Source organism: Tsukamurella hominis, from assembly GCF_965137015.1.
Lineage (GTDB): Bacteria > Actinomycetota > Actinomycetes > Mycobacteriales > Mycobacteriaceae > Tsukamurella > Tsukamurella hominis.
This window is the reverse complement of sequence record NZ_CBCRZG010000001.1, coordinates 223,637-279,256: the sequence shown is the minus strand read 5'-3', so window position 1 is coordinate 279,256 and position 55,620 is coordinate 223,637. Positions and strand designations below refer to the sequence as shown.

Below are 55,620 nucleotides of genomic sequence, written 5' to 3'. Positions count from 1 at the left end.
AGGACTTCCGGTTCGGCGTGGCGCTCGGCGCCGCGGCGTCGCGCGCGAGTTGGGTGGAGCGGTGCCGCCGCGCGGAGGAGCTCGGCTTCGACGTGATCGGCGTCCCCGACCACCTCGGCATGCTCGCGCCCTTCCCCGCGATGATGCTCGCGGCGGAGGCCACGGAGCGGGTTCGTCTCAACACCTTCGTGCTCAACGCGCCCTTCTACAGCCCCGCACTCCTCGCGCGCGACGCCGCCACCGTCGACCTGCTCACCGACGGGCGGGTGGAACTGGGGCTCGGCGCGGGCTACGCCGCCGCCGAGTTCGAGCGGGCCGGGATCCCCTTCCCGACGGCGCGCGAACGCGTCGACCGGTTGGACGCCACGGCGGCCGCGCTGCGCGCCGCTTTCGCGGACGAGAAGCAGACGCCGCGCCCGGCCCGGCCGGGTGGGCCACCGCTGTTCATCGCCGGGTGGGGCGACCGGCTCCTGGGAGTGGCGGCGCGGCACGCCGACGTCATCGGGCTATCGGGCGCGCGCACGGACGACGCTGGCCGCCTGCGGCTGACCACGGAGACCGAGGCGGCGGACCGGATCGCGCACCTGAACCGCCTGTTGGGCGAGCGCACCGGCACCGTCGAGGTCAACACGGTGATCCAGGCCCTCCTGCCGACCGGCACCGGCCGACCGGAGGGACTCACCCCGCGCGTGACGTGGGACGAGGACGCACCCGCGGACTACATCAGCGTGCTCGTCGGCTCCCCTGGCGCGATGGCGGACCGCCTGCGGGAACTCCGCGAGCGGCTCGGCATCGGCTATGTCACGGTGATCGACCACAACCTCGAGGCGATGGCGCCGGTCATCGCACTGCTGCGGAGCTAGCCGGAGGCCTTCACGTCGGCGTTGCGGACGAACAGCAGCCGGTCGCCGGCCTCGACGACCGAGACGGCGGGCGAGTCGACGCGGTACAGGTTGCCCTTGCGGACCACGCCCAACACGATGTTCGGCAGGTGCCGCGGCGAGCGGCCCACCTCGACGCGGGTCACCTCACGCTCGGCGATGTTGAAGCCGTCGCCGGGCGAGAGCAGGTCCTCGATCATCTCCACGACCGACGGGGTGGTGGTCGCCATGCCGAGCAGGCGGCCGGCCGTCTCCGAGGAGACGACCACCGAGTCGGCGCCGGACTGGCGCAGCAGGTGGGTGTTCTCGGACTCGCGGATCGAGGCGACGATCTTCGCGCGCGGCGCGAGCTCGCGGGCGGTCAGCGTGACCATCACCGCGGCGTCGTCGCGGTTGGCGCCGATGATGATCGACGCGGCGCGCGGGGCGCCGGCGAGCCGGAGCACGTCGGCCTTCGTGGCGTCGCCGCGGACGGTGACCAGCCCGTCGATCTCGGCGACCTCGAGCGCGGCCTGATCGGTGTCGACGACGACGATCTTGCTGGGCTCGATGCCGTCGTTGATCATCGCGCTCACCGCCGTGCGGCCCTTCGTGCCGTAGCCCACGACGATCGTGTGGTTGTGCACCGCTGACCTCCAACGTTGGATCTTGAACGCCTGGCGGGACCGCTCCGTGAGCACCTGGAGCGTGGTTCCGACCAAGACGATGAGGAAGAGAATGCGCAGCGGGGTGATCAGCAGGACGTTGATCAGGCGCGCGGATTGGGTGACCGGGGTGATGTCGCCGTAGCCCGTGGTCGAGAGGGAGACGGTGGCGTAGTAGAGGCAGTCGAGGAAGGTCAGCGACGTCTTACCCTCGAGCCCCGCTTCGATCGCGGAGTCCCGGTACCCGTCGCGCTCGATGTAGACGATGAACACCGCCAGGAACAGCGCGCCCAGCGCGACCAGGACGCGGGCGCCGATGGCGCGCCACGGGTTGGTGGAGTCCCCCGCGGGGATGCGGAGGACACTGACCAGCGCATGGTCGGGGAGATCCGTCAGCTCGGACTTACTCCGTCTGCGGAACGTGGTGCGTGCGGACATACCTACCTGGACGATTCCTCGCGAGAATTGCTGGTCGTTACCCGTCCGGTCTAGCACGTCCGGCGGAACCGACGAGCAATCTGCCACAATCTGCAGATGCTGTCCACACACGGCCCCGCCCGTCGCACCGACAAGCTCGCCCGCGGAATGGCCCTCTCCCTCGCCGGGATGGGCGCCCTGCACTTCGTCGCGCCGAAGCCCTTCGATGCGATCGTGCCGCCGAATCTTCCGCTGGGACTGACGCCCCGCCGCGCGACGCAGCTCTCGGGCGTCGCGGAGCTGACCACCGCCGCGCTGCTGGCCGCCCCCAGGACCCGCCGGCTCGGCGGCGTCGCCGCGGCCGCGCTGTTCGCCGCGGTCTTCCCCGCCAACGTGCACATGGCGCAGCAGTGGTCCGACAAGCCGCTGCCGCTGAAGCTGGGCGCGTACGCCCGGCTGCCGCTGCAGCTGCCGATGGTCGTCTCGGCCGTGAAGATCGCCCGCGACAAGGGCGAACCCGCCTAGCCCTCCCCCGCGCTCGTGATCAGGTCCGCGAGGCCCTGGTGCTCGATCAGGTCCGACGGTGCCACCGTCTCCCCGGACCGCACGTAGAAGAAGGCCGCCCGCACGTCGTCGACGGGCACGTCGCGCAGCCGGGCCCACGCCAGCCGATACGCCGCGAGCTGCACGGCGGCGGCGCGTTCGTCGGCGGGCTCGGTGGGCCGCACGCCCGTCTTCCAGTCGACGACGGTGAAGCCGCCGCCCGGGTCGCGGAAGACGGCGTCCATCCGCCCACGGACGACGGTGCCCGCGGCGGCGATCTCGAAGGGCACCTCGATGTCGACGGGGGTGCGCGCCGCCCACTCGCTCTCCTCGAACCGCCGCTGCAGCAGCGCGAGGTTCTCGTCGGCGCCGGCGTCGCCGTCGGCCGCGCCGGGCAGCTCGTCGAGGTCGAGCAGCCGCGACGCCCCGTATCGGCGCTCCAGCCAGGCGTGGAAGGCGGTGCCGCGCCGCGCGTACGGGTTCGGCTTGAACGGCACGGGCCGGCGCAGGCGGCTCGCGAACGTCGCCGGGCTACGCCGCAGCTCCACCAGCTGGCTCACCGAGACCTCGCGGGGCACGGCGACTTCCAGCTCCAGCTGCGCCTGCCGGGCGCGCTCGGCGAGGAGGGCGGTGACCTCGGCGGCCCAGCCGAACGGGTCGGCCTCGTCCGGATCGGGCTCGTCGGCGCCGCGGCCGAGCTCGACGAGCACCAGCTCCGCGCCGGCGTCCACGTCGGCGCGGTGGGCGCCGAGGAAGTCGCGCGGCCAGGGCAGCCGGATCGGCTCGGTCTCCAGCGGATTGGGCGCGTCCTCGAGAGGTTCGGCGGCCCACTCGGTGACGGCCTCCGGGGCGTGGTCGCGCGCCGCGACGAGGAAGCGCGACGGTGCCTTCGGCGTCTTCACGTCCTCGCTCCAGTAGTGCCCGGACAGCAGGAGCACCGACTGGGTGCGCGTGACGGCGACGTAGAACAGGCGCTCGTCCTCGTGCATGTTCATGCCCTTGAGCGCCTTGCGGTGCGCGTCGAGGGCGTCCTCGAGGTCCTTGCGGTTGTTGCAGCCGTCGAGGTCGAGGCGGGGCACGCCATCGGTCTCGCCCGGCTCGGCGAGATCGCCGCGCAGGTTCGGCTGCAGCTCCGCGGGCGTCGAGAGCCAGGTGGGCAGCGCCCGGTTCGACGGGAAGATGCCCTCCGACAGGTGCGGCACCGCCACCACGTCCCACTCCAGGCCCTTGGCGGAGTGCACCGTGAGCACCTGCACCCGGTCGGTGGCGACCTCCACGTCGCCCGGGGTGAGGCCGCCCTCCACCTTCTCGGCGGCGGCGAGGAAGGCGAGAAGGCCCGGCAGGGTGGCGGTGGGCCGCTCGGCGTAGGAGACGACCACGTCGGCGAAGGCGTCGAGGTGCTCGCGCCCGGTCGCGCGGCCGCCGAGCTGCCGGGACGCGCGGATCCGGGTCTCGATGCTCACGCCCAGAACCCGCTCGGCCTCGGCCACGACCTCGGGCAACGGGTGCCCCAGGCGTTCCCGGACGTGCCGCACCTCGCGGTCGAGCGAGCGGATCTTCGCCAGACCCGCGGCCGAGTAGTCGGCGTCCGGCCCCGGGTCGGCGATCGCATCGCCCAGGCCCGCGGCGTCGAGACTCTCCGAGGGCAGCGTGGCGTCGAGGGCGGCGTCGAGCTGTTCGGGCGTGGCGACGGCGCCCGCGGCCGCGCGGCCCGTCGTGTGCGCGATCCGGCGCGCGCGGTTCCACAGGGCCCGCAGGTCGGCGGCGCCGAGCTGCCAGCGCGGGCCGGTGAGCAGCCGCATCGCGGCGGTACCGGCGAGCGGTTCGACGGCGAGCCGGAGCAGCGCGACCACGTCCTGCACCTCGGGCGTACTCAGCAGCCCGCCGAGGCCCACGACCTCGACGGGCACGCCGCGCTCGCCGAGCGCGGCGGCGATGCCGGCGGAGTCGGCGTTGCGACGGACGAGAACTGCCACCGTCGGCGGCTCCTGCCCCGCCTCGATGCGGCCGCGCCACTGCTCGGCGATCGCGTCGGCGGCCCAGTCGCGCTCGTCGATGACGGTGGAGTGCAGGGAGATCCGCAGGTCGCCCTCGGGCGCGTCCGGCCGGGCCTTCAGCTCGGAGACCGGGACGCCGCGGCTTCGCAGGTCCTCGGAGACGGCGTTGGCGAGGTCCAGCGCGCCGGTCGGATTGCGCCAGCTGGTGAGCAGCTCGCGGCGCGGGGCGGGGGTGCCGTCGGCCTGCGGAAAGTCAGTCGCGAAGCGCGGCAGGTTCGCCGCCGACGCGCCGCGCCAGCCGTAGATCGACTGGATCGGATCGCCCACTGCGGTCACGGCGGCGGCGCCCGACGGTCCGCCGAACAGGGACGCCAGCAGCATGCGCTGCGCGTGCCCGGTGTCCTGGTACTCATCGAGCAGGACGGCGCCGAACCGCGCCCGCTCGAGGCCCGCGACGTCGGGATTGGCGAGCGCGAGCTGCGCCGCGAGCCCCATCTGGCTGCCGAAGTCGAGCACCTCGCGGGCCCGCATCTCCGCGGCGACGGCCCGCACCAACGGGATCAGCCGGCGCCGCTGCTCCTGCACCTCGGCGGCCTTGAGCAGCGCCGCGTTCGGCGCGGCCCGCTGGCGCGGCCCGGGCGGCAGCAGGCCGATCAGGCGCTCCAGCTCGTCGTCGTCGGCCTCCAGCTGATCGGGCGTGACGAGGTGGTCGGCGAGCGCCCCGGAGAGCCCGAGCACCCACTCCGTGAGGTTCGCCGGGTTCCGGTCCAGCTCCAGCGCCTCATCCCACCCGGTGACCACGTCGTACGCGATCTGCCACCGCTCGGTCTCGGAGACGAGGCGCACCGACGGCTCGACCGGCAGCAGCATGCCGTAGTCGCCGAGCAGCCGACCGGCGTAGGCGTGGTACGTGCTGATCTCGGGCTCGACGGTGCGCAGCGACGCCCGCAGCTCCCCCGACGCGTCGATCCGGTCGACGACGGGCGCCCCGGCGAGGCGTGCGAGCCGCTTGCGCACGCGGATCATCAGCTGCTGCGCGGCCTTCCGGGTGAAGGTGAGGCCCAGCACCTGGTCGGGCGTGACGTAGCGGTTGGCGATGAGCCACACCACGCGGCCGGCCATCGTCTCCGTCTTGCCCGCGCCCGCGCCGGCGACGACCAGGCACGGGCCGAGCGGTGCCTCGATGACAGCGCGCTGCTCCTCCGTGGGCGCGAAGGCCTGGCCCAGCTCGTGCGCCAGGTCCACCGCCGAGATCAGCGGCGCGTGCGGGAATCCCTCAGTCATCGACGACGCTCCTCCCCTTGTCCACCACCGGGCAGCACGCCGCGACCGCGCAGTACTGGCACGACGCGTTCAGCGTTGCGGGGAACTCCGGCCCGCGCGTGCGGCGCGCCGCCTCGCGGATCACGCCGAGCCACTCGTCCACGTCGGCCGGAGTGAGCGCGTCCTGCTCGCGGACGGTGGCGCCGGTCTTGTTGTGCGCCTTCGCGACATACACCAGCTTGCCGCCGCCCGGGGTCTCCGGGACGCCGCCGATCCCGCCGTGCGCGAGGGCCACCTGGTAGGTGCGCAGCTGCGCCTGGGCCTGTCCCTCGGCCTGCGTGGGCAGGGTGCGGCCGGTCTTGACGTCCACCACGACGGCCCGCCCGAGCGGGTCGCGCTCGAGCCGGTCGATCCGGCCGCGGATCCGCACGTCGGGATCCTCCCCCGCGCCCTCGATCACCGCGTCGACGCCGATCTCCACGCCCGCCTCGGTGAGCTCGCCGCGGCTGCCGGCGAGCCAGGACCGGAAGGACTCCAGCATCTCCTCGGTGCGCGCCAGCTCCCGCTGCGCGAACCAGTCCGCCTCCAGATCCACGCGGTCCCAGACCTTCTCCAGCGAGCGGGTCACCTCGTCCTTGGGGATCCGGCCCGCCACCGCCTGCACCAGCGTGTGCACCAGGTTGCCGGTGGCCTGTTTGGCGGAGTCGCCGTCGCTGCCGCCGAAGCGCTCCAGCATCCAGCGCAGCGCGCACGCCGAGAGGGACTCCACGTTCGACGGGGACAGCGCCACCGGCCCGTCCTCCGGCGACCACAGCGGATCGTCGGTGCTGGCGCCGGCCACGCCGTACCAGCTGTCCGGGTGCGCTCCGGGGACGCGGTCGGCCGCGAGCCGGGCGAGCTGCCGCGCCGCGTGGGCGCGCTCGTCCGGATCGCGCGCGGGATCGCAGGCGGCGGTGCGCAGCACGGCCACGAGCGTGCGCAGGTCCAGCGAGGCCGACGGGGCGCTCTCCACCGCCGGCGTGTAGGTCTCCGGGTCGTCTCCCTCCGACGGCGCGATGCCCTGCAGGAACCGCGAGGGCACCAGGTCGCCGTCGCCGTCCGCGGTGTCGACCGCCGTGATGAGCAGCGTGCGGCGGGCCCGCGAGCAGGCGACGAGCAGCAGCCGGCGCTCCTCGGCGAGCAGCGGCAGCGACCGCGAGACCGTGGGCAGCGCCGCCGCATCCATGCCGTCGAGAGCGTCGAGCAGCTCGTCGGTGCCGAGCAGGCCGCCGCGCCGCCGCAGGTTCGGCCAGCGCCCCTCCTGCACCCCGGCGACGGCGACGACGTCCCACTCCCGCCCGACGGTGCTGTGCGCGGACAGCAGCGTGACGCCGGGGACGGTGGCCTGCCCGCTGCGGCCGCGTGCGCGGTCGGAACGCGGGATCTGCAGCTGCTCCAGGTATTCGACGAAGGCGCTCACGGACGCGGTGGGCAGCGTGTCGGTGAAGTCGGCGGCAGAGTCGAACAGGCCCATCACCGCGTCGAGATCCCGGTCGGCCTGCTCGCCCAGCGTGCCGCCGCGGAGCGCGAGCGCGCCCCAGCGGGTCGCGAGGCCCGTGGCCGCCCAGGCCGCCCACAGCACCTCCTCGACCGTGCCGTGCTCGGCCGCGGCGCCGGCGGCGCGGACCGCGGCGAGCACACGCTCGACCGGCTCCGCCTCGAGCTCGGTCAGCACGGCCTTGTACGGCGCGAACTCGGCCGCGCCGGTGAGCACCGCGGTGAGGATCTCGGCGGAGCCGCGATCCTCCGCCGGGTCGGCGCGGCGCACCGCGCGCCGGACGCGGCGCAGGGTGAGCGGATCGCCGCCGCCCACGGGACCCGAGAGCAGGGTGACGGCCTCCGCCGGATCGAGCCCCTCGGGCGCGACGGCGGCGCGCAGCACGAGGAGGAGTGCGTGCACGGCGCGCTGCCGCGCGAGCGGCACGTCGTCGGCGGGCACGGTGACCGGCACGCCGGCGTAGGCCAGCGCGCGGCGCAGCGGCGCGATCGACGCCGAGACGGACCGCACGACGACGGCCATGTCCTCCCACGGGACGCCACCCAGGACGTGCTCGCGCCGCAGCAGCGCGGCGATCGCGTCGGCCTCCTTCGCGGGGGTGGAGAACAGCCGGACGGCCGCGGTGCCGGGCCGCGGGCGTTCGGGCGCGACGGCTCCGAAGCGGTTCGGCAGCCGCGCGGAGATGCGGTTCACGGCGCCCGCGACCTCGTCCCCGAAGCGGAAGCTCCGCTCCAGCAGGACGTCCCGCTCGGGCGTGACGTCGAGGTTCTGCAGGAAGCGGGTGCTGGCGCCGCGGAAGGAGTTGACCGCCTGATCGGGATCGCCCGCGATCACGGTGAGCTCCGTACCCGTGCCGAGAAGCCGGATCAACGCCGACGCCAGGGGGTCGAGGTTGTGCGCGTCGTCGACCAGCAGGAACCGGATGCGCTCGCGCTGCTGGGCCAGCAGCGCATCGTCGGAGGCGAGCGCCGTGACGGCGGCGTCGATGAGCTCCGCCGCGTCCACCGCAGGGGCGACGGCCTGGGGGCCGGCGAGGCCGACGGAGCCGCGCAGCAGCGTGGTCTCCTGGTACTCGCGCAGCGCGTTCGCCGCCGCGAGCCACTCCCCGCGGTTGTACCGCCGCGCGAGGTCCTCGATCTCGTCCGGGCCGGCGCCGCGCTGCGCGGCCTGGGCGAACAGGTCGCGGAGCGCGCCCGCGAAGCCGTGGGTGACGAGCGCGGGCCGCAGCCGCTCCGGCCAGAAGGCGCCGCCGTCCTCCACGTTGCCGCGCAGCAGCTCCCGCACCACCGCGTCCTGCTCCGAACCGGTGATGAGGCGGGGCGGCGGGCTGCCGGTGCTGGACGCCTGCAGCCGCAGCACCGCGAAGGCGAGAGAGTGCACGGTGCGGACCAGCGGCTCGCCCGAGGCGTGCACGCCCGCGGTGCCCGCGAGCACCCGGGCGGAGAGTTCGCGCCGCAGCGCGCCGGCGGCCCGCTTGTTGCCGGTGAGGAGCAGCACGGACTCGGGCTCGACGAACGGGTCGGTGAGCTTCGCCACCGCGATGTCGACCAGCGCCGACGTCTTGCCCGTGCCCGGCCCGCCGCGGATCCGGTACGGCGCCCAGCCGCCCACGTCCAGGGGCAGCTCGCCGGTGGCGGGCGACGCGAGCGCGGCGATCGTGCCGCCCCACTCGCGGACGGTGGGCGGCTCCGGGGGCGTGTACTGCAGCCGCAGGCGCGGCCGACGGTGCTTCCCCGCACCGTCGGTCCCTCGATTCCCGGTCCCGGCGTTCACGCGCACCCCCTCTCCGACCGCGTCCGTCGATCACATCACAGCCCACTGACAGCCTCGCGACGGCACCGCACAGGGCATGATCGAGGGCATGCTCAACACCCACGTCTACGGCCCGGACGACGCCGGAGCGCCCACCGTCCTCGCGATCCACGGCGTCACCGGCCACGGCGCCCGCTGGCGGCGGTTCGCGGACGACGAGTTGCCGGGCGTGCGCGTGCTGGCCCCGGACCTGCGCGGCCACGCCCGCTCGACGTGGGCGCCGCCCTGGCACCTGGAGCAGCACGTGGCCGACCTGGCCGAGGTGATCGAGCGGCACGGCGGCGGACCCGTCGCGGTGATCGGGCACTCCCTCGGCGGCGCGCTCGCCTGCCGGCTGGCCGCCTCCCGGCCCGACCTGGTGCGCGCCCTCCTGCTCGTCGACCCGGCGCAGGAGCTCGACCCCGAGCTGTGCGGCACGATCGCCGCGCAGACCATCGAGTTCTTCGACTTCACCTCGCCCGAGGAGGCGAAGCAGGAGAAGCGGTCCGGCGCCTGGGCGCAGGTCCCGGAGCCGGTGATCGACGACGAGATCGCCGAGCACCTGGTGCGCCGCGACTCCGGTCGCTGGGAGTGGGACATCAGCTGCGCCGCGGTGGCGGCGCTGTGGGGCGAGCTGGCCCGCTCGGCCGTCGGCGCACCGTCGACCATCCCGACGGTGCTGCTGCGCGCCGAGCGCGCCCACTTCGTCACCGACGCGCAGCTGGCCGCCATGCCCGCCGGCGTCGACGTGGTCGCGGTGCCGTCGGACCACATGGTGACGCAGGAGATCCCGGCGACCGTCGGCGAGTACGCGCGCCGCCTGATCGGATAGGACGATGGGGAAGGTCACCGAGGAGCAGGTCGAGGCGGTGCGGGCGCTGATCGAGGCCATCCCGCCCGGCCGGGTGCGCACCTACGGCGACATCGCCGGAGAACTGGGCCTGAGCTCACCGCGGATCGTGGGCTGGGTGATGCGCACCGACGCCTCCGACCTGCCCTGGCACCGGGTGGTCCCGGCCAGTGGGCGACCCGCGGCGCACATCGCGACGAAGCAACTGGAGCGGCTGCGCACCGAGGGCGTGCTCGCCGACGGCGACCGGATCCCCCTGCGCGACTACCGGCTCTGAGCGAACCGGTCGACGAGCAGGTCGATCACCTCGGGCGCGGTGCCCAGCGGCGCGGCCACCCCGTCGGCGCCCGCCTCCGCGAGCCGGTCGTGGAACAGGCCCTCCGCCAGCTGGTACGCGGCGAGGAAGAGCCGTTGCCCCGGGAGCCGCGCGGTCGCGACCGCGTCGGCCACCGTCGGGCTGCCGGCGGCGAGGAAGCCCACCGGGACCGCGCCGCCCACGGCCTCGCCGAGGTAACCGGCCATCGTCCGCACGTCGGCGCGCGCGTGCGGGTCCGACGAGCCGGTCGCTCCGAGCACGACGGTGTCGCCGGGCCGCCACCCGGCCTCGCGGAGCCTGCGCAGCAGCGCCCCGACCAGCGCGCGGTCCGGGCCCAGCGCGGCGGTCACCGCGACCGCGGGATGGCCGCTCGCCGCGACGTGCCGGGGCACGTCGGTGCGCACGTGATAGCCGACGGCGAGGAAGGCGGGCACGAGCACCGTCGGGCGATCGGACTCGCGCAGCAGGTCCGACGGTGACGGGCCCCGGACGTCGACGAAGGCGACGTCGACCGGGCCGGTGCGCGCGGCGACGGCATCGGCGATCGCGTGGGCCGTCGCGATGCCGGACGACGAGCGGGTGCCGTGGGCGACGAGGATCCGTCGCTCCGCCGAGGCACCGGTCAGAGCAGCCACCGGCCGATCTCGACGATGTGCTCGAGGCCGGGCAGCGCCTCGGCCTCGGAGCGCGGGTGCACGGCGTGCACCGCGAGCCGGAAGATGAGGGCGCGCAGCACCATCTGCGGCCACTCGGGCAGGTCGGCCCAGCGCATGAGGAGACCGTCGTCGGCGCCGCCCCAGGAGAGCCCGTCGACGGCGACGACCGCGGCGGCCCACGTGGGCGGGCGCCAGTACGGCGTGAAGTCGGTGATGCCCGGCGCGGCGGCGCCCGCGAAGAGCACGGAGCTGGCGAGATCGCCGTGGACCAGTTGCGGCGCCTCCTGCACCGGCGTGCGCAGCGCGGCGAGCTCCATCACCAGCTCGACGGCGCGCTGCCGGTGCTCCACCGTCTCGTCCAGGGCTCCGAGCTTGCGCGCCATGGCGAGCGGCTTGTCCTCCCACGCGGCGCGGTCGGCGAAGCCGAAGTAGTCGACGTCCGTGAACGGTGCCACGGTGGGCGAGGCGAGGAAGCGCGGCCGCTCGAGCTTCGCCGTCACCTCGTGCAGGCGGTTCGCCATGGAGATGATCTCGTCGAAGCGCGGCTCGGCCGAGCCGGCGATGAACGTGTCGGCCCGCCAGCCCGAGACCACGTACCGGCCGTCGGTGGCGCGGAAGGGCCGGGCCAGGCGCATGCCCTCGACGTACAGGTCCTCGCGCACCTGCGCGGACCACGCGGCGCGGGCGTGGTCGGCGATGAGCGAGAGCACCACTTCGCCGCAGCGCCAGCCGCCGTCCCACTCGGCGCCGAGTGCGATCGGCTCGGTCTCGTCCAGGCCGAAGGTGGACAGGACGTGCGCGGGAGGTTCGACGGGGCTCACCTCATGAAATCTACCCGCGCGCGGGCGATGGGGCCGCTAGGCGCGGCCAGGCTCGACCAGGAGGACGGGGATCACACGGTCCGTCTTCTCCTGGTACTCGGCGTACGGCGGGTACGCGGCGACGCCGCGCGCCCACCATTCGTCGCGCTCGGCGCCGTGGATCTCGCGCACCGGACCGGAGACCACGGTGGTGCCGTCCTGGACCTCGACCTCGTCGTTGGCGAGGAGCGATGCGTACCAGACGGGGTTGTCGGGCGCGCCGCCCTTCGATGCGAACGCGGCGTACACGCCGTCGTGCTCGACCCGCATCAGCGGGCGGCGGTAGAGCTTGCCGGACTTGGGGCCGCGGTAGGTGAAGACCACCACCGCCATCCCCGCGACCGACACCGAATCGGTCGTCCCGGTCTCGTCGATCTTCGCCAGCTGGTCCGCGACCCAGCCGGCCTTCTCGGTTGCGTATTCACCTTCGAGGGCCATGCCCCCACCCTAGATCGAACTCCGGGACAATGGAGGGCGTGCCAGACTCCCGCCCCGTCGTGACCGTCTCCGTCCAGTTCCCCGACCTCACCGTCGCCGAGTTCGACGGCGTCCGCGCCCGCCTCACGGCCGGGCGCCCGGGCCGGATCGTGGTGCCGCACGAGGCGCACCGCTGGTACGCGGCGTCGTCGGATCCGGAGACCGTCCGCGCGCTGGTCTCCGCGCTGCGGGCGGCCGTCGAAGGCCGGAAGCTCTCCTTCGACGACGAGGAGGCCCTGGACGACCTGAGCCAGGAGTACGCGGACTGGCTGGAGGAGTCGGAGGACCGCGACGACGCCGATCCCGGCCCGGTCATGAGCTTCTCGGTGCACCTGCCGGCGCTGGACCGGGACGAGTTCGCCGCGCTCGCGGACTCGCTGCGCAGCGCGCACTCGCGGCGGATCGTGCTGGGTGAGCAGCGGGGCCTGAGCCATCACGAAGTCTCCGAGCGCTCCCGCATCGCCGCCCGCATGCCCGGCATCCGGGCGGCGCTGCGGGGCGAGCCCGTCGGCACCGTCGACGCTCTGCCGCTGGTGGCGCTGCTCGACGACTACGCGGGCTGGCTCTCGGCCGTCGACGACGCGCAATAGGGAGCGTCCTTCGAGATCGCAACAGCGCCCGGCCCGGCGAGTTCGTTTGAAGCCCTTCGGGCACCCCGCCGCGGCGCTACCGTGAGACCACCACGAAGTTAAAGGCGGTTCTCATGTTCCCAGGAGCCTTCGCAGAGCTCTCCCCCGGCAAGCCCGCAGCGATCGACGCCGCCACCGGCGAGATCCTGAGCCATTCCCGCCTGAACGAGGAGTCCACGCGGCTCGCGCACCACCTGCGCGCGCTGGGCCTCCGCCCCGGCGACACCGTCGCGATCGTGGCCGGGAACGATCTGCGCACCTTCTCCGCCTACGCGGCCGCCATCCGCAGCGGCCTGTACGTGACCGCGGTGAACCACCACCTCACGCCCGGCGAGGTCAACTACATCCTCGGGGACTGCGAGGCCAAGGCCCTGTTCGCGGGCGCCGATGTCGCGGAGGCGGTCTCGGAGGCGCTGCAGCTGACCGGCCTCGCCGAGCCGGGACACGCGATCGCGTGGGGCGGCCCGATCGCGGGCTTCGAGGACTACGACGCGGTGCTCGCCGCGGCCGAATCCGCCCCGCTCACCGACCAGCCCCGCGGCACCGACATGCTCTACTCCTCCGGCACCACGGGCCGCCCGAAGGGCATCCGGATCCCGCTGCCCGAGGGGCAGGTGGACGAGGCCCCGGACGCCTACACCGCGATCTTCGCGCCGATGTACGGCATGGACGCCGACACCGTCTACCTCTCCCCCGCGCCGCTGTACCACGCTGCGCCGCTGCGCTTCTGCGGCGTGACGATGTCGGTCGGCGGGACGGTGATCATGATGCACCGCTTCGATCCGGAGGAGGCGCTCGCGCTCATCGAGAAGTATCGCGTGACCCACAGCCAGTGGGTGCCCACCATGTTCGTGCGGATGCTCAAGCTCCCGGAGGCCACGCGGGCGCACTACGACTCGAGCAGCCTCAAGGTCGCGATCCACGCCGCGGCGCCGTGCCCGGCCGAGGTGAAGCAGTCGATGCTCGCCTGGTGGGGGCCGGTGATCCACGAGTACTACGCCTCGACCGAGGCCGCCGGGGCGACCTTCATCAGCCCGCAGGAGGCGCTGGAGCGCCCCGGGTCCGTGGGGCGCGCGGGGCTGGGCGTGGCCCGTATCTGCGGCGACGACGGTGCCGTGCTCCCCACCGGCGAGGTGGGCACGATCTACTTCGAACGCGACGCCATGCCGTTCGCCTACCACAACGCGCCCGAGAAGACCCGCGCCGCACAGCATCCGGACCACGAGAACTGGGCCACCACGGGCGATGTCGGGTACCTCGACGAGGACGGCTACCTGTACCTCACCGATCGCAAGGACTTCATGATCATCACCGGCGGGGTGAACGTCTACCCGCAGGAGTCCGAGAGCGCGCTGATCATGCACCCCGCCGTCGCCGACGTCGCGGTGATCGGGGTGCCCGACGACGAGCTGGGCGAGACCGCGCTGGCCTGCGTGCAGCTCGCGCCGGGCACGGAGCCGTCGGACGCGCTGGCGCAGGAGCTGATCGACTACGCCGGACGGGAACTGGCCCGCTACAAGCTCCCCCGCGCCGTCCGCTTCGTCGACAGCCTGCCCCGCACCCCCACCGGCAAGCTGGTCAAGCGCCTGATCGAGGTGTGATCAGTAGACCGGCAGCGACGGATCGACCTGTTTCGCGTAGGCGGTGATGCCGCCCTGCAGGTGCACGGCGTCGCGGTAGCCCGCGCCCTGCACGGCGGCGAGCACCTCCGCGGAGCGGATGCCGGTCTTGCAGTAGAGGACCAGCTTCTTGTCGGCGGAGACCTGCGCGAGGCCCTCGCCAGTCTCGAAGGAGCCCTTGGGCACCAGCTTCGCGCCGTCGAGGTGCACGATCTCCCACTCGACGGGCTCGCGGACGTCCACCAGCTCGTAATCGACGCCGGCGGAGCCCATCTCGACGAGCTCCTTCGGCGTGATGGTGCTACCGGCGGCGGCGCGCTCAGCCTCGTCGGAGACCACGCCGCAGAACTCGTCGTAGTCGATGAGCCCGGTGATGCGCGGGGCGGCGGGGTCCTTGCGGATCGACAGGGTGCGGTAGCTCATCTCGAGGGCGTCGTAGACCATGAGCCGTCCGAGCAGGGACTCGCCGATGCCGGTGATCAGCTTGACCGCCTCGGTGCCCATGATCGCGCCGATCGAGGCGCACAGGATGCCGAGCACGCCGCCCTCGGCGCACGAGGGCACCATGCCGGGCGGGGGCGCCACGGGGTACAGGTCGCGGTAGTTCAGGCCCTGCTTCTCGCCGTTGGGCCCGTCGGGCGCGTCCTCCCAGAAGACGGACGCCTGCCCCTCGAACCGGAAGATCGAGCCCCACACGTAGGGCTTGTGCGCCAGCACCGCGGCGTCGTTGACGAGGTAGCGGGTGGCGAAGTTGTCGGTGCCGTCGAGGATGAGGTCGTACTGCTCGAAGAGCTCGACCGCGTTCTCGGGCTCCAGCCGGATCGGGTGCAGGTTCACGGTGACCAGCGGGTTGATCTCCGCGATGGAGTCGCGCGCGCTCTCGCCCTTCGGCCTGCCCAGGTCGGAGACGCCGTGGATCACCTGGCGCTGCAGGTTGGACTCGTCGACCTCGTCGAACTCGACGATGCCGATGGTGCCGACGCCCGCGGCGGCGAGGTACAGCAGCGCGGGGCTGCCGAGGCCGCCGGCGCCGATGACCAGCACCTTCGCGTTCTTGAGGCGTTTCTGCCCCGTGACCCCCATCTCGGGGATGATGAGGTGCCGCGAGTAGCGCGCGACCTCGTCGCGGGTCAGTTCGGCGGCGGGTTCCACAAGCGGGGGCAGGGTGCTCACCTCCTGCTCAACGACGGTGCGCCCGCCACCATTCCCGAGGGCACGTGGCGCCCGGGCGGGCGGTCACCGTCGAGCGGGAGGGGCCGTCACTTGAGGACGGGCGCGACCCAGGCGTTGGGCCGGCAGGCGAGGTCGTTGCCGAAGCCCTCGGACTTGTCGAGATCGAAGATGTCGCGGTTCTTCACGCCGAAGGACTGCTGCATCATGATCGGCGCGAGCGCGCCCTGCGCGGGGCACGGGACGTGCTGCGGGTAGCCGATGGCGTGGCCGACCTCGTGGTTGATGGCGTACTGCCGGTAGCCGGTGAGGTCGCCCTCGAAGGCGGTGGCGCCGCGCACCCAGCGGGCCAGGTTCAGGACGACGCGCCCCAGCTCGCCGTTGTAGCAGGACGACTCCAGCTGGATGGTGTAGCCGCAGGCCGAGCGGGTGGTCATCGGCGAGGTCAGCGAGATGGTGAAGGTGGGCGTTCCCTTGTCGATCCGCTGGAAGGCGACGGCGGGGTCGTGGATCCAGCTGCGGGGGTCCGCCAGGGTGCGGTCGATCATCGTGGCGAAGGGCTGGTCGCCGCCGAGCGCGCCCATGTCGACGCCGTCCTCCACGGCGATCATGTAGGTGAAGAGCTGCTGCTTGCCCTCGTCCCGCTTACCGATGCGGGGCGTGGCGCCGGGGACGACGTGCCAGATGCCCTGGCCCTTCTCCGTGAACGGCCCGCCCTCGGGCAGCACGCCGGCCGGGGGCACGGGGCCCGGCACCGTCTTCGACGGTGCGCCGACGATGGTCTTGCCCGGCGTCGGGTTGCGGGAGAGCTGCCCCTCCGGCGAGGTCTCGGCGGTGTTCTTGGTCCCGAAGGTGTCGCCACCGAAGGTCAGCACCAGGGCGACCACGGTGAGCACCGCGAGGACCGGGACCGCGTAGGCGCGCCAGCCGTAGGTGCGCAGCAGGCGGCCCAGGCGGCCCTGCTTGGCGTAGACCCGCTCGCGCGGCGGGCGGTTGCGGTGATCGCCCGACGTCGCGGCGGAGGAGTTGATGGGGTCCCACTCGGCCCGCAGCGGCGCACGCCCGTCCGGACGGGGACGCCTCGGGTTCGAAGGACTACTCACGTCGTCAACAATTCCACGATCAGCCCGGCCGGAGTGGAACCGACACGCGCCGGACGCCGGTCAGCCCGGCGATCGGGCCGGAGGGACGCCCCGTCGTTCGGCGGCGGCGATGAGGTCGGCGACGATCCGCGCGGTCTCGGCGGGCTTCTCCATCTGCGCCACGTGGCCCACGTCCTCGAACACCGTCAGCGTGCTACCCCGGATGTGGCGCACCACCTTCGGCGCGACGCCGACGCTCACCAGCAGGTCCCGCGCGCCCCAGACCACCGCGGTGGGCACCGACACCGACCGGGCCGCCGCCCAGTGCGTCGCGCCGAAATCGACGATCCAGCTGCGGACCAGCGCATTGAAGCTCGCCGCGAGCGCGTCGGGGGCCCACGTCATCGACGCGCGGGCCGCGGCCTGGTCGACGGCCTGCTGCCGCCGCACGGGCCCCATCACCCGCGGATCGACGAGGATCTCCCGGAAGGTCTGGTCCACCTGCCGCTCCGGGTAGGCGCTCGCGATCAGCCGGAACCCGGCGGGGCCGACGCCGGGGAGCCGCACCAGCGAGAGCGGGAGGAACTGCAGCCGGCGCACCCGCGGCCGCAGGTCCGGGAACGCCGGAGAGATCAGCGTCAACGAGCGCAGCAGGTCGGGGCGGAGCATCGCCACCCGCACCGCGATCGCGCCGCCGAGCGAGTTGCCGAGCAGGTGCACTCCCCCGCCGCGCACCGCGACGAGCGTCTCCAGATAGGCGATCACGGTCTGCGCGAACTCCTCGATGGAGTAGTCGCCGTCGGCCGGAGGGTCCGAGAGCCCGAAGCCGGGCAGGTCCAGCGCGTAGGACGCGGCGACCGGGGCCAGCACCTGCCCCAGATCGGTCCAGTTGATCGACGAGCCGCCGAGGCCGTGGATCATCACCGCCGTCGGCCGCGGATCCGGCGGTGCCGTGATCGCCGCGGCCGCGTCGACGTGGCGCGCGAACACCCGTCGCCCGCGGAGGGTGAGGAACTCCCCGGGCCAGACGTCACTGGTCCGATTCACCTCTGCGAGTGCCGACACACCGGGCAGCTTGCCAGAGCAAGCCGGGGTCGGCGCGACGGTCGGGAGTATTGTCGACGGGTCAGGGCCGCTCACGGCCCTGGGAAACGATGAGGTGGAGCACATGGCGGACCTGGGCGCGACGACCGCGGCGGGCGATACCCGCGGCGGGCCGAATCCTGCGCCGCGCCGCACGGCTCGCCTGCCCCGGAGCGCGCGGCGCATCCAGCTGCTGGAGGCCGCGAGCAGCGTCTTCGTCGACCTCGGTTACCACTCCGCCGGCATGGACGAGATCGCCGTGCGGGCCGGCGTCAGCAAGCCGGTGCTCTACCAGCACTTCCCCGGCAAGCTCGAGCTGTACATCGCCGTCCTGGCCGCGCACAGCGAGGCGCTGGTCACCGGGGTCCGCGAGGCGCTGAGCAGCTCCACCGACAACCACGAGCGCGTGATCGGCGCCGTCCGGTCGTTCTTCGACTTCGTCGACCGCGACAGCATGGGCTACAAGTTGATCTTCGAATCCGACGTCCTCGAGCCCGTCGTGCAGGAGCGGGTCGAGGGCGCCGTCGACGCGTGCATCGACGCCGTCTACGACCTGGTCTCCGAGGACTCGGGCCTCGACCCGTACCGCGCGCGCATGCTCGCCGTGGGCCTCGTCGGCGCCAGCCAGGTGAGCGCCCGCTATTGGCTCTACGCCGACCGCCCCATCCCCAAGGAGGAGGCGGTGGCGACCACCGTCGAGCTGCTCTGGGGCGGGCTCAGCCACGTGCCGCTGCAGGCGCAACGGCGCGCGCAGTAGTAACCCGGGCTTCGGTTCACGACATCGTCAAGGCCGGGCCAGGGGCGCCCCTTGCGGCCGTGAACACTGCGTGAACTCCTTCGATATCCGCAGCATCATGTCCGAGTTTGCCCGGTTCGGACTGGCTAGCGTCAGCGGGTGCCAACTCCGGGACGGTGGGTCGCGCCCACCGCGTTCGCCCTCGCCGCGGTCGTCGCCGTGGCCGGCGGAACGTACCTCCTGACGCCGCACGACACCCGGTCGACCGGCATCTCGTCGCCCCCGGACGCGATCGCCCTCACCGCGAAGCTCGACGGCTGCGCGACGCCGAACGGCACCGTCGACGCCGGAAACCGGACCTTCTCCGTCACGAACACCTCGACACGGTCGCTCGAGCTCGCCCTCGCCGGACCCGACGGCGCCGTCTACGCCGAGCTGGACGCGCTCGCGCCGCAAGCCACCCGCCTCCTGCGCGTCGGGATCGGCTCCGGCGAGTACCGCTTCGAGTGCTACTTCGCGGAGACCGACGCCGTCACCGGTCCGTCCTTCCGGGTCCCCGGAGACGCGCCCCGGGGCCCCGCTGTGGTCCCGACCTCGACTCAGGACCTGACTCCCGCGACCCTCGACTACCAGACGTGGGTGGGCGGCCGCCTGCCCGCGCTCCGCGACGCCGTCGCAGCGCTCGCCGCCGCACAGGGCATCGAGGCCCAGCGCGCCGCCTGGCGCACGGCGCACCGGCTGTACGAGACGCTCGGTGCGGCGTACGACGCCTTCGGCGACTGGGACGGGAAGATCAACGGCTGCCGCACCTCTGGGGACGCCACCGGTTTCCACGCGATCGAGGCCGCGCTGTGGGGACAGTCCGCGGCGGTTCCCCCGGCCCTCACGCAGGGCCTGGTCCGGGACGTCGACGGCCTGCTCGCGGACTACCCGTCGCTCGCGGTGAATCCCCTGCAGATCGGGCTGCGCGCGCACGAGATCACCGAGAACACCATCGAATTCACGCTGACGGGCGCGGACGACGCCGGATCCCACACCGGGCTCGACATCGCGCGGGCCAACCTCGAGGGCACCCGGCGGGTCCTGGACTCCTTGAGCGCCGTACTCGCGACGCGCTACGCGCGGCTCCCCGAGACCCGGGCCGCGCTCGATCGCGCCGACGCGGTCAGCGCCGACCTCGCGGCCCGGTTCCCCGACCGCCCGCTCGCCGAGATCCCGCTCGCCGACCGGCAGCGGCTGAACACGGCCTTCGGCGGCCTCGTCGAACTCCTCGCGCCGATCGCCGCGATCGCCGACGTCAGGCGGACCAAGTGAGGGCCTCGCGGCGCGGCTTCCTCGGCGGCACGGCGGCCGCCGGTCTGGTGGGCCTCGCGGCGTGCACGCGAGACGGAGCAGCGGCGCCCCCGCCCGCCCCGCGCGAGCAGCGCCACGCAACCTACGCGGCGTTCGACCTCACGTGCGCGTCCGCCGCCGAGACCGACGCGCTGCTGCGCACGCTGACCGAGCGGATAAGGGCGCTCAAAGCGCCGCACACCCCCGTCTCGACCGCGATCACCGCGCCGCCCACCGATTCCGGCACGCTCGGCCCCGAGCTCGACGGGGCGGCCGACCTCACCGTGAACATCGGGTACGGCGCGAGCTTCTTCGACCGCTGGCACACCGATCGGCGCCCCGCGGGGATCCGCCCCATGCGCGAGTTCGACGACGACCGGCTCGATCCCACCCGGTGCCACGGCGATCTGTTGCTGGAGATCCGCGCCGCCGATCAGGACACCGTGCTGCACGCGCTCCGCGACCTCAGCCGAGCCGCGCGCGGCGGCCTCGCCCCCCGGTGGCGGCAGGACGGCTCCCAACCGGCGCCCCGCCCGGACGGTGCCCCGCGCAACCACTTCGGGTTCAAGGACGGTACGTCGAACGTTCTTCCCGAGGAGTTCGACCGGCTGGTCCTGCTCGACGATCCCGCCCAGCCCTGGACCCGCGGCGGCACCTTCCTCGTCGTCCGCCTGATCCGGATGCTCACGGAGTTCTGGGACCGGATCTCGCTCGCCGAACAGGAGAACATCTTCGGCCGCGACCGCGGGAGCGGCGCCCCGCTCGACGGCAGCTCCGAGACCGACGTGCCGCAGTACGCCGAGGACCCCGGCGGCGACGTCATCCCACTGACCAGCCACATCCGGCTCGCGAACCCGCGCACCCCCGACACCGAGGGCTCGCGCATCTTCCGGCGCGCGTACAACTACGCGGGCGGCCTCGACATGAACGGGAACCTCGACCTCGGGCTGGTCTTCACCTGCCTCCAGCGCGACGTCGTCGCCCAGTTCGAGGCGATCCAGGAGCGGCTGAGCGGCGAGCCGCTCACCGACTACATCGCCCCGTTCGGCGGCGGCTACTTCTATCTTCCGCCCCGCGACGCGGGGACGGACTGCTCCACGACAGGAGGCATACTGTGAAATCCTTCAGCCCGCTACCGACCCGCGCCGCAGCCCTCGCCGTCGCGGCCGCGACGGCGATCACCGCCGGAGCGTTCGGCGTACCGTCCGCCCTCGCCGATCCCGGCGACACCGCCACCCCGATCAAGCACGTGGTGGTGATCTTCAACGAGAACGTCTCCTTCGACCACTACTTCGGCACCTACCCGGTGGCCGCGAACACGGCGGGCGAGAAGCTCCAGGGATCGGGACTCGATGCCCCGCGGTTCACCGCGGCGCCCGGCACGCCCACCGACGTCGCGACCTTCACACAGGCCGGCCTCGCGGGTGATGCGAATCCCAACACGTACAAGCCCTTCCGCTTCACTCCCGGCCAGGCCGTCACCTGTGACCAGAACCACGAGTACACCGCGGAGCAGGAGGCCGCCAACGGCGGCGCGATGGACAGGTTCGTCGAGTTCACCACCAAGGACAAGTGCGCCTCGTCCGGTCCCGGGATGTTCGAGCACCCCGGTTCGGTCATGGGCTACTACGACGGCAACACAGTGACGGGGTTGTGGAACTACGCCCAGCACTACACGCTGAACGACAACTTCTGGTCGACGCAGTTCGGCCCCTCGACACCCGGGGCGATCAACCTCGTCTCGGGTCAGACCTACGGCGTGCAGTCCCACGACGCGGCGACGGGGGCGAAGACCGCGACGCCGGACAAGTACACCGTCGGCGCCCCCGGTGCCGACGGCGTGGGCACGATCTACGAGGATCCCGACCCTCTCTTCGACGACTGCTCGAACAAGAACCGCACGGGCAAGGACCCGCTCGCGTCGATGCAGGGCAAGAACATCGGCGATCTCCTCAACGAGAAGTCGGTGACGTGGGGGTGGTTCCAGGGTGGCTTCCGCCCGTCCACCGCGGCGTCCGGCTCGCAGCGCGCGCTGTGCAACACGACGCACAAGAACGTCGCCGGCAATGCGTCGGTCGACTACAGCCCGCACCACAATCCGTTCGCGTACTACCGGTCGACGGCGAACGAGCATCACGTCGCCCCCGCGAACATCCAGGAGATCGGGCACGGCGGCGCCGCCAACCACAACTACGACCTCACGGACTTCGACGCCGCGCTCGGCGCGGGGAACCTGCCCGCCGTCAGCTTCCTCAAGGCCGGCGAGTACCAGGACGGCCACGCAGCCTACTCGGACCCGCTGGACGAGCAGACCTTCGTCACCACGTACGTGAATCGGCTGCAGCAGTCCAAGGACTGGGCCTCGACCGCCGTGATCCTGGCCTACGACGACTCGGACGGCTGGTACGACCACCGGCCGCCGGTGATCCTCTCCGGCAGCAAGGACCCCAAGCTCGACCGGGCGATCTGTGCCGGTGCCGCCGCGCCCGCCCTCGCGGGACAGTCGGTGCGGTGCGGGCCCGGCACCCGGCAGCCCTTCCTGCTGATCTCGCCGTTCGCGCGGAAGAACACGGTGAACCACGACGCCATCGAACAGGCGTCGATCACCAGGTTCCTCGAGGACAACTGGCGCACGGGCCGGATCGCCGGATCGGCGGACGAGCGGGCCGGAAAGCTCGACGGCCTCTTCGACTTCGGTGCCGCGCGCGCCGACAAGGTGTGGCTCAACCAGGTCACGGGCGCCGTGGTCGATGCGCCACCGCCCGCCGAGCAAGGCGCCCAGGCCGCCGCGGTGAAGGGCTCGCCGAGCTCGGCACCCGCCTCGCCGACCACGACGGAGGCGGCGGGCGAATCGAAGGGCTCCTCGACGACGTGGCTGTGGGTCGCCGTGCCCGTGGTCGTCGTGGTGCTCGTCGGCGTCGGCGTGTGGGCGGTCCGCAGCCGCAAGACCACGGAGTAGACACGCAGCCGAACGGGTGTGGTCGTTCTCCTGCGGTATCCGTGGGAGAACGACCGCACCCGCGGCTCACGCCGCGCGGTGCATCAGCATCTCGATCGGCCCGCGGGAGAACCGCCGCGTCCACAGCGCCGAGACCGCGAGCAGGCAGGCCATCACCGCGACGTACACCGCCACCGTGAACGCGAGCCGGTGCTCCGCGCCGTACCGCGCGGCGAGCCCGAGGCCCCAGCCGTAGCAGAGCACCGAGGCGATCACGTTCTGCAGCACGTAGCAGCTCAGCGCGGTCTTCCCCACGTTGCTGAGCGCGGCGCCGACCCGGCCCACCGCGCGCCGCTGGTAGAACTCCGCGATCAGCGCCAGCAGGCCCAGCGCCACCAGCGGGGCCACCGCGTACCGTCCCACGAAGACGGCCGGGCCCGCGAGCCCCAATGGCGCACCGGCGATCCCGATCGCGAGGTCGACCGGCGCCGCGATCCCGCCGATCCACATCATCCGGCGCCGGAGGCCGGCACCGTCGGGCCCGAAGAGCCCGCCCTGGAACAGGGCCGCGCCCGTGAGGAACATCGCGATCGTCAGCGGGATCATGAAGATCGTCTCGGCGCGGAAGAGCAGCGCGTGGTCCACGCGGAAGAGCACCAGGTCCCAGAACGAGCCGTCGGCGTACGGGTTCGCCCGCGCCGCCGCCGGGCCGGTGCCCACGCCGGAACCCTCCAGCATCATCCCCACCGACACCAGCGAGACGACCGACAGGTGCAGCGCGGCGCAGCCGGCCGCCCAGCGCAGCCGCACGCGCGGCCGCAGGATCAGCATGGCCGAGACCACGAAGGACACCAGGGCGTAGCCCATGAGCACGTCGAACTCGGCGACGAGCACGAAGTGCACCAGCCCGTCGAGGAAGAGCACCAGCGCCCGGCGCCAGTACCGGCCCGGCCACGGGCGGTCGTGCCGCGCCGCGGAGGCCTGTTGGATCGCGAGGCCCACGCCGAACATCAGGCTCAGCAGCCCGAGGAACTTGCCCTGCGCGAGGGTCTGGAGCACCCGGATCGGCAGCGACTCCGCGCCGACGCTGTCCAGGTAGCCCACCATGCCGTGGGGCTCGGTGAAGATCCACACGTTCGTACCGAACGTGCCGAGGATCGCGATGCCGCGGGCCGTGTCGAGGGCGGCGATGCGGCGCGTCGTGGGCGCCGGGGTGCCGGTGGTGCCGGCCGGGGCGGGAGTCGAGGTCATGCCCTCACCCTCCCGAACGCACGAGGACCCCGCGACCGCCATCCGGCGGGAGCGGGGTCCGTCGTTCGGGGGACTACTCGGCGGAGGTCTCCGCCACGGCGCCCTCCGCCTTGGCGGCGCCGGAACGGCGACGACGGCGACGCTTGCGGACCGGGGCGTCGCCCTCGGCTGCGCCGTCCGACGGGGCCTGCGACTCCGGCGCGGCGGTGGCGGGCTTCGCCTCGGCGGGCGCACCGTCGGCCTTCCGGCCGCCGCGGGTACGCGTGCGCGACCGGGTGCGGGTGCTCTCGCGCTTCTCGCGCGGCTTGCGCTCGACGACCTCGCCCTCGGCGCGCTTGCGCACGCCGGGCAGGCTGCCCTTGACCTTGGGGTCGATGCCGAGGTCGGTGAACAGGTGCTCGCTGGAGCTGTAGGTCTCGACGGGCTCGGGCTGCCCGAGGCCGAGCGCCTTGTCGATCAGCTGCCAGCGGTGCAGCTCGTCCCAGTCGACGAGGGTGACGGCGGTGCCGGTCTTGCCCGCGCGGCCGGTGCGGCCGATGCGGTGCACGTAGGTCTTGTCGTCCTCGGGGCACTGGAAGTTGATGACGTGCGTGACGTCGTCGATGTCGATGCCGCGGGCGGCCACGTCGGTCGCGACCAGTACGTCGATCGAGCCGTCGCGGAACTTGCCGAGCGCCTTCTCGCGCGCGACCTGGCCCAGGTCGCCGTGCACGGCGCCGACCTTGAAGCCGCGCTCTGCCAACTCGTCCGCCACCTTCTGCGCGGTGCGCTTGGTGCGGGTGAAGATCATCGTCGCGCCGCGGCCCTCGGCCTGCAGCACCTTCGCGACGAGCTCGACCTTGTCGAGGGCGTGGGCGCGGTAGACGTACTGCGTGGTGCGCTCGTGCACCGCGGAGTCGTCATGGTGCTCGGCCCGGACGTGCGTGGGCTGCTGGAGGAAGGTGCGGGCCAGCGTGATGATCGGGCCGGGCATGGTGGCCGAGAAGAGCATCGTCTGCCGGTCGGTGGGGACCATCGTGAGGATGCGCTCGATGTCGGGCAGGAAGCCCAGGTCGAGCATCTCGTCGGCCTCGTCGAGCACCAGGATCTGGATCTTGCCGAGCACGAGGTGGCCCTGCTTGGCCAGGTCGAGGAGGCGGCCGGGGGTGCCGACGACCACGTCGACGCCCTTCTGCAGCGCTTCGATCTGCGCCTCGTAGGGGCGGCCGCCGTAGATGGAGGTGATCCGCAGGTCGCGCTCGCCCTTCGTGGTCTGGACGCGGACGCCGTCGGAGGCCTGCTCGAGGTCGTCGGTGACCTGCACGCACAGCTCGCGGGTGGGCACGATGATGAGCGCGCGCGGGGTGCCGTCGAGCGCGCGGAGGCCGTCCTCGCCGACGTCGGCGCGGGCCTGGGTGATCAGGCGGTTGAGCAGCGGGACGCCGAAGCCGTAGGTCTTGCCCATGCCCGTGCGGGCCTGGCCGATGAGGTCGTTGCCGGCGAGCGCGAGCGGGAGGGTCAGCTCCTGGATGGCGAAGGTGCGCTCGATGCCGCGCTTGCCGAGGGCGTCGACGATGCCCTGGTCGACGCCGAGCTCGGCGAAACTGGGCGAGACGTGGTCGTCGCCGATCACGTGGACGTCGGGCATGCCCTCTTCGGTGGCGGGCTCGGTGTGGATGTCGTTGTTCGCGGTGGTGATGGTTCTGCCTTTCATCGGCGGCGAATGCGTCGCGTTCATTTCTCACGCGCGCACTGTTCCGGCCAATGAATCCCCGGCCCGTTTCTCGGACCGTCATCGTCGCCTCGACGCCCGCGCCATCAGGCGGTGGGGCGGAGTGCGCGCACAACTACCGGCGATCGAAGTCGATCGCTGCGGACCATCGTACCCCGCGGAGCGGCCCGCACTAGCATGTGCACCATGAGCGAACAGTCGCAGGACCGGGGAATCACCGCCGAGCACCCGGGCGTCGCGGCCCTGTTCGCGGTACTGGCGTACGGCGAACTCGCCGCCTTCGAGCGGCTCGCCAAGGAAGCCGAGATGGCGCCGGACCTCGGCGGCCGGATCGCCGTCTCGTCGATGGCCGCGGCGCAGATGCGCAACTTCGAGCTGCTGGAGACCGAGCTCGATCGCCGCGGGCAGGACGTGGCGACGGCGACCGCGCCCTTCGTGCCGGTGATCACCCGCTACCACGAGCGGACGGCACCCCGGAACTGGAACGAGTCGCTGGTCAAGGCCTACATCGGCGACGGGCTCGCCGCCGACTTCTACTCCGAGGTCGCCCGCGCGCTCCCGGCCGAACCGGCCGCGGTGGTCGCAGCGGTGCTTTCCGACACCCGCGAGTCCGACTTCGCCGTCGAGCGGGTGCGCGCCGCGGTGACAGCGAACCCGGCGCTGCGCTCCCCGCTCACGCTGTGGGGCCGGCGGCTGCTCTCGGAGGCCATCACGCAGGCGCAGGAGGTGCTCGCGACGCGCGACGAGCTGGCCGCGCTGCTCTTCGAGCACTCGGGTGACCTGCCCGGCGTGGCACAGTTCTTCGAATCGCTGCAGACCCGGCACGCCGAGCGGATGGCGACGCTGGGGCTCGGCTGACTGCCCTCAGCAGAATCGGCGGCCTCGGCCCGCGCGGCGGCGGCCGCTGCGGATAACCTCGTGCCATGGAGATCAAGATCGGTATCGCGGACTCGAACCGCGAACTCGTGGTGCAGAGCAAGGACTCGTCCGAGGACGTGAAGAAGGCCGTCGCCGACGCGCTGGCGGGCCGCACGGACCTGCTGGAGCTGACGGACGAGAAGGGCAAGCAGTATCTGGTGCCCGCCGCCCGCGTCTCCTACGTCGAGGTCGGCACGGCCGAGAGCCGCTCCGTCGGCTTCAACGCCAGCTGACACAGCCCCGTCACGGCGCTGCTCGCTCCGCCGCCGCGGCCCCCGGGACCGTCGTCCCCGCGGCCGCGCGGCGGTCGAGCAGCGATACCAGCACGAAGCTCAGACTCACCAGCAGCACCCACGATCCGAACTTCCCCGCGTGCACCATCCGCCACGCGTCGCCCTGGTCCGGGTAGCGCCACGCGCCGAGGAAGGTCGCCAGGTTCTCGGCGACCCAGAGGAAGAATCCGATCAGCACGAACGACAGCGGCAGCGGCATCCAATAGCGCTGCGCCCACTGTGAACCACACCCGGCTGCGCGCGGTGACCACCAGGAAGCCCAACGCGATGACGACCCGCAGGTCGGGCAGGTAGTGGTGAGTGAAGAAGTTGGCGTACGCGGCCAGCGCGAGTACGAGCACCGCCCCGGTCCGGTAGCGGCTCACCGTCAGGTCGAACCGCCGGAAGGCCTGGCAGACGTACGAGCCCACCGCGGCGTACATGAATCCCGCGTAGAGCGGCACGCCCGCGATCTTCGTCAGCGCGGCATCGGGGTACGCCCAGGACCCGACCGCGACCTTGAACACCTCGAGGGCGAAGCCCGCCAGGTGGAACGCGCACACCACCCCCAGCTCGCGCCACGACTCCCGCTTCGTGGCGACGAACAGCGCCTGCACCGCGATCACGTAGAGCAGCAGCGCGTCGTAGCGCGCGAGCGGCGGGTCCCAGCGCGACCAGATCAGCGCCGCCCCGGCCAGCCCCACGAAGACGGCGATCGCGAACGCACAGCACTGCAGCTCGATCCACGCGAACCGCAGCAGCTGCCCCACGAAGCCCTGCGCGCGGGTCAGCGGGAGGCGCGCCGTCGACATGCCCCGAGTATGCATGCGGCCGGGCCGGTGCCGTCGCCGCTAGGCTCGGGCGCGTGGTGAAACCCGAACGCAGGACCCGCGTCGATCTCGCGGTCTCGGCCGCGATCCTGGTCGCGGTCGTCGTCGCGGGCTTCGTGGCCTGGAACGTCGGGTCCGCGAGCAAGGCGGTCAGCGAGACGGCGCCGGCCCCGTCGACGGTGCCGGGCTCCCTCGTCGAGCTGCCCGCCGTGCTCGGCGAGGCGTGGGCCGCGCGGTCCGACCGGCCCGCCCTCTCCCTGAGCGGCTCCCTCGTCCTCACGCGCGGCGGCGAGGTCGCCGCGCACGACCCCGCGACCGGGCAGCGCACCTGGCGCTACCAGCGCGAAACCGACGTCTGCGGGCTCACGGACAACGCCGGCCTCGTGCTCGCCTTCTACCGCGACGTCCGCGGCTGCGGCGAGGTGATGGCGCTCGACCCCGGCACCGGGAAGCGGCGCGCCAGCCGCACCAGCCGCGAGGACCACGACGTCACCCTGGCCGGCGACGGCAACTACGCCGTCGTGCAGGGTCCGACGCGGGTCGACGTCTTCCGATCGGACCTGGTGCGCACCGTCGAGTACGGCAAGCCCGACGTGCCCGTGAACCCGGGCGTCCAGCCTCGGTCCGGCTGCACGATCGGCTCCGCGCTGCCGGCCGGCGCGTCGATCGCGATCCTCGAGGCCTGCCCCACCGAGCCCTTCCCCCGCCTCACCGTCATCGGCGCGTCGCCGAAGGAGGCGTCCGAGCCGCAGGAGACCTCCTCGGTCGTCAGCCCGGACCTGGGCGACGCGGCGCCCGAGGGCACCGACCGCGCCCGGCTCATCACTGCGACCGCCAACGGCGCGGTGGTCTACGTGCCCGCCCAGCAGGGTCGCTCCGCGCGCGTGACCACCGTCGACCCGCAGGGCCGGGCGCTGTTCTCCGTGGACGTGACCACCGGCCCGGGCGGCGCCCCGCGCGACGTCCCCGTCGTGACGGAGGCCGGCATCGCCTCGTTCTACACCGGCACCGCGACCGTGGTGATCGACGCGGCCTCGCTGGCCGCGGAGATGGTGATCCCCGGAACACTCGGGCCGGGCGCCGTGGTCGGCGGCCAGCTGGTGGTGCCCGGCCCCACCTCGCTGAACGCGTACGACCTGAACACGCGCGCCCGGACCCGGTCGACGCCGATCACCAAGCCCGGCTACACCGACGGCCCCGTGCTGCTCGCGGAGGCGGGCAGCACGCTGATCGCGCAGTGGGGCGCGACGGTCCAGGCCTACCGCGCGGCCTGAGCCGCTACTCGGCCGCCCAGGTGACCAGCGGCGCACCGTCGGAGACGTGGGCCTTGATGCTCTGCGCCAGCTCCCGGTAGGCGGTAGCGCCCTTGTTCTTCCGCCCCGCGAGCACGGTGCGGCCGGCGGCGTTCGCCTCGGCGAAACGCACCGTGCGCGGGATCGGGGGCGACAGCACGGCCAGGTCGTAGCGGTCGGCGACGTCGGAGAGGATGTCGCGGCTGTGCGTGGTCCGCGCGTCGTAGAGGGTGGCGATGGCGCCGAGCATGCCCAGTTCCGGGTTGGTGATGGCCTGCACGTCGCGGACGGTCTTGAGGAGCTGCCCCACGCCGCGGTGCGCGAGGGTCTCGCACTGCAGCGGGATGGCGACGGCGTCGGCCGCGGTGAGGCCGTTGAGGGTGAGCACGCCCAGGCTGGGCGGGCAGTCGATGATCACCACGTCGAACCGGTCCGCGACGTCGGCGAGGGCCCGCTTGAGCGCGTACTCGCGGCCCGCCCGCATGAGCAGCAGCGCCTCGGCGCCGGCCAGGTCGAGGGTCGCGGGCAGCACGGTGACGCCGTCCTCGGTCTCCAGCAGCACCTCGTCGATCGTCTTGTCCCCCAACAGCACATCGTGCACGCTGCGCTCGATGCGGTCGGGGTTGTGGCCGAGAGAGAAGGTCAGGCAGCCCTGCGGGTCGAGGTCGACGACGAGCACGCGCGCGCCGAGTTCGACGAGTGCCGCCCCCAGGCTGGCGACGGTGGTGGTCTTCGCGACGCCGCCCTTCTGATTGGCGACGGCGAGGACGAAGGGCGTGTCACCGGTCATGGTGCGAGGGTACCCACCGATACGGAACGATGGACGGATGAGCACCGGACACCGCCTCGTGTACATCCGCCACGGCGAGACCGCCTGGTCGCGCTCGGGACGCCACACCGGCGCCACCGACGTGCCGCTGACGGAGACGGGCGTCGAGCAGGCGAAGGCGCTGGGCCCCGTCCTCGCGGACCTCGCGCTCGCGGACCCGACGGTGCTCGTGAGCCCGCGCGCGCGGGCGGCGGCGACCGCGGAGCTCGCGGGCCTGACGGTGACGGCGGTCGACCCCGACCTCGCGGAGTGGGACTACGGCGACTACGAGGGCCGCACCAGCGCGGAGATCCGGGTGGACGCCCCGGGGTGGACGGTATGGACGTCCGGCTCCCCGGGCGGGGAGTCGATGGCGCAGGTGGCGGAGCGGGCCGACCGGGTGCTGGCCCGGGCGCGGGCGGCGATGGCCGACGGTGACGTCGTCCTCGTCGCGCACGGCCACCTGGGCCGGGTCCTCACCGCGCGGTTCCTGGGTCAGGCGCCGGAGTTCGGGCGGCACGTGCTGATCCTGCCCGCCTCGGCCGCCGTCTTCGGGTTCGACCGCGACGACGTCCCGCAGATCAGCCGGTTCGGCCTGACCGGCTACGCCGCCGCGCACTACACGGGACGGTAGGGCCGGTCAGTCCCGGCGGTACTCGCCCTCCAGCCAGGCCACCGTCGGCGGGGCGAACAGCAGGCCGAGCGCCGCGACCGCGACCACGATGAGCGGGATGAACAGCTCGGGGCGGCCCTGCGACACCGCGCCGCTGATGCCGGCGAAGCCGAGCAGCAGGTTGGTCAGCACGCCGACGGTGCGCCCCCAGCGCAGGCCGCGCAGGAGAGCGACGCCGCCCGCGAGCACCCCGAGGCCCATCGGGATCATCCAGAAGGCCATGCCGTAGGCGCCGGTCGTGGTGTCGGCCGTACCGGTCAGGCCGCGGATCAGCTCCACCACACCGAGCACCAGGGCCGCGAGGCCCTCGACCGCGACGATCGCGCCCGCGGCCCGGACGGTGCCTGGAGCGGCGGTGCGGGTATCGCCGGAACGCTTCGTGCGGGAGCGGGTGGCGGCCGGACGGGAATCGCCGCCGCTTCCGTTGGTCGATGTCACGCCCCCAGGGTATCGGGGCGGCCTGGGTAGGCTGCTCGGTGTGCGCGCCCTGTTGATCGTCAACCCCAACGCCACGTCCATCACCGCAGCGGGCCGAGACCTCGTGGCGATGGCACTGGCGTCCACGCTCGACGTCACCCTGGCGCAGACCGAGCGACGCGGTCACGCGGCCGAGCTCGCCGCGGCGGCGCGCGACGACGGCACCGAGCTGGTGATCGTCCACGGCGGCGACGGCACCGTCAACGAGGTGGTGTGCGGCATCCTCGGCCGGGAGGGCCTGCCGGGCGGCGCGACCCCCGCCCACCCCGACACCCTGCCCGCCGTCGCGGTGATTCCCGGCGGCAGCGCGAACGTCTTCGCGCGCTCGCTCGCGGTCCCCCGCGACCCGCTGCAGGCCACCGTCCACCTCACGGACCTGTTGGCGCGCCGCAGTTTCCGCACCATCGGCCTCGGCTGCGCCGACGAGCGCTACTTCCTGTTCAACGCCGGCGTCGGCGTGGACGCCGAGGTGATCGCCAACATGGAGGCGCTGCGCGACAAGGGCAAGGCCGCCACCCCGTCGCGGTACGTGCGCACCGCCGTCCGCACCTTCTTCTCCGCCGCGCGGCGCGAGCCGCAGCTGACCGTCCACCTGCCGGGTGAGGAGCCGGGCACCTGGCAGGACATCGACGGGGTGCACTTCGCCTTCGTCTCGAACGCGAGCCCGTGGACGTTCCTCAACAACCGCGCGGTGTTCACCAACCCGGGGACGGATTACGGCACCGGGCTGGGCGTGTTCGCGTCGCGCTCGATGCGCACCATCCCCAATCTCATGCTGGTCCGGCAGATGCTCTCGGCCCGCCGCACCAAGGGCCCGACGGTGCGCCACCTCGTCCGCCACGACGACCTGCCGGAACTGCGCGTGAGCAGCGCCGTGCCCGTGCCGGCGCAGGTCGACGGCGACCACCTGGGGGACCGCACCGAGGTGCGGTTCTGGTACTCGCCGGAGCGGATCCGCGTGCTGGCGGACCTGCCGCCGCTGCCGCGCGTGCGCTGATCCCGCCGCTCGCCGGGAGGTCCTCCGCGGCGCCGATTCCCGCCGACTCGGCGTGACGCGATCGAACGGGCGAAGTGAGCGATTCGTCACGACCGCGCAGAAACCTATTGCAAACCTGCAGCGTGTGCGGATATATTTGCGGGCACGCCGCTGAACCGGCAGGAGTGTAGTACACCGCTCGACAGACGGTTCTCACCGCCCCCGCTGTGAGATCCCCCACCTCTGAGCCGGAATCTATTGACTCCTGCTGGGAACGTGGAAATATTCAACACGTAACAGCGCGGAAACAGTTCGGTTCCCTCCGCGTTAACAGCCTGGAAATTCGGTGCCGGATCGGCGCCTGCGATGAGTGGCGCGCGAGCGCGCCTGAAGGAGTGTACTGACATGGATTGGCGCCACAAGGCCATCTGTCGCGACGAGGACCCCGAGCTGTTCTTCCCCGTGGGCAACAGCGGTCCGGCCATCGCGCAGATCGCGGACGCCAAGCTGGTCTGCAACCGCTGCCCCGTGACCGCCGAGTGCCTGTCCTGGGCCCTCGAGTCCGGTCAGGACGCCGGCGTGTGGGGCGGCATGAGCGAGGACGAGCGTCGCGCGCTGAAGCGCCGCAACGCGCGGACCCGCACGCGCACCGCTGTGTAACACGTTTCCGCTTTCGTCGAAGGCCCGGTGGATCCTCCACCGGGCCTTCGTCGTGCGCGGCGCCTAGGCGGGCTGCAGCGGGACCCGCACCACCGCGTCGGTGCCACCGTCGTGCGAGGTCAGGCTCAGCTCCCCGGCCAGCTCCGACTTCACGAGCGTCTGCACGATCTGCAGGCCCAGGCGGTCCGAGCCCGCGAGGCTGAAGCCGGGGGGCAGGCCGGCGCCGTCGTCCCGCACGGTGACCTCGAGCATCCGGGTGGACCGGTGCGCGAGCAGCTCGATGGTGCCCGACTCCCCCGGCTCGTAGGCGTGCTCGACCGCGTTCTGGATCAGCTCGGTGACGACCATGACCAGCGGCATCGCCCGGTCCGCGTCGAGCAGGCCCACGTCGCCCCGTCGGACGACGGTGACCGCCGCCGACCCGCCGGCCGGGGCCACGTCGGCCATGATCGGGATCAGCCGGTCGATCACCTCGTCGATGTCGACGTGCTCGTCGACGCTCATCGACAGGGTCTCGTGCACCAGTGCGATCGATGCGACCCGGCGCACCGACTCGTTGAGCGCGCGCTTGGCCTCGTCGTTGCGCGTGCGCCGCGCCTGCAGCCGCAGCAGCGCGGAGACGGACTGCAGGTTGTTCTTCACGCGGTGGTGGATCTCGCGGATCGTCGCGTCCTTCGAGATGAGGGCGCGGTCGCGGCGCTTGAGCTCGGTGACGTCGCGCAGCAGTACCGCCGCGCCCGCGGGGCGCCCGCCCGGGTGCAGGCCCAGCACGCGGAGCACCACCGTGACGCCGCCCTTGGTGAGCTCGATCCGGGAGCCCTCGCCGCGCTCCAGCGCACCGTCGAGCGCGATCGTGAGGTCCTCGGACTCGAAGGTGTCGCCCACCAGCTCGGCGGTCACCTCGGACAGGATGCTGCCCTCGAGGTCGGTCGGCGCGCCCATGCGCCGGTACGCCGACTGCGCGTTCGGGCTGGCGAACACCACGCGTCCCTGCGCGTCGAGGCGGATGAAGCCGTCGCCCGCGCGGGGCTCCGCCTCGCCGGTGGGCAGATCCTCCGGCTCCGGGAAGGCGCCCTCGGCGACCATCGTGCACAGGTCGTCCGCGCACTCCTTGTAGGCCACCTCGAGCGGGCTCGGCGTGCGCGGGTGCGTGACGTTGAAGTCGCGGGTCAGCACCGCGATCACCGCGCCGTTCGACGGCACGGGCACCGCCTCGCGGCGCACCCGCGCGGGCCCGGTCCAGGCCGGGGTGACGCCCTTGACCACGTCGGCGCCCTCGAACGCGGCGTGCAGGGTCGGTGCCTCCCACGGCGGCACGACGACGCCGACGCCGTCGGAGTCGTACACGGTGGGCGTGGTGTTGGGCCGGCACTGCGCGATGCAGATGTACGCGGGATCGGTGGTGTCGCCCTCCGGGTCGTTGCGCACCCAGAGGCGCAGGTCGGCGAACGAGAGGTCGGCGAGCAGCTGCCACTCGCCGGCGATCCGCTGCAGGTGCCGAGCGGCGCGCCCCGGGAGGTCCGTGTGGATCGCCAGGAGGTCGGCGAGGGAGGCCATGGGACCGCCTTTTGTCGTCGTCGGTGCCGTCGTGAAACAATAGCCGGTACTGCGAAGAAGCTTCAGGACAGGAAGGAGACCGCCATGGGAAAGCGTGGACGTAAGAAGCGCGCGCGGAAGAAGAACGCCGCGAACCACGGCAAGCGCCCGAACTCCTGACCTTCAGGTTTCACGTGACTTGCGCACGAGGGCCCGTCGACATCACGTCGACGGGCCCTCGTCATGTTCCGCGCTGCGCTGCAACCGGCTACTCGGGGCGGAAGCGCACCTCGGTGTGCCGGATGCTGATGGTCAGCCGCTCCCGCAGCCCCTCAGGTGCGCGCTCGCCGCCGCACTTGCGGTTCACCAGCGACTTGATCTGCTGCTCGATGCCGTAATGCGACAGGCACTGCGAACAGCCGTCGATGTGCGCCTTGAGGCGCTCCTTGGCGGCCGAGTCGCACTCGTTGTCCAGGAGCAGCCAGATATCCGCCATCACGGCGGAGCAGTCGAGCTCCAGGTCCGGGTTGCCGTCCGACGAGTACGTCACTTCTGATCCTCCTGCTCGGCGGAGCCGTCGGCACCGTCGGAATCCTGCCCCCGGAGGAAGCCGCGCTCACGCGCGACGCCCTCGAGCTCGGCGCGGAGCTGCCGCCGGCCGCGGTGCAGCCGCGACATCACCGTGCCGATGGGGGTACCCATGATCTCGGCGATCTCCTTGTAGGGGAATCCCTCCACGTCGGCGTAGTACACCGCCATGCGGAACTCCTCGGGGAGCTTCGCGAGAGCCTGCTTGATCTCGTCGTCCGGCAGTGCGTCCAGCGCCTCGATCTCCGCGGAGCGCAGGCCGGTGGAGCTGTGCTCCGCCGTGGCCGCGAGCTGCCAGTCGGTGATCTCGTCCGTGGGGTACTGCGCGGGCTGCCGCTGCTTCTTGCGGTAGCCGTTGATGTAGGTGTTGGTGAGGATCCGGTACAGCCAGGCCTTGAGGTTGGTGCCCTTCTTGAAGCTGCGGAAGGCGCTGTAGGCCTTGACGTAGGTCTCCTGGACCAGGTCCTCCGCATCGGCCGGGTTGCGGGTCATCCGCAGGGCGGCGCCGTACAGCTGGTCGAGCAGCGGCAGCGCCTCGGCCTCGAAGCGGGCCGTGAGCTGCTCCGGCGTCTCGGTCACCTCGTCGGGGGCCGAGTCCAGATCCGCTACGTGCGTGATGTCCCCGTCCGTCATACCGTCGAAGGCTACCGGTCGCTCGAGGACCGCTGCGCCGCTACCTGCACTCACGACCTCTGCAACAGCACGGTGCGTCGGCTTGTTCCCGCGGTGTCCGGTTCAGCTCAGGCGGAGCCGGACCATGGGCAGGCCGTCGACGGTGTGCCCCACGGCGTGCTCGATGGCGCCGCGCAGGCGCTCCCACGCCGCGGGGTGGGCGGAGCGATACCGGTGGAGAACCGCTGCGGAGGCCTCGGAGTCCAGCAGGTCGGCGTGCGCCGCTCGCTCCCGCCGCCCGACGGTGACCCGGCACTCGGGCCGCGCACGCAGGTTGCGGTACCACTGGGACGTCTCCCCGAAGCCGCTGCAGACGATGACGGTGTCGGGGTCCGGCCGGTCGACGACCTCGAGGACGACGTACCGCGGCTCGCCGGACGTGCGCCCGGTGTGCTCGATCATCACCATCCGCGGGCCCAGCACCGCGCCGAGGCCGTGCTGGTACAGCCAGATGGGCGCCCGCACCAGCCGGCGCGTCCGCAGCGCCCGCGCTGCGAGGGCGGCGGGACTCAGCTTCTCCAGGATCGACACCACCGGCCCGACGGTACGCCGCGCACCCACGGCTCCACTCGCGCACGCCCCACGGCTCCGCGGACGCGGCGCGTGCGCACGGGCGCGGCAGGTCCGCGGGAGCTTTCCCGCGCACGCGGCACGGGCGCATCTCCGACGGTGCCCGGTCTGATTGACTGGCGTGATGGCGAAGAAGAACACCGCCGCGACGCCGGCGATCGCGGCACTGCAGGCCGCGGGGATCGAGTTCCGCGTGCACGAGTACGCGCACGACCCGCGGGCGGAGTCCTTCGGCGGCGAGGCGGCGCAGGCGCTGGGCCACGACCCGGCGCGGGTGTTCAAGACGCTCGTCATCGGCGACGGCAAGCAGCTGGCGGTGGCGATCGTGCCCACGTCCGGCAAGCTCAGCCTCAAGGCGGCGGGCGCGGCGCTCGGGCTGCACCGGCCGTCGATGGCCGACCCCGCCGACGTCCGGCGCGTGACCGGCTACGTGCTCGGCGGCGTCTCCCCGCTGGGGCAGCGCAAGCGCCTGCCGACCGCGATCGACGAGTCCGCCCTCGGCTTCGAGACCGTCTTCTGCTCCGCCGGCCGACGGGGCCTGGAGGTCGAGCTGGCACCGTCCGACCTGGTGGCCGCGACGTCGGCGGCGGTGGCGCCGCTCGCCGCGCCGTGATAATCAGTGGGTGACAGCGGCCCGCCCGGGTTTGGCGGCGGACGCAGCGGAAAGTAGGTTCGTGGTATGGCCAGCTACTTCGTCACGGGCGGGACGGGCTTCATCGGCCGCGCCGTCGTGGCGCGGCTCGCCGCGGCGGACCGGGACGGCACCATCTACCTGCTGGTGCGCGACGCCTCCCTCCCCCGGTTCGAGCGGCTGATCGCCGACCTCGGCCACGACCTGGCGCCGCAGGTGGTCCCCGTCGCGGGCGACGTCGTGGAGCCGGGCCTGGGCATCGCCCCCGGCGACCTTCCCGAGCACGTCGACCACGTGATCCATCTCGCGGCGGTCTACGACATGGAAGCGCCGGAGGAGCTGCAGGAGCTGACCAACGTCGGGGGCACCCGCAACGTCCTGGAGCTCGCCGGCAGGCTCGGCGCCACGATGCACCACGTCTCGTCGCTGGCGGTGGCCGGCAATCACGAGGGCTGGTTCGCGGAGACCGACTTCGACGTCGCGCAGTTCTTCCCCACCCCGTACCACCGCACCAAGTACGAGTCCGAGCGCCTCGTTCGCGAGTCGACGGTGCCGTGGCAGATCTACCGGCCGTCGATCGTGGTGGGCGATTCGATGACGGGCGCGATCGACAAGATCGACGGCCCCTACTACTTCTTCCCGTTCCTGCGGCTCATGGGGACCATCCCGCACCACCTGCACGTGCCCTTCGCGAACCTCGGCTACACGAACATCGTGCCCGTGGACTTCGTCGCGGCGGGCATCGTCGCGCTGGTCACCGCGCCGCCGGCACCGGGCTCCGTCTACCACCTGGCGGACCCCAAGGGCCAGAGCATGGCCACGATCTACGACGCGATCGCCCCAGCCTTCTCGGGCCCGAAGACCCTGCCGGTGCCCAGCGCGCCGCTCGGCGAGTTCGCGGCCCGGATCGGTCGCCGGGGCGAGGTGCGGGCCCTGCGCGACACGATCGCGCGCCAGCTCGGCATCCCGCCGTCGCTCCTGGACCACCCGTTCTACAACACCCGGTTCGACTCGGAGGCCACGTACCGCGCGCTGAGCCGGTACGGGGTGGCCCTGCCGCGCCTGAAGTCCTACGGGCCGCGACTGTTCCGCTATTGGGCGGAGCACCTGGACCCGTCGCGCAACCGCCGCGACGATCCGCGCGGACCGCTCGTGGGCAAGCACATCCTGCTGACCGGCGGATCCTCCGGCATCGGGCGCGAGGCGGCGAAGCAGGCGGTCCTCAAGGGCGCCCACGTCTACATCGTCGCCCGCAAGCCCGAGGACCTCGCCGACGCCGTCCAGCGGATCGAGGCCGAGCCCGGGATGCCGGGCGTGCCCAAGGGCATCGTGCGCGCGTACCAGTGCGACGTCACCGATCCGGAGGCGGTGCGCACCACCGTCGCCCAGATCCTCGCCGAGCACGGCCACGTGGACGTGCTGGTCAACAGCGCCGGACGGTCCATCCGGCGGGCCACCGTCGATTCCGTGGACCGCGCGCACGACTACCAGCGCACGATGGCGGTGAACTACTTCGGCGCCGTCTACCTGATCCTGGAGCTGTTGCCGCACATGGTCGCCCGCAAGTCCGGGCATGTGGTGAACGTGTCGTCGATCGGCGTGCAGGTGCGCGGCCCGCGGTTCGCGGCGTACATCGCCTCGAAGTCGGCGCTCGAGGCCTTCTCCGACATCACGGCCGCCGAGACCATGTCGGACCACGTGACCTTCACCAACATCCACATGCCGCTCACCCGCACGCGGATGATCGAACCGACCGACGCCTACGACAACGCGATGGCGCTCTCGGTGGAGAAGGCCGGCCAGATCGTGGTGCGCGCCATCGTCGAGCGGCCGCGGCGGATCGACACGCCGCTCGGGACGCTGGCGCAGTTCGGCCAGTTCCTCTCCCCCCGCATCGCCGCCGCGGCGCAGCACCAGGGCTACCTCCTGTTCCCGGAGCCGGAGGGCGACACGGAGGGGGCCGCCAAGGTCGTCGAAGTCGATGTGGCCGAGGTGGATTCGCCGCGCGGGCGGCTCGCCGCGGCAGGCGCCGCGACCAAGGACCTGTCGAAGGACCTCTCCACCGCCGCGGTGAGCCCGCTGTTCGGCATCTCCGGCGACCAGGGCCTACGACGCCTCGCACGCAAGACGCTCAATCGGCTGCCCGGCATCAACTGGTAGCGGCGCGCAGCGCGGTGGGCGGGGCGCCGGTGAGCGCCCGCACCTCCCGGGTCAGGTGGGCCTGATCCGCGTAGCCCGACGTGGCAGCGACCTCCGCCAGTGCGCGGCCGGCGCGGATCGGCTCGAGCGCGCGCTGGAAGCGCTGGATCCGGGCGAGGGTCTTGGGGCCGTAGCCGAAGGACCGCCGGGCCAGGCGGTGCAGCGCGCGCTCGCCGAGCCCGGACTCGGCCGCGATCTGGGCGACCGTGCGCCCCGCCCCCAGCCGCGCCGCGACCGCCCCGATCCGCCGGTCCAGGTCCACCCCGTCGAGCAGCGCGACCGCGATCGCCTCGGGATCGTTCGTCCGCGGAATCCTCCTGTGCGGCAGCACGTCCGATAGAGCGACCCGCCGTCCGGTGAGCTCGTCCGCGGCGATCCCCAACAGCTGCGGCAGCATCCCGGAGGGGAGGCGCAGGCCGTCGAGCCGCGCACCGTCGAACCCGCTGGTGCGGGCCGCGACGGCGTCCGGGCCCGCGACGATCGGCGCACCGTCGACCACGATGACGTCCATGCACCCGTCCGGCAGGATCAACGCCGGGCCCGCGCCGCCCACCGAGGTCCACCGGATCGCCCCGGGGACCGTCGACGGCCGCTCGCTGTACACGGTTCGAGTATGTCCGAAACGTTCAAGACGCGGGCGACGGCGCGACATACCGTGGCGGCATGACAGAGCGACTGCGCTTCGACGCCATCGGCATGATCGCCGAGGACCTGCCCGCCTCCCTCGCCTTCTACCGGAGGCTCGGACTGGACATCCCGGACGGCGCCGAGGACCAGCCGCACGTGGAGGCGGAGCTGCCCGGCGGGATGCGGCTCATGTGGGACTCCGTCGCGGTGATCCGCTCGATGGAGCCCGACTGGGTCAAGCAGCCAGGCCAGAACGCGACGCTGTGCGTCAAGTGCGCCTCGCCCGCCGTGGTCGACGAGGTGCACGCCGAGCTCATCGCCGCGGGCAGCCCGAGCGCCATGGACCCGTTCGACGCACCGTGGGGGCAGCGGTACGCGGGCGTGCTCGACCCCGACGGCTACCAGGTGCAGCTCTTCGCCTGGCAGTAGTCGCGGTCCGGGCGCGGGCGCCGTCGAAGGTGCCTATCGTGGGAGGCGAAACGTTCCCGTCCCCCACAAGGAGATCCGACGATGCCCGACATCCAGTACGCCGTGACCGACCCCGCCACCGGTGAGGTGCTGCAGACGTACCCCACCGCGGAGCCCGCCGAGGTCGAGGCGGCGATCGACGCGGCGTCGCGCGCCGCGCGGACCTGGCCGCAGGAGTCGACGGTCTCCGAGCGGGCCGCGCTGGTGCGGCGCGTCGCGGAGCTGCACACGGAGCGCCGCGAGATGCTCGCCGGGATCATCCAGCGCGAGATGGGCAAGCCGCTCGAGGACGCCCTCGGCGAGGTGGACTTCTCCGCCGCGATCTACACGTACTACGCCGACAACGCGGAGAAGTTCCTCGCCGATCAACCGCTGGACCTGCTCGAGGGGGACGGCACCGCGGTGATCCGGCGCTCCCCCATCGGCGTGCTCTTCGGGATCATGCCGTGGAACTTCCCCTACTACCAGGTGGCGCGGTTCGCCGGCCCGAACCTGGCCGCGGGCAACACGATCCTGCTCAAGCACGCGCCGCAGTGCCCCGAATCGGCCGAGGCGATGCAGCTGATCTTCGACGAGGCGGGCCTGCCCTCGGGCGCGTACGTCAACATCCGGGTCAGCAACGAGCAGGCGGCCGAGATCATCGCCGACCCGCGGGTCGCGGCGGTCTCGCTCACCGGCTCGGAGCGGGCGGGCGCCGCCGTCGCGGAGGTCGCGGGCCGCAATCTCAAGAAGTGCGTGCTGGAGCTGGGCGGCTCGGACCCGTTCATCGTGCTCTCGACCGACGACCTGGACGCGACCGTCGACGCCGCCGTCGCCGGGCGCCTCGACAACACCGGCCAGTCGTGCAACGCGGCGAAGCGGTTCATCGTCCACGCGGACCTCTACGACGACTTCCTCGCGAAGTTCACGGGCAAGCTGCTGGCCGCGGGCGACGGGATCGCGCCGCTCTCGTCCGAGCGGGCGGCGATCGGACTGGAGAAGCAGGTCAATCAGGCCGTGGAGGCGGGGGCGAACCTCGCCATCGAGGGCCGCCGCGACGGCGCCTTCTTCCCGCCCGCCGTGCTCACGAACGTCACCGAGGACAACCCGGCGTTCCGGCAGGAGCTGTTCGGGCCCGTCGCCACCGTCTACCGGGTGGACGGCGAGGGCGAGGCGCTGGCGCTCGCCAACGACACCCCGTTCGGCCTCGGCTCCTACGTCTTCACCACCGACCCGGAGCAGGCCGCCCGCGTCGCCGACGGCATCCAGGCCGGCATGGTCTTCGTCAACGGCGTGCTCGCCGAGGGCGCCGAGCTGCCCTTCGGCGGCGTGAAGCGCTCCGGCTTCGGGCGCGAGATGGGCCCACTGGGCATCGAGGAGTTCCTCAACAAGAAGCTGATCCGCACCATCAAGTAGCACGACGGGGCGGTCCTCCGGCCGGACGGAGGACCGCCCGTCGCGCCGCCCTGCGGGGACCTTCCTCACACCCCATTGCCATTAGCGATCCGTATAATCAGTCGAGTACACACTGTGCATACGAGGAGGCAAAGGTGAGTTCCGGCGGTGGCTTCTTCTCCCCGACCACGGGCGCGGTGGTCGTCTTCGCGGTGACGGCGATCGCGGCGCCCGCCCTCGGCCTCCTCCGCGCCCGGTTTCCCGGCTGGAGCGCATGGGCCGGCTTCGCCGCGGGCGTGCTCGCGGGCGTCGCCACCACCGCTCAGCAGATGTCGTTCCTGCTCCCCCTCGGCATCCTCGCGTTCTCGCTGATGGCGCTGGTCGGCTGGACCCGGGCGGAGCACTGGGCCGGACGATTCGACGCCGGGCCACTCGGCCGTGGGGCACTGTTCCACGCGTACGGCGTCGGCGCGTTCTGCACCGCCCTCATCGGGCTGGTCGTGCGGTTGACCTGATCCCGGCCGCCAGGGCCCGCAGAGCGACGGCGCACACCCGCCCTGTGTCCTTGGACACGGATCACCCCGCAGCGCGCGGTTCGCGTTGAACCCGCGTCGCAGTTTCCGCTACAAACAATGAGTGACTGATAGAAATATTGGAGCTCACTCTCATGATCGATGGGATGTGTGGTACCCCAGCGCCTTCGAGGTCACGACCGAGGGCGTACGAGCGTTCGGGCGAGCGACGCGGTGCTGGCACACGCCGTGGGAGAGCCTCGGCGTGCCGCCCCAGGACACCCCGGTTCCCGCCACACTGCTCGCCGCACCGATGCTCCACGCGGTGGCCGCGCTCGTCGCCGCATCCATCAGCAGCCCGAACATGTCCCGAATCCTGCACGCCGGGCAGTCCTACCGCTACGAGGGCCACCTCCTCATCGGCGAACGCATCGACATCGGCGCGCGGATCACCGACCACGCACAGCGCGGCGGTGCGGACTTCTTCACCGTCGAGAGCGGAGCCGTCGTGGACGGCGAGACGCGGATCCTCGGGACCAGTCAGATCGTGTACCTCGGCGACGCCGTCGACGGCCCGGTGCTCGACGAGGCCCTGGTCGAGAACGTGATGCTGTTCGGGACTGGCCCGCTCACCCAGCAGCTGACCTGACGGGCGCTACAACAGGCTCAGCTGGCCCGGTTCACTGCCGGGATCGACGCGCTCGATCAGCTCGGGGCCGGTGTTGGCGACTGCGTTGACCAGTGCGGACACCGGGCGGATCTCGATCCGCTCGGCCACCTCGAGGGCGGGCGGGCGCAGCAGCGCCGGGTCGACCGGGCCGTCGGGGTTCAGCCACTCGTCGAAGGCGTCGGGCGTGAGGACCAGCGGCATCCGGTCGTGCACCGCGCGCAGCGGGCCCACCGCGTCGGTGGTCAGCACCGTCGCCGAGAGCGTGGGCGGCACGTCCAGCCCCGCGCCGGCGGGCCGCCACACGGACCACAGCCCGGCGACGTACATGCGCGTCCCGTCGACCGGGGTGAGGTACGTGGGCTGCTTGCGCGGCTTCTTCACCAGCTCCGGATCCTCGAGCAGCTGCCACTCGTACCAGCCGTCCATCGGGATCAGGCAGCGCTTGGACGTGATCGCGGTCCGGAAGGCGGGCTTCTCGTCGACCGACTCCGCCCGCGCGTTGAACAGCGGCGGGCCGCTCAGCGTCTTCTGCCAGTGCGGGAGCAGCCCCCACCGCATGGCGCGCAGCCGGCGGGTGGCGGGATCGTCCGGCGCCTCCCGCGAGTGCCGGGAGACGACGGTGACGATGTTCGTCGTGGGCGCGACGTTGAAGCCCGGCACGTCGAGCTCCGTGCCCTCCGTCTCGTCCTCCGCGTCGATCTCCGCCGCCAACAGCGCCGGATCGGTGGTCACCGCGTAGCGTCCGCACATGCCCCCAGGGTACGACGGTGCACCGACAGGTTCGGGCGCTGCGTCAGGCCTGGAACTCGTCGAAGACGCGGCGCGGACCGGTGCCGGTGGTGGCGAGCGCGTCGTGGGGGTTCGCGAGGGCGCAGGAGGCCATGGACAGACAGCCGCAGCCGATGCAGTCGGTGAGGTTGTCGCGCAGCCGGGTGAGTTCGTCGATCCGGTGCGAGAGGTCGTCGTGCCAGTGCCGCGACAGCCGCTCCCAGTCCGCCTTCGTCGGCGTGCGGCCGTCGGGCAGCTCGGCGAGGGCGTCGCGGATCGTGGCGAGGGGGATGCCCACGCGGTGGCTGATCCGGATGAACGCGACGCGGCGCAACATCTCCCGCGGGTACCTCCGCTGGTTGCCGGAGGTGCGCCGCGCGGAGATCAAGCCCTCGCGCTCGTAGAAGTGCAGCGCGGACACCGCGACGCCGCTGCGCGCGGACAGTTGGCCGACGCTGAACTCCCGGGTGGTCTCCACCCCGTCGAGACTACCTGAACGTTAGTTCAGGGATCAGCGCGCGGGCTTCGCCGAGGACGACGCCGCGGCAGCCGGCTTGGCGGCCGGGTCGGCCGGCTTCGCCGACGGGGCGCCCGGCTTCGCGGACGCGGCCGGGGCGGCCGGCTTGGCGGAACCGCTCGCGGCGGGCGCCGGGGCCGCGGGCTTCGGCGGGTTCTTCAGGATGGCGATCTGCACGCCCAGCAGGTCGACGGCCAGCTGATCGTCGGCACCGACGAAGGGCGCGGCCTCGCGAGACTGCCGGCCGCCGCGCAGCGACATGGTGACGCCGTTGACCACCGCGGTGTACTGCCGCGACTGCATGTACTCCACCTGGTTGCCGCGCTTGGTCTTGGTGGTGAACTCCAGGCCCAGGCCGTCGGGGGCGCCGGTGACGGCGATCGAGCGCACGCTGACCTCGGTGGTGGCGCCGTCGCGGACGGCCTTGAAGGTGCCACACTTCGGCAGCGCGGCACGCAGCGGCGCGACGTCGATCGCGAACTTGGAGACCACCATCGACCAGTTCACGCCGCGGGCGGAGCCGTTGGTCTGCGCGGTGTCGGTGCCCTTGGGGATGGGCAGGCCCGCGTACAGCACCTTGCACTCGGCCGGCGTCACGGCCGCACGGTTCAGCGACGCCCACGCGCCGTTCCAGCCCGCGGCGGCGCCCGAGAGGACCGCGCCGCCGAAGCTCATGCCGTCGGGGAGGTTGCCGGAGCCGATGACCAGCTCGCCCGCCCGGTTGGTGGGGGCCGCGGCCGGCGTCGGATCGCCGGGCTTGGGATCGGCCGACGCGACCGGAGCGAGGACACCCGCGAGGGTGGCAACGGCGGCGACGGACACGACGGTCCTGCCCACGAACGTACGAGTGCGCTTCATCGAGATCTCCCGGCGGTGATGACCTGACCTGTTCCGCCCAGCAAGGTAGCACGCGGTGAGGCCACCCTCATGTGCAAGGATGTGCGCGTGGAGCAGTTGGAGCTATGGCCCGCGCCCTTCGCCGCAGGTCCGGTGACGGGCACCGTCGCGCTCCCCGGCTCGAAATCGATCACCAATCGCGCGTACGTCCTTGCGGCACAGGCACCGTCGCGGTCGACGCTGACGAACACGCTCCGCAGTCGCGACACCGACCTCATGGCGCGGGCCCTCGGGGCACTCGGCGCGCGCGTCGACTTCCTTACCGACACCACGGTTGCGGTGACCGGGGGCGAGCTGCACGGCGGCGACGTGGACTGCGGCCTCGCCGGCACCGTCATGCGCTTCCTCCCGCCGCTCGCCGCGGGGGCGCGCGGCACCGTCACCTTCGACGGTGACCCGCAGGCCCGGGCCCGGCCCCTGGGCACCGTCCTCGACGCGCTGCGCGGTCTCGGCGCCCGCATCGACGGCGACGGCCTGCCCTTCACCGTGCACGGCGACGGCCCGATCCGCGGCGGCGCCGTCAACATCGACGCCTCCGCGAGCTCGCAGTTCGTCTCCGGCCTGCTGCTGAGCGGCCCGAGCTTCGCCGAGGGCGTCGTCGTGCACCACGACGGGAAGCCCGTGCCGTCGATGCCGCACATCGAGATGACCGTCGACATGCTGCGCGCCGCCGGCGCCGACGTCGACACCTCCGAGCCCAACACCTGGCGCGTCGCGCCCGGCGGGCTCCGCGCGCACGACTGGACCGTCGAACCGGACCTCTCGAACGCCACCGTCTTCCTCGCGGCGGCCGCGGTCACCGGCGGCGCCGTGACCGTGCCGCACTGGAACCCGCAGTCCACCCAGCCGGGCGTCCAGTTCGCCGACATCCTCGCCGCGATGGGCGCCGAGGTCACGCACGCCGACGGCGCGCTGACGGCCCGCGGCACCGGTGCGCTGCACGGCGTCGACTGGGACCTGCGCGACATCGGCGAGCTCACGCCCACCGTCGCGGCCCTCGCCGCCCTCGCGGACTCCCCGTCGCAGCTGCGCGGCATCGCGCACCTGCGCGGCCACGAGACCGACCGCCTCGCGGCCCTGACCACCGAGATCACGAACCTCGGCGGGCGCTGCACCGAGACCGAGGACGGCCTGCGCATCGAGCCCGCGTCGCTGCACGGCGGCGTCTGGCACAGCTACGCCGACCACCGGATGTCGACGGCGGGCGCGATCCTCGGCCTGGTCACCGCAGGCGTGCAGGTGGAGGACATCGCGGCCACGTCCAAGACGATGCCCGACTTCCCGGCCCTCTGGCACACGCTGCTCGGCGGCGAATCGTGAGCCTTGGGTAAGCGCGAGTACGACGAGACCGATGTCCGGGTGCGCCCGGGCAAGAGCAGTCGGCCGCGCACCAAGAACCGGCCCGACCACAGCGACGCCGAGACCGCGATGGTGGTCTCCGTGGACCGCGGCCGTTGGGGCTGCGCCCTCGGCGGCGACCCCGAGCGGATCATCGTCGCGATGCGGGCCCGCGAACTGGGCCGCTCCCCCATCGTCGTGGGCGATTCCGTCGGCGTCGTCGGCGATCTGACCGGCCGCAAGGACACGCTCGCGCGGATCGTCCGGGTCGACGAGCGGTCGACGGTGCTGCGCCGCACCGCCGACGACACGGATCCTTACGAGCGGATCGTGGTCGCGAACGCGCAGCAGCTGCTCATCGTGACGGCGCTGGCCGATCCCCCGCCGCGGACCGGCTTCGTGGAGCGCACCCTCATCGCCGCCTACGCGGGCGGCCTCACCCCGGTGCTGTGCCTGACCAAGGGCGATCTCGCCGACGCGGCGGAGTTCACCGCCGCCTTCGCCGACCTCGACCTCACGGTGATCGCCGCGGGCCGCGACGATCCGCTGGACGCCGCCCACGAGCTCCTCACCGGGCACGTCACCGCGCTCATCGGGCACAGCGGGGTCGGCAAGTCGACGCTGGTCAACCGCCTCGTCCCCGACGCGAACCGGGCGACCGGCGTGGTCTCGGGGGTGGGCAAGGGGCGGCACACGTCCACGCAGTCGGTCGCGCTGTGGCTGCCCGACGGCGGCTGGGTCGTCGACACCCCCGGCATCCGCAGCTTCGGCCTCGCGCACATCTCCATCGACGACGTGGTCGCCGCGTTCCCGGACCTCGCCGAGGCCGTGGAGGACTGCCCGCGCGGCTGCACCCATCAGGGGCCGCCGGCCGACCCCGAGTGCGCCCTGGACCGGCTGGAGGGGACGGCGCACCGTCGGGCGATGGCGGTCCGCGGCCTGCTGGCCGACCTGACCGCCACCCCCGACTGGGCCTGAGTTACGCCGACGCGCGCTTGGGCAGCTTCCAGCCCGGACGCGGGAAGTGGCAGGTGTACCCGTCCGGGTACTTCTCCAGGTAGTCCTGGTGCTCCGGCTCGGCCTGCCAGAACGGGCCCGCCGCCTCGATGGTGGTCACGGCCTTCCCCGGCCACAGGCCCGAGGCGTCGACATCGGCGATGGTGTCGCGCGCGACGCGCTCCTGCTCGTCGCTGAGCGGGAAGATCGCCGAGCGGTAGCTCGAGCCCACGTCGTTGCCCTGCCGGTCCTTGGTGGACGGGTCGTGGATCTGGAAGAAGAACTCCAGCACGTCGCGGTAGCTGGTCTTCGCGGGGTCGAAGACGATCTCGACGGCCTCCGCGTGGCCCGGGTGGTTGCGGTAGGTCGCGTGGTCGTTCGCGCCGCCCGTGTAGCCGACGCGCGTCGACTCGATGCCCGGCTGCTTGCGGATGAGATCCTGCATGCCCCAGAAACATCCGCCCGCCAGGACCGCCGTCTCGCGGCCGGGGACCGTGGTGATGGTGCCGTTGTCAGTCATGCGCAGCTCCTTCTCCGGCGGCACATCCGGGCGCCGCCATCGGCTTCAACATCGACGGTACCCGCGTCATTCCGGCGGCGTCCGACCATGCTCCAGCCGAAGGCCACCGGGCGGGTCAGTGGGCGGCGACCCGCGCGACGCGCAGCCGGAACTCCTCCGTCTCGACGCATTCGAGCACCGCCGCCGCCTCCGCGTCGAGCTGCGAGCGCAGCGCCTCCGGGGCACCGCGGAACAGGCGTTTCGCCGCGGCGAACGCAGCGCCGGGCCCGCTGGCGAGCTGCTCGGCGTGTGCCGTCGCCGCCGCGGCGAAGCGGTCATCGGGGTGCACCGATCGGACGAGGCCTGCGTCGAACGCCTCCACCGCACTGAGCCGGGTGTCCTCGGTGTACAGGCGGAACGCCGCCGCGGTGCCGATGAGACGTGGCACCGCGATGGAGAAGCCGGTGTCGGGCGGGACTCCGATCGCCGCGAACGCGGGGACGAACGACGCCGACTCCGTGGCGAGGACGACGTCGCAGTGGAGCGCCAGCCCCATTCCTCCGCCGGCGGCCGTGCCGTTCACCGCGGCGACCACCGGCTGCGGCATCGTCGCGATGGCGAACACCGCGTCGTGCAGTGGGCCGACGATCGCGCGAACGCCCGCCGCGGGGTCGGCGAGGTCGATGCTCCGCACGTCGGCACCGTAGTTGAAGACAGTCCCCTGGCCTGTGAGCACGACGCAGCGCACCCGCTGATCCGCGCCCAGTGAGCGGAGGGCATCGCGCAGCGCGACCGCAGTACGGCCGTCGAACGCCCGACGGGCGAGCAGCACCGTCGCCACAGCGCCCGCACGGGTGACCTCAACCGGGCCTGGAGCAGCCGTCTCAGGCATCAGCGTCCTGCAGGTACGGCGCGCGCAGATCCTTCTTGAGCAGCTTGCCGCTGGCGTTGCGGGGTAGGTCGTCGACCACGTCGATGCTGCGCGGGCACTTGTACGCCGCGAGGTACCGGCGACAGAACGCGATCACGTCGGCCTCCTCGGCCGGCTCGGTGAGCACGACGATCGCCTTGACCGCCTCCACCCAGTGCGGATCGGGGACGCCGATCACCGCGACGTCGGCCACGGCGGGATGCTCCAGCAGCACCCGCTCGACCTCGGGACCGTAGACGTTCTCCCCGCCCGTCACGATCATGTCCTTGAGCCGATCGCCGCAGTAGACGTACCCCTCGTCGTCGACATGGCCGATGTCGCCGGTGTGCACCCACCCGTCGGTGATGGTCTCCGCCGTGGCGTCGGGCCGGTTGAGATATCCGGTCATCGCCTGAGCACTGCGGAACCACAGCTCGCCATCGCCCCCGGGCGCGATGTCCTCCCCCGTGGCCACGTCGATCACGCGGACCTCCGCGCCCGGCACCAGCGCGCCGGCCGCGGTCAGCAGGTGCGCCCGCCGGGGATCCCGATGGTCGGCGGGCTTCAGGGTCGCGATCACCCCGGAGAGCTCGGTCTGCCCGTAGACCTGCACGAACCCGACATCGGGCCACGCCCGCAGGGCTTCACGAAGAAGGGCTGCGGGCGTCGGCGACGCTCCGTAGCCCAGGATCTTCAGACGGGCCACAGCATCGACCGCCGCCGCCCCGGCGTCGAGCAGGGTACGAATCACGGGCGGCACCAGGAAGGCGTGGGTGGCACCCCCGTTCATGGCACCGACGAGCGAGTCGACATCGGGGGTCCGCAGCACGATGCTCGGTGCTCCCGCGTGGATCCCGAAGAGCGCGTAGCAGATCCCGCCGACGTGGAAGAAGGGCATGGCGACGAGGTTGGCGTCTCCCGGACTGAAGGGGAAACTCTCCCCCACATTCCTCGTGTGGGCCGTGACCGCCCGATGACTGAGGACCACTCCCTTGGGCCGGCCCGTCGTGCCCGAGCTGTAGATCACGAGCGCGGGGCTCTCGGGGTCGACCGCCGTCGCGGCGACGGCGGACGACGAGCGCAGAATTCTCTCGTAGCCGTCCTCCGCGTCGACCGCGACGGTGTCGCGCAGCGTCGGCGACCGCCGGCCGGCCGCGGCCGCCACGAGAACGAACTCCTCGTCCGCGAAGAGGATCGTGACCCCGCTGTCGTCGAGGGCGTAGGCGAGTTCGTCCTCGGCCAACCGCCAGTTGAGGACGACGGTGACCGCACCGCGCGATGCGGCGGCGAACAGCAGCTCCAGGCACGCAGGGCTGTTCCGCCCGAGAAAGGCGACGCGGTCGCCCTTGCCGATGCCCTCGGCGTCGAGATGGCCGGCGAGACGATCGATCCGGTCGCGCCACTGCCGCCAGGTCCAGGACCTCTCGTCGTACCGGACGGCGTCGCCGTCGGGAGAGGCCTCGCTCCACCGGACGACGTAGTCGTGGATGAGCTCATCGGAGCCGATGGTCGGATTCATACCGAGAACAATAGACCGTACGTGCGGTCAGTGCGAAGGAATCGCCTTTCCCGTCGGTCACTACCGCGGGGCGACGATCTCGGCGACGCCGTGCGCGACGGCACCCTCCGGGTCGGCGAGGTCGTCCAGGCCGGCCCGATCGATCAGCAAGCCACCGAGCACGAGCTGAACGAGCTGCCCGCCCACCTCCATCGCGCTCAGCCTCCGGCCGGGCCGGTACCAGGTCCAGGCCCACTGCGACGCGCCGAAGAGGAGCATGCTCTGCATCTCCGTGTCGAGGTCTCGGAACTCGCCGTCGGCGACGCCCGCTGCGATCACGTCCCGCACGAGACCGAGGTGGCGGGAGCGGAGCTCACGACTGTGCTCGAGATCGGGATGCGTTGCCAGGGTGGGCACCTCGCGCTGAAAGGCGACGGTCGCGCTGCGGTCCACTTCCTGGTACCGAAGGAACGCGAACAGCAGTCCCGCCAGCCGCTCCCGCGGCGAGCCGAAGCGCGCGGTGATCGCCTGCGCCTCGGCGATCCGTCGATCCATGTAGCCGTCGTGCATCTGCGCGAACATCCGGCTCTTCGTGCCGAAATGGTGGACGATCGTGCCCTTGGAGATGTCCAGCTCCGCGGCGATCTCGCTGAAATTGCTGCCCGCGTACCCTCGCTCGGCGACGTTCCTGGTGAAGGCGTCCAGAATGTCCTGGTACCGCCCGCCGTCCCGCCGGGGACGTTCGTCCGCCATGACTCCTCCGATCGATCGACCGTACATACGGTCATCCGATCGTACGGTCCGACCGGCCGGGTCGGGTCAGAGCGCCACGGACAGGTACGTGCTGTTCGGGTCGTCGACGTAGCTGCCGAAGGGTCCGCACGGGACGAAGCCGTGCGCGGCGTACAGCGCCCGCGCGGGGGCGAAGAAGTCCTGGCTGCCGGTCTCCAGGGAGACGCGGTGCACGCCGCGGGACCGGGCGTCGTCGAGCGCGAAGGCCAGCATCCGGCGGCCGATCCCCCGCCCGCGCGCCTGCGGGGCGGTGCGCATGGACTTCAGCTCCTCGTGGCCGGGCTCGAGCGCGGCCAACGCGACGGTCCCCAGGAGCTCGCCGTCGTCGTGGAGCGTCCACAGCCGGACCCGCGGGGCGCGCAGCTCGTCCAGGCCGAGTGCGTGCTGGCTCTCCGGCGGCGCGGTCGGCGCCATGTCGGCGTGGTGGGCGGCGAGGAACGCGGCGAGCGCCGGATCCGCGAAGTCCGCGCGGGCGATCACTCCGCGGCGGCCTGCGCGGCGTCGATCATGGCGTCGACGCTGGTCAGCTTCACCCGGGGCCGCGAATCCTCCTCGGCCAGGGCGGTCTCGTGCGCGTCGATGGCCATCCAGCCGTCGTACTCCACGAGGTTCGGTACCCGGTCGACGATGAGCTTCTCCACCTGCGCGCCGTCGAACTCGCTGCGGGCCAGCTTTCCGGCGGCGACGTCGGCGAGCAGCACCGAGACGGTGTCGCGCGCGCAGTCGCGGTTGGTGGGGATGACGCCCGACGGTCCGCGCTTGATCCAGCCGACGACGTAGTGGCCCGGCAGGGGCGCACCGTCGTAGCCGACGATCCGGCTGTCGGCGTTGCGGAAGACGCCCCGCTCGGTGTCGAACGGGATGCCGGGGATGGGGGTGCCGTGGTAGCCGACGGCGTGGATCACGAGGCCGGCCTCGTGCTCGGCGACGGTGCCGGTGGGCTGCGCCTCGACGCAGCCGTCGTCGCCCGCCACGAGCTCGTTGGTCGCGACGGAGACGGTGCGGACGCGGTCGTCGCCGCCGATGCCGACCACGGAGCGCAGGAACTTCAGCACGATCCGGCGGTCCGCGCCGGTCGGCTCCTGGGCGGCCAGCTTGCGCAGCTGCTTGAGGTTGTTGCGCTCGACCGGCGGCCGGGCCTTGTCGCGCTCCTTGTCCTCCGCGGGCACGTCGGCAGGGTCGACGATCACGTCGACGCCGGGGAGTTTGCCCAGCTCGGCGACCTCGGCGGGCGTGAACGCGGCCTGCTCGGCGCCGCGCCGGCCCAGGACGACGACCTCGCGCACCGAGGAGCCGTGGAGCGCGTCCAGGGCGTGCTCGGCCATGTCGGTGCCGGAGAGCTTGTCGGTGTCGGTGACGAGGATGCGGGCCGCGTCGAGCGCGACGTTGCCGTTGCCGATCACGACCGCGCGCTCGACGCCCAGGTCGACGTCGAGGTCGCGGCGGTCGGGGTGGCCGTTGTACCAGCCCACGAAGTCGCTCGACGGGTGGTTGCCGGGCAGCCAGGCACCGTCGACCTCGAGGCGGCGGCCGCCCGACGCGCCGATCGCGTAGATCACGGCGTCGTACCACTGCGCCAGCTCGGCGGCCTGAATGTCGGTGGCCACCTCGACGTTGCCGAAGTAGCGGAAGTTCTCGTGCTGCGCGGTGCGGTCGAAGATCTTGGTGACCGACTTGATCGCCGGATGATCGGGCGCGACGCCGTAGCGGACCAGGCCGAAGGGCGTGGGGAGCCGGTCGAAGACGTCGACCTGGACCTCGATGTCATCCTGCTCCAGCAGGTTCCCGGCGGCGAAGAATCCGGACGGCCCGGACCCCACGATCGCGACGCGCAAGGGCTTCATCAACAACACTCCCGAAACGAACGGCGCGGCGGCCTTCTTAGGCTGCCCAAAGTACGAAGTCTACGCCACACCCGAGCGGCGACGACGCGCGCGACGCGCCCGCTTCGCCTCGACCTCGAGCCGCTTCTGCTCGACCTTGTGCCGCGCGGCCTCGGCGATCGCGGACCGCAGGCCCACGCGCTCGACCTCCTCCTGAGCGGCGTGCGCGGCCTCGCGGGCGTGCACGAGGCGCTCGTGGGCGTTCTCCTGCGCGTGCGCCAACCGGTCGTGCGCGGCCTCCTGCGCGAGGGCCAGCCGATCCTGGGCGGCCTCCTGCGCGTGCTGCAGGCGCTCGCGCACCGCGGAGAAGCGCAGTTCGGAGGCGGTCTCCGGCGCGTCGTCCGAGGTGGCGCGCAGCCAGCGGTCCGGCAGCGAGAGCTTCGCGATGGTGCGCTGCGAGAGGTAGTACTGCCGCAGCAGCGGTCCCTCGGTGTAGGGGATGTCGTACTTCTCGCAGATCGCGCGGACCTTGACGGCGATCTCGGACAGCCGGTTGGACGGCAGGTCCGGGAACATGTGGTGCTCGATCTGGTAGCTCAGGTTGCCCGTCATGAAGTCCATGGCCGGGCCGCCGGAGATGTTCGCGCTGCCCAGCATCTGCCGCAGGTACCACTCGCCCGGCGTCTCGTCGACGATCGACTCGGTGGTGAACTTCTCCGCACCGTCGGGGAAGTGCCCGCAGAAGATGACCACGTAGGTCCAGATGTTGCGGACCACGTTGGCGGTGAGGTTCGCCGACAGCGTGCGGCCGAAGGAGCCGCCGACGGCCTTGCTGATCGCCGGGTACAGCAGGAAGTCCTTGCCCAGCTGCCGCGACGCCTTGACGCCCAGCTCGCGGAGCTGCTTGCGGGTCTGCGGCCACGGCTTGTTGCCGGCGATCGCCTCGGCCAGCTCGATGTCGTGCAGGGCGATGCCCCACTCGAAGGTGAGCCCCAGGAAGAGGTTGTTGAGGAACTGCGCGGAGCGCTTGGCCTGCCACTGCTCGTCCCGGGTCACGCGGAGCACGCCGTAGCCCACGTCGAGGTCCTTGCCCACGACGTTGGTGTACTTGTGGTGCAGGAAGTTGTGCGAGTGCTTCCAGTGGGCGCCCGGGCAGGCCATGTCCCACTCCCACGTGGTGGAGTGGATCTCGGGATCGTTCATCCAATCCCACTGCCCGTGCATGACGTTGTGCCCGAGCTCCATGTTCTCGATGATCTTGGCGACCCCGAGCATGCCCGCACCGGCGGCCCAGAACCAGCGACTCTTCGAGCCGAGGATGGTGAGCCTGCCCGCCGCCTCGAGGGCGCGCTGGGCCCGGATCACGCCGCGGATGTACCGCGCGTCCCGTTCGCCGCGCGACGCCTCGACATCGGCACGGATCGCGTCCAGTTCCAGCGCGAGCTGCTCGATGTCGGCGTCGTCGAGATGGGCGTATTCGCCGACATCAGTGATAGCCACGTCTTCAGGCTACGCGCACTCCGACGGTCCGCGTTACTTCGCGGCCGCCAGCTCCTCGACGTGCGAGCGCAGGCCACGACGGTTGCCGTCTGCATCGATCTCGCCCTTGACCACGGTGGTCTTGCCGTTCTCGTCGTAGAAGCGCTTGTTCGAGTGCGTCTCGGGCGCATCGTCGACGGTGGCCTTCAGGAACTTGTCGGGCAGCGAGAGCTTGATGATGGTGCGCCACGACTCGGCGTACTGCTTCCACATCGGTCCGCTGTTGTAGGGCAGATCGTACTTCTCGCAGATCTCGACGAGGCGCGAGTTGATGTAGTTGTACCGGTTCGAGGGCAGGTCCGGGTACAGGTGGTGCTCGATCTGGCGCCCCAGGTGACCGGTGATGAAGTGCAGCGCGTCGCTGCCCTCGAAGTTCGCGGTGCCCAGCATCTGGCGCAGGTACCACTCGGGGAGCGTCTCGTTCTCGATGTCCTCGATGGTGAACTTCTCGGCGTCGTCCGGGAAATGACCGCAGAAGATGGTCATGTGGTCCCACACGTCGCGCACGGTGTTGGCCACGTAGTTCGCCGAGGCGGCCTTCTTGTAGCCGCGGGCGCCGGTGAACGGGACGGCCATCGCGGGGAACAGGACGTAGTCCTTCGCGGTCTGCTTGGCGATCTTCGTGAGGACCACCTTGAGCCGGCTCCGGAACTCCTCCCAGTCGTAGTTCGCGTACTGCTCGCCGCCGTTGAGCGCCGCCTTCATGGCGTTCATCAGCTCGAGGTGCTGCACGGCCTTGCCGTACTGGAAGCCGATCATCAGGGTGAAGTTGTAGATCGGGTTGAAGAGCATGTACGGCTCCCACGGCTGGTCGCGCGTGACGCGCAGGATGCCGTAGCCGATGTCGTCGTCCATGTCGGTGACGTTGGTGTACTTGTGGTGCATGTAGTTGTGGGTGTGGCGCCAGAACTTGCCGTCCGACGCGCTGTCCCACTCCCAGTTGGTGGAGTGGATCTCCGGATCGTTCATCCAGTCCCACTGGCCGTGCATGATGTTGTGGCCGAGCTCGTTGTTCTCGATGACCTTGGCGTACGACAGGCACACGGCGGAGGCGGCCCAGGCGGCCTTGCCCTTCCAGCCCTTCATGCCGGCGCCGAGGCCGAAGACGCGGCCCGCCGTCTCCGCGATGCGCTGGCTCTTGATCACGCGGCGGATGTACTTGGCATCCTCCTCGCCGCGGCTCTCCTCGATCTCGCGGCGCAGCGCATCCAGCTCGGCACCGAGCGCCTCGATGTCGGCGTCGGTCAGGTGCGCGTACTCCGCGATGTCAGTGATAGCCACGAGGCGATCCCCAATCGGTCGGACCGCATGCAGCGGCCTAGAACAGAACGATTCCACTGTAGCAGCGCGATGGAACAAAGTCATCGATCTTGTTCCACCTGGGGCGCATGTCACACGGCGGGCGCCCGGCCGGCCGGGACCGGTACCGGATCAAGGGCGGGCTGAGGCGCCGTTGCGACGGTCCCACGACATTCGGATCGCACCGTGGGTCGTGTCGCCACCACCG

Annotated in this window: 55 protein-coding genes (1 of these 55 running past the window's edge); 25 read left to right on the top strand and 30 right to left on the bottom strand. The window is 72.2% G+C overall.

Annotation, left to right across the window (positions count from 1 at the left end; all coding sequences use genetic code 11):
• Positions 1–863, top strand: partial view of a TIGR03621 family F420-dependent LLM class oxidoreductase gene (locus tag ACM9LD_RS01340; RefSeq protein ID WP_415675008.1) — the 3' portion only. It extends 7 nt beyond the left edge of the window; the window shows 863 of its 870 coding nt (coding positions 8–870); its start codon lies off the left edge, out of view; it ends in the stop codon at positions 861–863.
• Here ACM9LD_RS01340 and ACM9LD_RS01335 read toward each other — a convergent pair.
• Positions 860–1,963 carry a potassium channel family protein gene (locus ACM9LD_RS01335; RefSeq protein WP_068522071.1) on the bottom strand — a complete coding sequence of 368 codons (1,104 nt, stop codon included), beginning with the start codon at positions 1,961–1,963 and terminating at the stop codon, positions 860–862. The genes ACM9LD_RS01340 and ACM9LD_RS01335 overlap by 4 nt on opposite strands.
• 96 nt (positions 1,964–2,059) lie before the next feature.
• Between ACM9LD_RS01335 and ACM9LD_RS01330 the strand changes: the two genes are divergently transcribed.
• On the top strand, positions 2,060–2,467 hold the full coding sequence (locus tag ACM9LD_RS01330) for a DoxX family protein (protein WP_415675007.1): 408 nt from the start codon (positions 2,060–2,062) through the stop codon (positions 2,465–2,467).
• Here the strand turns inward: ACM9LD_RS01330 and ACM9LD_RS01325 are convergent.
• Entirely contained in the window at positions 2,464–5,766 is a 3,303-nt protein-coding gene (locus ACM9LD_RS01325; RefSeq protein ID WP_415675006.1) for an ATP-dependent DNA helicase, read from the bottom strand. The genes ACM9LD_RS01330 and ACM9LD_RS01325 overlap by 4 nt on opposite strands.
• The gene (locus tag ACM9LD_RS01320; protein WP_415675005.1) at positions 5,759–9,055 is read right to left on the bottom strand and encodes an ATP-dependent helicase; all 3,297 of its coding nucleotides are present in this window, start codon (positions 9,053–9,055) and stop codon (positions 5,759–5,761) included. The genes ACM9LD_RS01325 and ACM9LD_RS01320 overlap by 8 nt, the downstream gene beginning before the upstream one ends.
• An 88-nt stretch (positions 9,056–9,143) precedes the next feature.
• Between ACM9LD_RS01320 and ACM9LD_RS01315 the strand changes: the two genes are divergently transcribed.
• Both ACM9LD_RS01315 and ACM9LD_RS01310 read left to right on the top strand, forming a co-directional pair.
• Entirely contained in the window at positions 9,144–9,905 is a 762-nt protein-coding gene (locus ACM9LD_RS01315) for an alpha/beta hydrolase (RefSeq protein ID WP_415675004.1), read from the top strand.
• A gap of 4 nt (positions 9,906–9,909) precedes the next feature.
• A complete protein-coding gene (locus ACM9LD_RS01310; RefSeq protein ID WP_415675003.1) occupies positions 9,910–10,200 on the top strand; it encodes an MGMT family protein in 291 nt (96 codons plus the stop codon).
• Here the strand turns inward: ACM9LD_RS01310 and ACM9LD_RS01305 are convergent.
• The 3 genes from ACM9LD_RS01305 to ACM9LD_RS01295 are packed head-to-tail and all read right to left on the bottom strand — an operon-like array spanning position 10,188 to position 12,193.
• Entirely contained in the window at positions 10,188–10,874 is a 687-nt protein-coding gene (locus ACM9LD_RS01305; protein WP_415675002.1) for a sirohydrochlorin chelatase, read from the bottom strand. The two genes, ACM9LD_RS01310 and ACM9LD_RS01305, sit on opposite strands and share 13 nt — an antisense overlap.
• Positions 10,862–11,716, bottom strand: a complete 855-nt coding sequence (locus ACM9LD_RS01300) for a TIGR02569 family protein (protein WP_415675001.1) — start codon at positions 11,714–11,716, stop codon at positions 10,862–10,864. Before ACM9LD_RS01300 ends, ACM9LD_RS01305 begins: the two co-directional genes overlap by 13 nt.
• Positions 11,717–11,752: 36 nt before the next feature.
• Positions 11,753–12,193 carry a nitroreductase/quinone reductase family protein gene (locus tag ACM9LD_RS01295; protein WP_415675000.1) on the bottom strand — a complete coding sequence of 147 codons (441 nt, stop codon included), beginning with the start codon at positions 12,191–12,193 and terminating at the stop codon, positions 11,753–11,755.
• A gap of 38 nt (positions 12,194–12,231) precedes the next feature.
• On the opposite strand from ACM9LD_RS01295, the gene ACM9LD_RS01290 reads away from it, so the two are divergent.
• Both ACM9LD_RS01290 and ACM9LD_RS01285 read left to right on the top strand, forming a co-directional pair.
• The gene (locus ACM9LD_RS01290) at positions 12,232–12,822 is read left to right on the top strand and encodes a hypothetical protein (RefSeq protein ID WP_415674999.1); all 591 of its coding nucleotides are present in this window, start codon (positions 12,232–12,234) and stop codon (positions 12,820–12,822) included.
• Between the two features lie 113 nt (positions 12,823–12,935).
• Positions 12,936–14,462: an acyl-CoA synthetase gene (locus ACM9LD_RS01285; protein ID WP_415674998.1), complete on the top strand. Its 1,527-nt coding sequence runs from the start codon at positions 12,936–12,938 to the stop codon at positions 14,460–14,462.
• Here ACM9LD_RS01285 and moeZ read toward each other — a convergent pair whose 3' ends face one another.
• The 3 genes from moeZ to ACM9LD_RS01270 all read right to left on the bottom strand — a co-directional run bounded on the left by moeZ (position 14,463) and on the right by ACM9LD_RS01270 (position 17,797).
• A complete protein-coding gene (gene moeZ, locus ACM9LD_RS01280) occupies positions 14,463–15,644 on the bottom strand; it encodes an adenylyltransferase/sulfurtransferase MoeZ (RefSeq protein ID WP_224647954.1) in 1,182 nt (393 codons plus the stop codon).
• Between the two features lie 95 nt (positions 15,645–15,739).
• Positions 15,740–16,753: a DUF3152 domain-containing protein gene (locus ACM9LD_RS01275; protein WP_415674997.1), complete on the bottom strand. Its 1,014-nt coding sequence runs from the start codon at positions 16,751–16,753 to the stop codon at positions 15,740–15,742.
• Between the two features lie 60 nt (positions 16,754–16,813).
• The gene (locus ACM9LD_RS01270) at positions 16,814–17,797 is read right to left on the bottom strand and encodes an alpha/beta fold hydrolase (protein WP_415674996.1); all 984 of its coding nucleotides are present in this window, start codon (positions 17,795–17,797) and stop codon (positions 16,814–16,816) included.
• A gap of 103 nt (positions 17,798–17,900) precedes the next feature.
• Here ACM9LD_RS01270 and ACM9LD_RS01265 point away from each other — a divergent pair, with 103 nt between their 5' ends.
• The 4 genes from ACM9LD_RS01265 to ACM9LD_RS01250 all read left to right on the top strand — a co-directional run bounded on the left by ACM9LD_RS01265 (position 17,901) and on the right by ACM9LD_RS01250 (position 22,842).
• Positions 17,901–18,572, top strand: a complete 672-nt coding sequence (locus ACM9LD_RS01265; protein ID WP_415674995.1) for a TetR/AcrR family transcriptional regulator — start codon at positions 17,901–17,903, stop codon at positions 18,570–18,572.
• Positions 18,573–18,710: 138 nt separating this feature from the next.
• Positions 18,711–19,865 (top strand): imelysin family protein, encoded by a 1,155-nt coding sequence (locus ACM9LD_RS01260; RefSeq protein ID WP_415674994.1) that lies wholly within the window; start codon positions 18,711–18,713, stop codon positions 19,863–19,865.
• Positions 19,862–21,001 (top strand): Dyp-type peroxidase, encoded by a 1,140-nt coding sequence (locus tag ACM9LD_RS01255; RefSeq protein WP_415674993.1) that lies wholly within the window; start codon positions 19,862–19,864, stop codon positions 20,999–21,001. The genes ACM9LD_RS01260 and ACM9LD_RS01255 overlap by 4 nt, the downstream gene beginning before the upstream one ends.
• A complete protein-coding gene (locus tag ACM9LD_RS01250; RefSeq protein ID WP_415674992.1) occupies positions 20,998–22,842 on the top strand; it encodes a phospholipase C in 1,845 nt (614 codons plus the stop codon). The genes ACM9LD_RS01255 and ACM9LD_RS01250 overlap by 4 nt, the downstream gene beginning before the upstream one ends.
• A gap of 66 nt (positions 22,843–22,908) precedes the next feature.
• Here ACM9LD_RS01250 and ACM9LD_RS01245 read toward each other — a convergent pair whose 3' ends face one another.
• Positions 22,909–24,072 carry a DUF418 domain-containing protein gene (locus ACM9LD_RS01245; protein ID WP_415674991.1) on the bottom strand — a complete coding sequence of 388 codons (1,164 nt, stop codon included), beginning with the start codon at positions 24,070–24,072 and terminating at the stop codon, positions 22,909–22,911.
• Between the two features lie 73 nt (positions 24,073–24,145).
• The gene (locus tag ACM9LD_RS01240) at positions 24,146–25,765 is read right to left on the bottom strand and encodes a DEAD/DEAH box helicase (protein ID WP_415674990.1); all 1,620 of its coding nucleotides are present in this window, start codon (positions 25,763–25,765) and stop codon (positions 24,146–24,148) included.
• 204 nt (positions 25,766–25,969) lie between these two features.
• On the opposite strand from ACM9LD_RS01240, the gene ACM9LD_RS01235 reads away from it, so the two are divergent.
• The gene (locus ACM9LD_RS01235) at positions 25,970–26,641 is read left to right on the top strand and encodes a ferritin-like fold-containing protein (protein ID WP_415674989.1); all 672 of its coding nucleotides are present in this window, start codon (positions 25,970–25,972) and stop codon (positions 26,639–26,641) included.
• Positions 26,642–26,706: 65 nt separating this feature from the next.
• Positions 26,707–26,934, top strand: coding sequence for a DUF3107 domain-containing protein (locus tag ACM9LD_RS01230; RefSeq protein WP_415674988.1), 228 nt, complete (start codon positions 26,707–26,709; stop codon positions 26,932–26,934).
• Here ACM9LD_RS01230 and ACM9LD_RS01225 read toward each other — a convergent pair.
• Positions 26,880–27,785, bottom strand: a complete 906-nt coding sequence (locus ACM9LD_RS01225; RefSeq protein ID WP_462933945.1) for a DUF817 family protein — start codon at positions 27,783–27,785, stop codon at positions 26,880–26,882. The two genes, ACM9LD_RS01230 and ACM9LD_RS01225, sit on opposite strands and share 55 nt — an antisense overlap.
• A gap of 53 nt (positions 27,786–27,838) precedes the next feature.
• Between ACM9LD_RS01225 and ACM9LD_RS01220 the strand changes: the two genes are divergently transcribed.
• Positions 27,839–29,077, top strand: a complete 1,239-nt coding sequence (locus ACM9LD_RS01220; RefSeq protein ID WP_415674987.1) for an Rv3212 family protein — start codon at positions 27,839–27,841, stop codon at positions 29,075–29,077.
• Between the two features lie 4 nt (positions 29,078–29,081).
• Here the strand turns inward: ACM9LD_RS01220 and ACM9LD_RS01215 are convergent, their stop codons facing one another.
• Positions 29,082–29,885, bottom strand: a complete 804-nt coding sequence (locus ACM9LD_RS01215; RefSeq protein ID WP_415674986.1) for a ParA family protein — start codon at positions 29,883–29,885, stop codon at positions 29,082–29,084.
• Between the two features lie 37 nt (positions 29,886–29,922).
• On the opposite strand from ACM9LD_RS01215, the gene ACM9LD_RS01210 reads away from it, so the two are divergent.
• The gene (locus ACM9LD_RS01210) at positions 29,923–30,537 is read left to right on the top strand and encodes an acid phosphatase (RefSeq protein ID WP_415674985.1); all 615 of its coding nucleotides are present in this window, start codon (positions 29,923–29,925) and stop codon (positions 30,535–30,537) included.
• Between the two features lie 6 nt (positions 30,538–30,543).
• Here the strand turns inward: ACM9LD_RS01210 and ACM9LD_RS01205 are convergent, their stop codons facing one another.
• Positions 30,544–31,014, bottom strand: a complete 471-nt coding sequence (locus ACM9LD_RS01205; RefSeq protein WP_415674984.1) for a hypothetical protein — start codon at positions 31,012–31,014, stop codon at positions 30,544–30,546.
• Between the two features lie 40 nt (positions 31,015–31,054).
• On the opposite strand from ACM9LD_RS01205, the gene ACM9LD_RS01200 reads away from it, so the two are divergent.
• On the top strand, positions 31,055–32,050 hold the full coding sequence (locus ACM9LD_RS01200) for a diacylglycerol/lipid kinase family protein (RefSeq protein WP_415674983.1): 996 nt from the start codon (positions 31,055–31,057) through the stop codon (positions 32,048–32,050).
• Positions 32,051–32,434: 384 nt separating this feature from the next.
• The gene (locus ACM9LD_RS01195; protein ID WP_013125780.1) at positions 32,435–32,689 is read left to right on the top strand and encodes a WhiB family transcriptional regulator; all 255 of its coding nucleotides are present in this window, start codon (positions 32,435–32,437) and stop codon (positions 32,687–32,689) included.
• A 63-nt stretch (positions 32,690–32,752) separates the two neighbouring features.
• On the opposite strand, the gene ACM9LD_RS01190 is transcribed toward ACM9LD_RS01195, so the two are convergent.
• Positions 32,753–34,246, bottom strand: a complete 1,494-nt coding sequence (locus ACM9LD_RS01190; RefSeq protein WP_415674982.1) for a sensor histidine kinase — start codon at positions 34,244–34,246, stop codon at positions 32,753–32,755.
• A gap of 84 nt (positions 34,247–34,330) precedes the next feature.
• On the opposite strand from ACM9LD_RS01190, the gene ACM9LD_RS01185 reads away from it, so the two are divergent.
• Positions 34,331–34,405 carry a 50S ribosomal protein bL37 gene (locus ACM9LD_RS01185; RefSeq protein WP_370452957.1) on the top strand — a complete coding sequence of 25 codons (75 nt, stop codon included), beginning with the start codon at positions 34,331–34,333 and terminating at the stop codon, positions 34,403–34,405.
• 88 nt (positions 34,406–34,493) lie between these two features.
• Here the strand turns inward: ACM9LD_RS01185 and rsrA are convergent, their stop codons facing one another.
• From rsrA to ACM9LD_RS01170, 3 genes are all read right to left on the bottom strand, one after another.
• On the bottom strand, positions 34,494–34,775 hold the full coding sequence (gene rsrA, locus ACM9LD_RS01180; RefSeq protein WP_074850750.1) for a mycothiol system anti-sigma-R factor: 282 nt from the start codon (positions 34,773–34,775) through the stop codon (positions 34,494–34,496).
• Positions 34,772–35,446 carry a sigma-70 family RNA polymerase sigma factor gene (locus ACM9LD_RS01175; RefSeq protein ID WP_415674981.1) on the bottom strand — a complete coding sequence of 225 codons (675 nt, stop codon included), beginning with the start codon at positions 35,444–35,446 and terminating at the stop codon, positions 34,772–34,774. Before ACM9LD_RS01175 ends, rsrA begins: the two co-directional genes overlap by 4 nt.
• A 102-nt stretch (positions 35,447–35,548) precedes the next feature.
• Positions 35,549–36,019 carry a nitroreductase family deazaflavin-dependent oxidoreductase gene (locus tag ACM9LD_RS01170; protein WP_415674980.1) on the bottom strand — a complete coding sequence of 157 codons (471 nt, stop codon included), beginning with the start codon at positions 36,017–36,019 and terminating at the stop codon, positions 35,549–35,551.
• A 160-nt stretch (positions 36,020–36,179) separates the two neighbouring features.
• On the opposite strand from ACM9LD_RS01170, the gene ybaK reads away from it, so the two are divergent.
• Together ybaK and ACM9LD_RS01160 are read left to right on the top strand one after the other, a co-directional pair.
• A complete protein-coding gene (gene ybaK, locus ACM9LD_RS01165) occupies positions 36,180–36,668 on the top strand; it encodes a Cys-tRNA(Pro) deacylase (protein WP_415674979.1) in 489 nt (162 codons plus the stop codon).
• Between the two features lie 66 nt (positions 36,669–36,734).
• Positions 36,735–38,846 (top strand): SDR family oxidoreductase, encoded by a 2,112-nt coding sequence (locus ACM9LD_RS01160; RefSeq protein ID WP_415674978.1) that lies wholly within the window; start codon positions 36,735–36,737, stop codon positions 38,844–38,846.
• On the opposite strand, the gene ACM9LD_RS01155 is transcribed toward ACM9LD_RS01160, so the two are convergent.
• Positions 38,836–39,489 (bottom strand): helix-turn-helix domain-containing protein, encoded by a 654-nt coding sequence (locus ACM9LD_RS01155; protein WP_415674977.1) that lies wholly within the window; start codon positions 39,487–39,489, stop codon positions 38,836–38,838. The genes ACM9LD_RS01160 and ACM9LD_RS01155 overlap by 11 nt on opposite strands.
• Before the next feature lie 59 nt (positions 39,490–39,548).
• On the opposite strand from ACM9LD_RS01155, the gene ACM9LD_RS01150 reads away from it, so the two are divergent.
• From ACM9LD_RS01150 to ACM9LD_RS01135, 4 genes are all read left to right on the top strand, one after another.
• Positions 39,549–39,941, top strand: a complete 393-nt coding sequence (locus ACM9LD_RS01150) for a VOC family protein (protein WP_415674976.1) — start codon at positions 39,549–39,551, stop codon at positions 39,939–39,941.
• An 81-nt stretch (positions 39,942–40,022) separates the two neighbouring features.
• Positions 40,023–41,375 (top strand): NAD-dependent succinate-semialdehyde dehydrogenase, encoded by a 1,353-nt coding sequence (locus ACM9LD_RS01145; protein ID WP_415674975.1) that lies wholly within the window; start codon positions 40,023–40,025, stop codon positions 41,373–41,375.
• Positions 41,376–41,509: 134 nt separating this feature from the next.
• Positions 41,510–41,869: a hypothetical protein gene (locus ACM9LD_RS01140; protein ID WP_415674974.1), complete on the top strand. Its 360-nt coding sequence runs from the start codon at positions 41,510–41,512 to the stop codon at positions 41,867–41,869.
• 166 nt (positions 41,870–42,035) lie between these two features.
• On the top strand, positions 42,036–42,515 hold the full coding sequence (locus tag ACM9LD_RS01135; RefSeq protein ID WP_415674973.1) for an FAS1-like dehydratase domain-containing protein: 480 nt from the start codon (positions 42,036–42,038) through the stop codon (positions 42,513–42,515).
• Positions 42,516–42,521: 6 nt separating this feature from the next.
• On the opposite strand, the gene ACM9LD_RS01130 is transcribed toward ACM9LD_RS01135, so the two are convergent.
• Genes ACM9LD_RS01130 through ACM9LD_RS01120 form a run of 3 tightly spaced genes read right to left on the bottom strand, consistent with a single transcriptional unit; the run spans position 42,522 to position 44,679 of the window.
• Positions 42,522–43,286 carry an SOS response-associated peptidase gene (locus ACM9LD_RS01130; protein WP_415674972.1) on the bottom strand — a complete coding sequence of 255 codons (765 nt, stop codon included), beginning with the start codon at positions 43,284–43,286 and terminating at the stop codon, positions 42,522–42,524.
• A 43-nt stretch (positions 43,287–43,329) separates the two neighbouring features.
• Positions 43,330–43,782, bottom strand: coding sequence for a redox-sensitive transcriptional activator SoxR (soxR, locus tag ACM9LD_RS01125; protein WP_415674971.1), 453 nt, complete (start codon positions 43,780–43,782; stop codon positions 43,330–43,332).
• A gap of 33 nt (positions 43,783–43,815) precedes the next feature.
• On the bottom strand, positions 43,816–44,679 hold the full coding sequence (locus ACM9LD_RS01120) for a hypothetical protein (RefSeq protein ID WP_415674970.1): 864 nt from the start codon (positions 44,677–44,679) through the stop codon (positions 43,816–43,818).
• Between the two features lie 69 nt (positions 44,680–44,748).
• Here ACM9LD_RS01120 and aroA point away from each other — a divergent pair, with 69 nt between their 5' ends.
• Entirely contained in the window at positions 44,749–46,038 is a 1,290-nt protein-coding gene (gene aroA, locus ACM9LD_RS01115) for a 3-phosphoshikimate 1-carboxyvinyltransferase (RefSeq protein ID WP_415674969.1), read from the top strand.
• A 3-nt stretch (positions 46,039–46,041) separates the two neighbouring features.
• Complete coding sequence (rsgA, locus tag ACM9LD_RS01110; protein WP_415674968.1) at positions 46,042–47,034, top strand: ribosome small subunit-dependent GTPase A; 993 nt, start codon at positions 46,042–46,044, stop codon at positions 47,032–47,034.
• Between the two features lies 1 nt (position 47,035).
• Here rsgA and msrA read toward each other — a convergent pair whose 3' ends face one another.
• The 8 genes from msrA to ACM9LD_RS01070 form a co-directional block, all read right to left on the bottom strand.
• Entirely contained in the window at positions 47,036–47,572 is a 537-nt protein-coding gene (msrA, locus tag ACM9LD_RS01105; protein ID WP_415674967.1) for a peptide-methionine (S)-S-oxide reductase MsrA, read from the bottom strand.
• Positions 47,573–47,687: 115 nt separating this feature from the next.
• A complete protein-coding gene (locus ACM9LD_RS01100) occupies positions 47,688–48,443 on the bottom strand; it encodes an enoyl-CoA hydratase/isomerase family protein (protein WP_415674966.1) in 756 nt (251 codons plus the stop codon).
• Positions 48,436–49,980: an AMP-binding protein gene (locus tag ACM9LD_RS01095; protein WP_415674965.1), complete on the bottom strand. Its 1,545-nt coding sequence runs from the start codon at positions 49,978–49,980 to the stop codon at positions 48,436–48,438. Before ACM9LD_RS01095 ends, ACM9LD_RS01100 begins: the two co-directional genes overlap by 8 nt.
• 60 nt (positions 49,981–50,040) lie before the next feature.
• Positions 50,041–50,712, bottom strand: a complete 672-nt coding sequence (locus ACM9LD_RS01090) for a TetR/AcrR family transcriptional regulator (protein WP_415674964.1) — start codon at positions 50,710–50,712, stop codon at positions 50,041–50,043.
• Between the two features lie 66 nt (positions 50,713–50,778).
• Complete coding sequence (locus ACM9LD_RS01085; protein ID WP_415674963.1) at positions 50,779–51,231, bottom strand: GNAT family N-acetyltransferase; 453 nt, start codon at positions 51,229–51,231, stop codon at positions 50,779–50,781.
• Positions 51,228–52,595 (bottom strand): FAD-dependent oxidoreductase, encoded by a 1,368-nt coding sequence (locus ACM9LD_RS01080; protein WP_415674962.1) that lies wholly within the window; start codon positions 52,593–52,595, stop codon positions 51,228–51,230. The genes ACM9LD_RS01085 and ACM9LD_RS01080 overlap by 4 nt, the downstream gene beginning before the upstream one ends.
• A 60-nt stretch (positions 52,596–52,655) precedes the next feature.
• Complete coding sequence (locus ACM9LD_RS01075) at positions 52,656–54,074, bottom strand: fatty acid desaturase family protein (protein WP_415674961.1); 1,419 nt, start codon at positions 54,072–54,074, stop codon at positions 52,656–52,658.
• Positions 54,075–54,107: 33 nt separating this feature from the next.
• Entirely contained in the window at positions 54,108–55,394 is a 1,287-nt protein-coding gene (locus ACM9LD_RS01070; RefSeq protein WP_415674960.1) for a fatty acid desaturase family protein, read from the bottom strand.
• Positions 55,395–55,620 lie beyond the last annotated feature (226 nt).

Bases quoted from the DNA above. Each gene is read 5' to 3' on its own strand.
- ACM9LD_RS01335 (WP_068522071.1), bottom strand. From the start codon at position 1,963: ATGTCCGCACGCACCACGTTCCGCAGACGGAGTAAGTCCGAGCTGACG.
- ACM9LD_RS01330 (WP_415675007.1), top strand. From the start codon at position 2,060: ATGCTGTCCACACACGGCCCCGCCCGTCGCACCGACAAGCTCGCCCGC.
- ACM9LD_RS01325 (WP_415675006.1), bottom strand. From the start codon at position 5,766: ATGACTGAGGGATTCCCGCACGCGCCGCTGATCTCGGCGGTGGACCTG.
- ACM9LD_RS01315 (WP_415675004.1), top strand. From the start codon at position 9,144: ATGCTCAACACCCACGTCTACGGCCCGGACGACGCCGGAGCGCCCACC.
- ACM9LD_RS01310 (WP_415675003.1), top strand. From the start codon at position 9,910: ATGGGGAAGGTCACCGAGGAGCAGGTCGAGGCGGTGCGGGCGCTGATC.
- ACM9LD_RS01295 (WP_415675000.1), bottom strand. From the start codon at position 12,193: ATGGCCCTCGAAGGTGAATACGCAACCGAGAAGGCCGGCTGGGTCGCG.
- ACM9LD_RS01285 (WP_415674998.1), top strand. From the start codon at position 12,936: ATGTTCCCAGGAGCCTTCGCAGAGCTCTCCCCCGGCAAGCCCGCAGCG.
- ACM9LD_RS01265 (WP_415674995.1), top strand. From the start codon at position 17,901: ATGGCGGACCTGGGCGCGACGACCGCGGCGGGCGATACCCGCGGCGGG.
- ACM9LD_RS01245 (WP_415674991.1), bottom strand. From the start codon at position 24,072: ATGACCTCGACTCCCGCCCCGGCCGGCACCACCGGCACCCCGGCGCCC.
- ACM9LD_RS01240 (WP_415674990.1), bottom strand. From the start codon at position 25,765: ATGAAAGGCAGAACCATCACCACCGCGAACAACGACATCCACACCGAG.
- ACM9LD_RS01235 (WP_415674989.1), top strand. From the start codon at position 25,970: ATGAGCGAACAGTCGCAGGACCGGGGAATCACCGCCGAGCACCCGGGC.
- ACM9LD_RS01230 (WP_415674988.1), top strand. From the start codon at position 26,707: ATGGAGATCAAGATCGGTATCGCGGACTCGAACCGCGAACTCGTGGTG.
- ACM9LD_RS01225 (WP_462933945.1), bottom strand. From the start codon at position 27,785: ATGTCGACGGCGCGCCTCCCGCTGACCCGCGCGCAGGGCTTCGTGGGG.
- ACM9LD_RS01215 (WP_415674986.1), bottom strand. From the start codon at position 29,885: ATGACCGGTGACACGCCCTTCGTCCTCGCCGTCGCCAATCAGAAGGGC.
- ACM9LD_RS01210 (WP_415674985.1), top strand. From the start codon at position 29,923: ATGAGCACCGGACACCGCCTCGTGTACATCCGCCACGGCGAGACCGCC.
- ACM9LD_RS01195 (WP_013125780.1), top strand. From the start codon at position 32,435: ATGGATTGGCGCCACAAGGCCATCTGTCGCGACGAGGACCCCGAGCTG.
- ACM9LD_RS01190 (WP_415674982.1), bottom strand. From the start codon at position 34,246: ATGGCCTCCCTCGCCGACCTCCTGGCGATCCACACGGACCTCCCGGGG.
- ACM9LD_RS01175 (WP_415674981.1), bottom strand. From the start codon at position 35,446: ATGACGGACGGGGACATCACGCACGTAGCGGATCTGGACTCGGCCCCC.
- ybaK (WP_415674979.1), top strand. From the start codon at position 36,180: ATGGCGAAGAAGAACACCGCCGCGACGCCGGCGATCGCGGCACTGCAG.
- ACM9LD_RS01160 (WP_415674978.1), top strand. From the start codon at position 36,735: ATGGCCAGCTACTTCGTCACGGGCGGGACGGGCTTCATCGGCCGCGCC.
- ACM9LD_RS01150 (WP_415674976.1), top strand. From the start codon at position 39,549: ATGACAGAGCGACTGCGCTTCGACGCCATCGGCATGATCGCCGAGGAC.
- ACM9LD_RS01145 (WP_415674975.1), top strand. From the start codon at position 40,023: ATGCCCGACATCCAGTACGCCGTGACCGACCCCGCCACCGGTGAGGTG.
- ACM9LD_RS01130 (WP_415674972.1), bottom strand. From the start codon at position 43,286: ATGTGCGGACGCTACGCGGTGACCACCGATCCGGCGCTGTTGGCGGCG.
- ACM9LD_RS01120 (WP_415674970.1), bottom strand. From the start codon at position 44,679: ATGAAGCGCACTCGTACGTTCGTGGGCAGGACCGTCGTGTCCGTCGCC.
- aroA (WP_415674969.1), top strand. From the start codon at position 44,749: ATGTGCAAGGATGTGCGCGTGGAGCAGTTGGAGCTATGGCCCGCGCCC.
- msrA (WP_415674967.1), bottom strand. From the start codon at position 47,572: ATGACTGACAACGGCACCATCACCACGGTCCCCGGCCGCGAGACGGCG.
- ACM9LD_RS01100 (WP_415674966.1), bottom strand. From the start codon at position 48,443: ATGCCTGAGACGGCTGCTCCAGGCCCGGTTGAGGTCACCCGTGCGGGC.
- ACM9LD_RS01095 (WP_415674965.1), bottom strand. From the start codon at position 49,980: ATGAATCCGACCATCGGCTCCGATGAGCTCATCCACGACTACGTCGTC.
- ACM9LD_RS01090 (WP_415674964.1), bottom strand. From the start codon at position 50,712: ATGGCGGACGAACGTCCCCGGCGGGACGGCGGGCGGTACCAGGACATT.
- ACM9LD_RS01080 (WP_415674962.1), bottom strand. From the start codon at position 52,595: ATGAAGCCCTTGCGCGTCGCGATCGTGGGGTCCGGGCCGTCCGGATTC.